This window comes from Synechococcus sp. CB0101, from assembly GCF_000179235.2.
Lineage (GTDB): Bacteria > Cyanobacteriota > Cyanobacteriia > PCC-6307 > Cyanobiaceae > Vulcanococcus.
Genome location: NZ_CP039373.1, coordinates 32 through 52524, shown reverse-complemented (window position 1 = coordinate 52524; position 52493 = coordinate 32). Strand labels below are relative to the sequence as shown.

At 62.8% G+C, this 52493-nt stretch carries 67 protein-coding genes and 1 tRNA gene (1 of these 68 cut by a window edge); 39 read left to right on the top strand and 29 right to left on the bottom strand.

Annotation, left to right across the window (positions count from 1 at the left end):
- The 5 genes in view from CB0101_RS00330 to CB0101_RS00310 are tightly spaced (at most 3 nt apart) and all read left to right on the top strand, a layout consistent with a single transcriptional unit that may run on beyond the window.
- A protein-coding gene (locus CB0101_RS00330; RefSeq protein WP_010310052.1) for a hypothetical protein crosses the window boundary here: on the top strand, positions 1–297 show its 3' portion. 156 nt of this gene lie to the left of the window's left edge; the window shows 297 of its 453 coding nt (coding positions 157–453); the start codon falls outside the window, past its left edge; it ends in the stop codon at positions 295–297.
- Positions 297–1301: a magnesium-protoporphyrin IX monomethyl ester (oxidative) cyclase gene (gene acsF, locus CB0101_RS00325; RefSeq protein ID WP_010310054.1), complete on the top strand. Its 1005-nt coding sequence runs from the start codon at positions 297–299 to the stop codon at positions 1299–1301. Before CB0101_RS00330 ends, acsF begins: the two co-directional genes overlap by 1 nt.
- Positions 1298–2158 carry a fatty acid desaturase gene (locus tag CB0101_RS00320; RefSeq protein WP_010310056.1) on the top strand — a complete coding sequence of 287 codons (861 nt, stop codon included), beginning with the start codon at positions 1298–1300 and terminating at the stop codon, positions 2156–2158. Before acsF ends, CB0101_RS00320 begins: the two co-directional genes overlap by 4 nt.
- Positions 2158–2844 carry a glycosyltransferase gene (locus CB0101_RS00315; RefSeq protein ID WP_010310058.1) on the top strand — a complete coding sequence of 229 codons (687 nt, stop codon included), beginning with the start codon at positions 2158–2160 and terminating at the stop codon, positions 2842–2844. Before CB0101_RS00320 ends, CB0101_RS00315 begins: the two co-directional genes overlap by 1 nt.
- Positions 2845–2847: 3 nt before the next feature.
- Complete coding sequence (locus CB0101_RS00310; protein WP_071778143.1) at positions 2848–3549, top strand: long-chain fatty aldehyde decarbonylase; 702 nt, start codon at positions 2848–2850, stop codon at positions 3547–3549.
- A gap of 7 nt (positions 3550–3556) precedes the next feature.
- On the opposite strand, the gene CB0101_RS00305 is transcribed toward CB0101_RS00310, so the two are convergent.
- A complete protein-coding gene (locus tag CB0101_RS00305; RefSeq protein WP_010310062.1) occupies positions 3557–3925 on the bottom strand; it encodes a hypothetical protein in 369 nt (122 codons plus the stop codon).
- A gap of 97 nt (positions 3926–4022) precedes the next feature.
- Here CB0101_RS00305 and CB0101_RS00300 point away from each other — a divergent pair, with 97 nt between their 5' ends.
- Both CB0101_RS00300 and hemN read left to right on the top strand, forming a co-directional pair.
- Positions 4023–4715, top strand: coding sequence for a biliverdin-producing heme oxygenase (locus tag CB0101_RS00300; RefSeq protein WP_010310065.1), 693 nt, complete (start codon positions 4023–4025; stop codon positions 4713–4715).
- 44 nt (positions 4716–4759) lie between these two features.
- Entirely contained in the window at positions 4760–6121 is a 1362-nt protein-coding gene (gene hemN, locus CB0101_RS00295) for an oxygen-independent coproporphyrinogen III oxidase (RefSeq protein WP_010310067.1), read from the top strand.
- On the opposite strand, the gene CB0101_RS00290 is transcribed toward hemN, so the two are convergent.
- Entirely contained in the window at positions 6107–6571 is a 465-nt protein-coding gene (locus tag CB0101_RS00290; protein WP_010310070.1) for a DUF3122 domain-containing protein, read from the bottom strand. The two genes, hemN and CB0101_RS00290, sit on opposite strands and share 15 nt — an antisense overlap.
- 112 nt (positions 6572–6683) lie before the next feature.
- Between CB0101_RS00290 and psbA the strand changes: the two genes are divergently transcribed.
- Entirely contained in the window at positions 6684–7763 is a 1080-nt protein-coding gene (gene psbA / locus CB0101_RS00285; protein ID WP_010310074.1) for a photosystem II q(b) protein, read from the top strand.
- A gap of 106 nt (positions 7764–7869) precedes the next feature.
- Positions 7870–8499, top strand: a complete 630-nt coding sequence (locus tag CB0101_RS00280) for a DUF3365 domain-containing protein (protein ID WP_029553047.1) — start codon at positions 7870–7872, stop codon at positions 8497–8499.
- Between the two features lie 10 nt (positions 8500–8509).
- Here CB0101_RS00280 and CB0101_RS00275 read toward each other — a convergent pair whose 3' ends face one another.
- Both CB0101_RS00275 and CB0101_RS15715 read right to left on the bottom strand, forming a co-directional pair.
- Positions 8510–9409 (bottom strand): alpha/beta fold hydrolase, encoded by a 900-nt coding sequence (locus tag CB0101_RS00275; protein WP_010310078.1) that lies wholly within the window; start codon positions 9407–9409, stop codon positions 8510–8512.
- A 73-nt stretch (positions 9410–9482) separates the two neighbouring features.
- On the bottom strand, positions 9483–9737 hold the full coding sequence (locus tag CB0101_RS15715; RefSeq protein WP_050778790.1) for a HigA family addiction module antitoxin: 255 nt from the start codon (positions 9735–9737) through the stop codon (positions 9483–9485).
- A gap of 154 nt (positions 9738–9891) precedes the next feature.
- On the opposite strand from CB0101_RS15715, the gene pdxH reads away from it, so the two are divergent.
- Entirely contained in the window at positions 9892–10566 is a 675-nt protein-coding gene (gene pdxH, locus CB0101_RS00265; protein WP_010310086.1) for a pyridoxamine 5'-phosphate oxidase, read from the top strand.
- A 116-nt stretch (positions 10567–10682) separates the two neighbouring features.
- Entirely contained in the window at positions 10683–11054 is a 372-nt protein-coding gene (locus CB0101_RS00260) for a hypothetical protein (protein ID WP_010310088.1), read from the top strand.
- Positions 11055–11072: 18 nt separating this feature from the next.
- On the opposite strand, the gene CB0101_RS00255 is transcribed toward CB0101_RS00260, so the two are convergent.
- Entirely contained in the window at positions 11073–11393 is a 321-nt protein-coding gene (locus CB0101_RS00255; protein ID WP_010310089.1) for a helix-turn-helix transcriptional regulator, read from the bottom strand.
- 64 nt (positions 11394–11457) lie between these two features.
- Between CB0101_RS00255 and CB0101_RS00250 the strand changes: the two genes are divergently transcribed.
- The 6 genes from CB0101_RS00250 to CB0101_RS00225 are packed head-to-tail and all read left to right on the top strand — an operon-like array spanning position 11458 to position 15328.
- On the top strand, positions 11458–12126 hold the full coding sequence (locus CB0101_RS00250; RefSeq protein WP_010310091.1) for a bifunctional 2-polyprenyl-6-hydroxyphenol methylase/3-demethylubiquinol 3-O-methyltransferase UbiG: 669 nt from the start codon (positions 11458–11460) through the stop codon (positions 12124–12126).
- Between the two features lie 10 nt (positions 12127–12136).
- The gene (locus tag CB0101_RS00245; protein WP_010310093.1) at positions 12137–13264 is read left to right on the top strand and encodes a rhodanese-like domain-containing protein; all 1128 of its coding nucleotides are present in this window, start codon (positions 12137–12139) and stop codon (positions 13262–13264) included.
- A 40-nt stretch (positions 13265–13304) separates the two neighbouring features.
- Entirely contained in the window at positions 13305–13820 is a 516-nt protein-coding gene (locus tag CB0101_RS00240) for a rhodanese-like domain-containing protein (protein ID WP_010310095.1), read from the top strand.
- Positions 13820–14656, top strand: coding sequence for a sulfite exporter TauE/SafE family protein (locus CB0101_RS00235; RefSeq protein ID WP_010310097.1), 837 nt, complete (start codon positions 13820–13822; stop codon positions 14654–14656). The genes CB0101_RS00240 and CB0101_RS00235 overlap by 1 nt, the downstream gene beginning before the upstream one ends.
- A complete protein-coding gene (locus CB0101_RS00230) occupies positions 14619–15047 on the top strand; it encodes a hypothetical protein (RefSeq protein ID WP_010310099.1) in 429 nt (142 codons plus the stop codon). Before CB0101_RS00235 ends, CB0101_RS00230 begins: the two co-directional genes overlap by 38 nt.
- Before the next feature lie 38 nt (positions 15048–15085).
- Positions 15086–15328 (top strand): hypothetical protein, encoded by a 243-nt coding sequence (locus tag CB0101_RS00225; RefSeq protein WP_010310101.1) that lies wholly within the window; start codon positions 15086–15088, stop codon positions 15326–15328.
- 3 nt (positions 15329–15331) lie between these two features.
- On the opposite strand, the gene CB0101_RS00220 is transcribed toward CB0101_RS00225, so the two are convergent.
- Positions 15332–15928, bottom strand: coding sequence for a Crp/Fnr family transcriptional regulator (locus tag CB0101_RS00220; protein ID WP_010310103.1), 597 nt, complete (start codon positions 15926–15928; stop codon positions 15332–15334).
- Positions 15929–16128: 200 nt separating this feature from the next.
- Complete coding sequence (locus CB0101_RS00215; protein ID WP_010310105.1) at positions 16129–17169, bottom strand: extracellular solute-binding protein; 1041 nt, start codon at positions 17167–17169, stop codon at positions 16129–16131.
- A 161-nt stretch (positions 17170–17330) separates the two neighbouring features.
- Between CB0101_RS00215 and CB0101_RS00210 the strand changes: the two genes are divergently transcribed.
- The gene (locus CB0101_RS00210; protein WP_029553049.1) at positions 17331–18890 is read left to right on the top strand and encodes an iron ABC transporter permease; all 1560 of its coding nucleotides are present in this window, start codon (positions 17331–17333) and stop codon (positions 18888–18890) included.
- A gap of 13 nt (positions 18891–18903) precedes the next feature.
- Here the strand turns inward: CB0101_RS00210 and CB0101_RS00205 are convergent, their stop codons facing one another.
- Entirely contained in the window at positions 18904–19581 is a 678-nt protein-coding gene (locus CB0101_RS00205; RefSeq protein ID WP_010310109.1) for a triacylglycerol lipase, read from the bottom strand.
- Positions 19582–19906: 325 nt separating this feature from the next.
- Here CB0101_RS00205 and CB0101_RS00200 point away from each other — a divergent pair, with 325 nt between their 5' ends.
- Both CB0101_RS00200 and CB0101_RS00195 read left to right on the top strand, forming a co-directional pair.
- Positions 19907–20311: a hypothetical protein gene (locus CB0101_RS00200; RefSeq protein ID WP_136643896.1), complete on the top strand. Its 405-nt coding sequence runs from the start codon at positions 19907–19909 to the stop codon at positions 20309–20311.
- Between the two features lie 45 nt (positions 20312–20356).
- Positions 20357–21679 (top strand): NAD(P)/FAD-dependent oxidoreductase, encoded by a 1323-nt coding sequence (locus CB0101_RS00195; protein ID WP_010310113.1) that lies wholly within the window; start codon positions 20357–20359, stop codon positions 21677–21679.
- On the opposite strand, the gene CB0101_RS00190 is transcribed toward CB0101_RS00195, so the two are convergent.
- From CB0101_RS00190 to CB0101_RS00180, 3 genes are read right to left on the bottom strand one after another with little or no spacing between them, the layout of a single operon-like run.
- The gene (locus CB0101_RS00190) at positions 21674–22975 is read right to left on the bottom strand and encodes a chloride channel protein (RefSeq protein WP_010310115.1); all 1302 of its coding nucleotides are present in this window, start codon (positions 22973–22975) and stop codon (positions 21674–21676) included. The two genes, CB0101_RS00195 and CB0101_RS00190, sit on opposite strands and share 6 nt — an antisense overlap.
- Positions 22972–23685 (bottom strand): hypothetical protein, encoded by a 714-nt coding sequence (locus CB0101_RS00185; protein WP_010310117.1) that lies wholly within the window; start codon positions 23683–23685, stop codon positions 22972–22974. The genes CB0101_RS00190 and CB0101_RS00185 overlap by 4 nt, the downstream gene beginning before the upstream one ends.
- Before the next feature lie 7 nt (positions 23686–23692).
- On the bottom strand, positions 23693–24499 hold the full coding sequence (locus tag CB0101_RS00180) for an SDR family NAD(P)-dependent oxidoreductase (protein WP_010310119.1): 807 nt from the start codon (positions 24497–24499) through the stop codon (positions 23693–23695).
- A 165-nt stretch (positions 24500–24664) separates the two neighbouring features.
- Here CB0101_RS00180 and CB0101_RS00175 point away from each other — a divergent pair, with 165 nt between their 5' ends.
- The 7 genes from CB0101_RS00175 to CB0101_RS00145 all read left to right on the top strand — a co-directional run bounded on the left by CB0101_RS00175 (position 24665) and on the right by CB0101_RS00145 (position 28715).
- Positions 24665–25069 (top strand): Rid family detoxifying hydrolase, encoded by a 405-nt coding sequence (locus CB0101_RS00175; RefSeq protein WP_043717837.1) that lies wholly within the window; start codon positions 24665–24667, stop codon positions 25067–25069.
- Between the two features lie 11 nt (positions 25070–25080).
- The gene (locus CB0101_RS00170) at positions 25081–25542 is read left to right on the top strand and encodes a hypothetical protein (protein ID WP_010310121.1); all 462 of its coding nucleotides are present in this window, start codon (positions 25081–25083) and stop codon (positions 25540–25542) included.
- The gene (locus CB0101_RS00165; RefSeq protein ID WP_010310124.1) at positions 25539–26459 is read left to right on the top strand and encodes an SMP-30/gluconolactonase/LRE family protein; all 921 of its coding nucleotides are present in this window, start codon (positions 25539–25541) and stop codon (positions 26457–26459) included. The genes CB0101_RS00170 and CB0101_RS00165 overlap by 4 nt, the downstream gene beginning before the upstream one ends.
- A gap of 13 nt (positions 26460–26472) precedes the next feature.
- Positions 26473–26730: a Nif11-like leader peptide family natural product precursor gene (locus CB0101_RS00160; RefSeq protein WP_010310126.1), complete on the top strand. Its 258-nt coding sequence runs from the start codon at positions 26473–26475 to the stop codon at positions 26728–26730.
- 7 nt (positions 26731–26737) lie between these two features.
- On the top strand, positions 26738–27166 hold the full coding sequence (locus tag CB0101_RS00155) for a heme-binding protein (protein WP_010310128.1): 429 nt from the start codon (positions 26738–26740) through the stop codon (positions 27164–27166).
- A 9-nt stretch (positions 27167–27175) separates the two neighbouring features.
- On the top strand, positions 27176–28153 hold the full coding sequence (locus CB0101_RS00150; protein ID WP_010310129.1) for a VOC family protein: 978 nt from the start codon (positions 27176–27178) through the stop codon (positions 28151–28153).
- 61 nt (positions 28154–28214) lie between these two features.
- Positions 28215–28715 (top strand): DoxX family protein, encoded by a 501-nt coding sequence (locus tag CB0101_RS00145; protein ID WP_010310131.1) that lies wholly within the window; start codon positions 28215–28217, stop codon positions 28713–28715.
- Here CB0101_RS00145 and CB0101_RS15145 read toward each other — a convergent pair.
- Positions 28665–29225, bottom strand: a complete 561-nt coding sequence (locus CB0101_RS15145) for a GGDEF domain-containing protein (RefSeq protein ID WP_246833888.1) — start codon at positions 29223–29225, stop codon at positions 28665–28667. The genes CB0101_RS00145 and CB0101_RS15145 overlap by 51 nt on opposite strands.
- On the opposite strand from CB0101_RS15145, the gene CB0101_RS15560 reads away from it, so the two are divergent.
- A complete protein-coding gene (locus CB0101_RS15560; protein ID WP_246833893.1) occupies positions 29148–29336 on the top strand; it encodes a hypothetical protein in 189 nt (62 codons plus the stop codon). The two genes, CB0101_RS15145 and CB0101_RS15560, sit on opposite strands and share 78 nt — an antisense overlap.
- 216 nt (positions 29337–29552) lie before the next feature.
- Entirely contained in the window at positions 29553–29726 is a 174-nt protein-coding gene (locus CB0101_RS15140) for a hypothetical protein (protein ID WP_168187919.1), read from the top strand.
- Positions 29727–29849: 123 nt separating this feature from the next.
- Here the strand turns inward: CB0101_RS15140 and CB0101_RS00135 are convergent, their stop codons facing one another.
- From CB0101_RS00135 to CB0101_RS00090, 10 genes are all read right to left on the bottom strand, one after another.
- Positions 29850–30590, bottom strand: a complete 741-nt coding sequence (locus tag CB0101_RS00135) for a phosphate/phosphite/phosphonate ABC transporter substrate-binding protein (protein WP_256360117.1) — start codon at positions 30588–30590, stop codon at positions 29850–29852.
- A gap of 173 nt (positions 30591–30763) precedes the next feature.
- The gene (locus tag CB0101_RS00130; RefSeq protein WP_010310137.1) at positions 30764–32362 is read right to left on the bottom strand and encodes a GMC oxidoreductase; all 1599 of its coding nucleotides are present in this window, start codon (positions 32360–32362) and stop codon (positions 30764–30766) included.
- Between the two features lie 57 nt (positions 32363–32419).
- Positions 32420–35062, bottom strand: coding sequence for a glucosidase (locus CB0101_RS00125; protein WP_010310139.1), 2643 nt, complete (start codon positions 35060–35062; stop codon positions 32420–32422).
- A gap of 53 nt (positions 35063–35115) precedes the next feature.
- On the bottom strand, positions 35116–36630 hold the full coding sequence (locus CB0101_RS00120) for a GMC oxidoreductase (protein WP_010310141.1): 1515 nt from the start codon (positions 36628–36630) through the stop codon (positions 35116–35118).
- Positions 36631–36633: 3 nt separating this feature from the next.
- Positions 36634–37239: a heme-copper oxidase subunit III gene (locus tag CB0101_RS00115; protein ID WP_010310143.1), complete on the bottom strand. Its 606-nt coding sequence runs from the start codon at positions 37237–37239 to the stop codon at positions 36634–36636.
- Between the two features lie 3 nt (positions 37240–37242).
- A complete protein-coding gene (locus CB0101_RS00110) occupies positions 37243–38931 on the bottom strand; it encodes a cbb3-type cytochrome c oxidase subunit I (RefSeq protein WP_010310146.1) in 1689 nt (562 codons plus the stop codon).
- A gap of 6 nt (positions 38932–38937) precedes the next feature.
- Entirely contained in the window at positions 38938–39885 is a 948-nt protein-coding gene (locus CB0101_RS00105; protein WP_010310148.1) for a cytochrome c oxidase subunit II, read from the bottom strand.
- Positions 39882–40502, bottom strand: coding sequence for a DUF2231 domain-containing protein (locus CB0101_RS00100; RefSeq protein ID WP_010310150.1), 621 nt, complete (start codon positions 40500–40502; stop codon positions 39882–39884). The genes CB0101_RS00105 and CB0101_RS00100 overlap by 4 nt, the downstream gene beginning before the upstream one ends.
- Entirely contained in the window at positions 40499–40999 is a 501-nt protein-coding gene (locus CB0101_RS00095) for a DUF2231 domain-containing protein (protein ID WP_029553053.1), read from the bottom strand. Before CB0101_RS00095 ends, CB0101_RS00100 begins: the two co-directional genes overlap by 4 nt.
- A gap of 148 nt (positions 41000–41147) precedes the next feature.
- Positions 41148–41231, bottom strand: a tRNA-Leu gene (locus tag CB0101_RS00090).
- 66 nt (positions 41232–41297) lie between these two features.
- Between CB0101_RS00090 and CB0101_RS00085 the strand changes: the two genes are divergently transcribed.
- The 6 genes from CB0101_RS00085 to CB0101_RS00060 are packed head-to-tail and all read left to right on the top strand — an operon-like array spanning position 41298 to position 44183.
- The gene (locus CB0101_RS00085; protein WP_029553054.1) at positions 41298–41549 is read left to right on the top strand and encodes an NAD(P)H-quinone oxidoreductase subunit L; all 252 of its coding nucleotides are present in this window, start codon (positions 41298–41300) and stop codon (positions 41547–41549) included.
- Positions 41549–41896 carry a DUF3007 family protein gene (locus tag CB0101_RS00080; protein ID WP_010310159.1) on the top strand — a complete coding sequence of 116 codons (348 nt, stop codon included), beginning with the start codon at positions 41549–41551 and terminating at the stop codon, positions 41894–41896. Before CB0101_RS00085 ends, CB0101_RS00080 begins: the two co-directional genes overlap by 1 nt.
- A 47-nt stretch (positions 41897–41943) precedes the next feature.
- On the top strand, positions 41944–42756 hold the full coding sequence (gene trpA / locus CB0101_RS00075) for a tryptophan synthase subunit alpha (RefSeq protein WP_010310162.1): 813 nt from the start codon (positions 41944–41946) through the stop codon (positions 42754–42756).
- Complete coding sequence (locus CB0101_RS00070) at positions 42749–43522, top strand: class I SAM-dependent methyltransferase (RefSeq protein ID WP_043717866.1); 774 nt, start codon at positions 42749–42751, stop codon at positions 43520–43522. Before trpA ends, CB0101_RS00070 begins: the two co-directional genes overlap by 8 nt.
- A 52-nt stretch (positions 43523–43574) precedes the next feature.
- Entirely contained in the window at positions 43575–43889 is a 315-nt protein-coding gene (locus CB0101_RS00065) for a hypothetical protein (protein ID WP_010310168.1), read from the top strand.
- Positions 43890–43916: 27 nt separating this feature from the next.
- Positions 43917–44183, top strand: a complete 267-nt coding sequence (locus CB0101_RS00060) for a YciI family protein (RefSeq protein WP_010310170.1) — start codon at positions 43917–43919, stop codon at positions 44181–44183.
- Between the two features lie 2 nt (positions 44184–44185).
- Here CB0101_RS00060 and CB0101_RS00055 read toward each other — a convergent pair whose 3' ends face one another.
- A complete protein-coding gene (locus CB0101_RS00055; RefSeq protein ID WP_010310172.1) occupies positions 44186–44572 on the bottom strand; it encodes a c-type cytochrome in 387 nt (128 codons plus the stop codon).
- Positions 44573–44585: 13 nt separating this feature from the next.
- Between CB0101_RS00055 and CB0101_RS00050 the strand changes: the two genes are divergently transcribed.
- Both CB0101_RS00050 and CB0101_RS00045 read left to right on the top strand, forming a co-directional pair.
- Entirely contained in the window at positions 44586–45806 is a 1221-nt protein-coding gene (locus tag CB0101_RS00050; RefSeq protein WP_010310174.1) for a DNA repair exonuclease, read from the top strand.
- A complete protein-coding gene (locus tag CB0101_RS00045; protein ID WP_010310176.1) occupies positions 45797–48529 on the top strand; it encodes an AAA family ATPase in 2733 nt (910 codons plus the stop codon). The genes CB0101_RS00050 and CB0101_RS00045 overlap by 10 nt, the downstream gene beginning before the upstream one ends.
- A gap of 18 nt (positions 48530–48547) precedes the next feature.
- Here the strand turns inward: CB0101_RS00045 and CB0101_RS00040 are convergent, their stop codons facing one another.
- Positions 48548–48913: an AbrB family transcriptional regulator gene (locus CB0101_RS00040; protein WP_010310178.1), complete on the bottom strand. Its 366-nt coding sequence runs from the start codon at positions 48911–48913 to the stop codon at positions 48548–48550.
- A gap of 130 nt (positions 48914–49043) precedes the next feature.
- On the opposite strand from CB0101_RS00040, the gene CB0101_RS00035 reads away from it, so the two are divergent.
- Together CB0101_RS00035 and CB0101_RS00030 are read left to right on the top strand one after the other, a co-directional pair.
- Entirely contained in the window at positions 49044–49517 is a 474-nt protein-coding gene (locus CB0101_RS00035) for a GNAT family N-acetyltransferase (RefSeq protein WP_010310180.1), read from the top strand.
- Between the two features lie 4 nt (positions 49518–49521).
- The gene (locus CB0101_RS00030) at positions 49522–50067 is read left to right on the top strand and encodes a Nif11 domain/cupin domain-containing protein (protein WP_010310182.1); all 546 of its coding nucleotides are present in this window, start codon (positions 49522–49524) and stop codon (positions 50065–50067) included.
- On the opposite strand, the gene CB0101_RS00025 is transcribed toward CB0101_RS00030, so the two are convergent.
- From CB0101_RS00025 to CB0101_RS00005, 5 genes are all read right to left on the bottom strand, one after another.
- On the bottom strand, positions 49979–50488 hold the full coding sequence (locus CB0101_RS00025) for a phosphate-starvation-inducible PsiE family protein (protein WP_010310184.1): 510 nt from the start codon (positions 50486–50488) through the stop codon (positions 49979–49981). The two genes, CB0101_RS00030 and CB0101_RS00025, sit on opposite strands and share 89 nt — an antisense overlap.
- 11 nt (positions 50489–50499) lie before the next feature.
- Complete coding sequence (locus CB0101_RS00020) at positions 50500–50685, bottom strand: hypothetical protein (protein WP_043717840.1); 186 nt, start codon at positions 50683–50685, stop codon at positions 50500–50502.
- Between the two features lie 129 nt (positions 50686–50814).
- Positions 50815–51144 (bottom strand): hypothetical protein, encoded by a 330-nt coding sequence (locus CB0101_RS00015; protein WP_010310188.1) that lies wholly within the window; start codon positions 51142–51144, stop codon positions 50815–50817.
- Positions 51144–51503, bottom strand: coding sequence for a DUF1232 domain-containing protein (locus tag CB0101_RS00010; protein WP_010310191.1), 360 nt, complete (start codon positions 51501–51503; stop codon positions 51144–51146). Before CB0101_RS00010 ends, CB0101_RS00015 begins: the two co-directional genes overlap by 1 nt.
- A gap of 33 nt (positions 51504–51536) precedes the next feature.
- A complete protein-coding gene (locus CB0101_RS00005; RefSeq protein ID WP_029553056.1) occupies positions 51537–52466 on the bottom strand; it encodes an RNA polymerase sigma factor RpoD/SigA in 930 nt (309 codons plus the stop codon).
- Positions 52467–52493 lie beyond the last annotated feature (27 nt).

Genomic DNA, 52493 nt, shown 5'->3' with positions numbered 1-52493 from the left:
ACTGCGGCTGAAGCGTTGGCGATTGAGCGTGGTTGCCGGCGGCTGATCTGGGATTTACGCCTGCACCTGCGCCTGGAAGAGCGCTGGCTTTCAGCGCAGGGCTGCCTCTGCCCAGGGCACCGCGGCGTGCATCTGCAAGCCGTCAACGACGCCAAAGCCGCTCTGCTCGAGACCTCCGGCGATCGCCAGGCGCGCCTGCGCTGGTTGCTCGCACTGCAGAGCTGGTTCACCAACCACCGCCACGGCCCCGATGCCACGGCCTACGGCATCGCCCGCTCCAACGCTTCTGTCCGCTGATGACTGCCACCTCTGCCGCTCCTGCACCGCACCTGAGCGAAGACCTGCTCACGCCGCGCTTCTACACCACCGAAATCGCCAAGGCCGCCCGAACGGATCTCGAGGCGGAGCGCCCCGCTTTTGAGGCGATGCTCAATGAAATGGAGGCCGACTACAACCGCGACCACTTCGATCGCAAGGCGCCCCTGGATCGCCTGCGCGACCTCGCCCCCGAGCAAAAAGAAGCCTATGAAAGCTATCTGGTGCGCTCCTGCGTGTCGGAGTTTTCGGGATTCCTGCTCTTCAAAGAACTCTCACGCCAGCTCAAGCTCGCCAAACGGCCTGAGCTCAGCCGCCTGTTCAACCTGATGGCGCGCGATGAAGCTCGCCACGCGGGCTTTCTGAATCGAGCCCTGGTGGCCGAGGGCATTGTCATCGATTTGCCAGCCCTCAGTGGCAAACGGCCGGTGACCTGGTTCCCGTTGAATTGGGTGCTCTATTCGGTGTATCTATCCGAAAAGATCGGCTACTGGCGCTACATCCTGATCGATCGCCATCTCAAGGCCAATCCGGAGAACGCCTTCGCGCCGCTGTTCGATTTCTTTGAGCCCTGGTGTCAGGACGAGAACCGCCACGGCGACATCTTCAACATGCTGATCCGCTGCTGGCCCGGCCTCAACAGCGGCCTGCGCGGCCGGTTGCTCAGCCGCTTCTTCCTCTGGAGCGTGTTTCTCACCCACAGCCTCACGGTGTGTGAGCGCGGCAACTTTTATCGCCTGCTCGGCATGGATCCCGACCGTTTTGATGCGGAGGTGATGCGCCAGACCAACCGCACGGCCCGCCGCGCCTTTCCGGTGGTATTTCAGCTCACGCCCACCTATTTCGAGCTGCGTGATCAGCTGGTGGACACCTTCCGCCGGATCAAAGCCAGCCAGGGGCAACCCGTGCACCAGCTGGGGCTGAAGCTGCACTTCGCCAGCCTGCTGCTGCGCCAGTTCCTCCAGCCGATGGAGGTGGCGGCATGACGACCGCCCGGAGCATGCCGCCGCTGAGGAGCGGCATCAGCGTGAGCCCCCGCCGCCAGCGGCGCCGATGGGGCACCACCGTGTTCATGGTCGTGATTCACGCCCTCGCCCTGGTGGCGTTGTTGCCCCGCTTCTGGAGCTGGGAGGCGATCGGCACGCTGTTGGTGCTCTATTGGCTCACCGCCTGTGTAGGGGTCACGCTCGGTTACCACCGCCTCCTGGCCCATGGAGCCTTCACGGTGCCCCGCTGGCTTGAGGCGCTGATCACCACCTGCGGCACCCTCAGCTGCCAACACGGCCCGATCGATTGGGTGGGGCTGCACCGCCACCACCATCTCCATTCCGACGATCCGGCCGACCACCACAACAGCCATCTCGGTTTCTGGTGGAGCCACTTCGGCTGGATGCTGCGGGATGTGCCGGCCCAGCGCTACGTGCACCAGCTCACGCCCGACATGCAACGGGTGCCCTACTACCGCTGGCTGAACCGCAACTTTCTGCTACTCCAGCTGCCGCTGGCGGCACTGCTCTACGCCCTAGGCGGCTGGCCCCTGGTGCTGTGGGGCATTCCGCTGCGGCTCGTGCTCGTGTACCACGTCACCTGGCTGGTGAATTCCGCCACCCATCGCTGGGGCTATGTCAGCCATGCCAGCGGCGATGGCTCCCGCAACAACTGGTGGGTGGCGCTGCTCACCTTCGGCGAGGGTTGGCATAACAACCATCACGCCTATCCCAGCAGCGCCCGCATGGGGTTCCGCTGGTGGGAGGTCGACCTCACCTGGCAGCACATCCGCCTGCTGCATCGCCTCGGCCTGGCGCGCCGTATCCGCCTGGCCCCACATTTACAGACAAACTGATGCAACCATCTGATCCCATCAAAGTCTTCATCGGCTTCGACTCGAGAGAGGACGTCGCAGGCAATGTTCTGACAGATTCAATCCAGGCTCATGCAAGTAAGCCCGTACAAATTGGGCAGGTCAGACTGACACAGATTGAAGGCGTCTACCACCGATCCAAGCATCCACTTCAAAGCACAGAATTCTCCTTCAGCAGATTCCTCGTGCCATGGATCTGTGGCTATCAAGATTGGGCGATTTTCATGGATGCAGACATGCTCTGCCAAGGGGATATCACTGAGCTCTGGGATCTACGCGACGAGCGCTACGCAGTACAGGTTGTTCAGCACAATCACCACTGCTCATCTGGCCGGAAGTTCCAAGGCATGCCCCAGAGCCCTTACCGCCGTAAGAACTGGTCATCAGTCATGCTCTTCAACTGCGCACGATGCAAAGCTCTTTCACCGCACTATGTGAACACAGCTAGCGGACTCGAACTTCATCAGTTCGAGTGGACCACAACTGAAGAGATCGGTCCGTTACCACCACAATGGAATGTCCTAGTTGGCGTTCAGGAGGTTCCTGCTGATGCTCGCCTCTTGCACTACACGCTCGGCGGCCCCTGGTTCGATGACTGTCGCTCGATGCCGAGATCAGAGCTTTGGGAAACAGCCCGACAAGCACTCAATCACCCCCTACCGCTCTAAGGCATGGTCCTCGACACATCATCACTTCGGACACCACAATTCAAAAGCTCTATCTACATCGACGCCTATAGCCGCATCAACGGCATGGTGGTTGTGGGAGAAGGTCTGGCTGACCGGCACTTCCGCCTCCTCGCCAGGGCCATTCCGGAAGACCAGCAGGAGCTTGAGAGGCTGGCGGCCATGGAGGGCCGCCACGCCAGCAATTTCGTGGGCTGCGGCCGCAATCTTGGGGTGAAGCCCGATGTGGGGCTAGCCCGGCAGCTCTTCGCGCCCCTGCACGCCCTGTTTCTGGAACGCGACCGCGCGGGCGATCTGGCCGGCTGCCTGGTGATCCAGGGACTGGTGGTGGAGTGCTTCGCGGTGGCGGCCTACCGCCACTATCTCCCCGTAGCCGATGCCTATGCCGCACCGATCACGGCGGCCGTGATCGCGGACGAGGGGGAGCACCTCGGCTATGCCGAGCACTGGCTGCGGGAGCGTTTTGCTGCCGTGGAGACGTCTGCTGCCGCGATCGCGAAACGGGCTCTGCCGATTACCCTCAGCATCCTGCAGAGCCTCACCGCCGACCTCCAGGCGATCGGGATGGATCCGATCGAGCTGGTAGCCAGCTTCAGTGAGCTTTTCCAGCAGACACTGGAAACGATTGGTTTCGAGCCGCCTGCGGCCCGGCGGATTCTGGCCGGGGCCGCAGCGGCCATGGTCTGAGCAACGCTCAGCCGACATTGGCCAACGGCGCCGGAGCGGGAAGCTCCAGCGCCTCATCCATCAGCCAAGCGCTGCTCAGGCTGATGGGTTGCAACTGCCCCCCGAAGCGCAACTGCAACCACTCCGCCGCTCGCGGGTCACGGATCGCCAGAGCCTCGTTGCTGCCCGCGCTGAGCTCCAGACCGCAAAACCGCAGCTCGGCCAGGTGCTCCGGCGACAGATACCAGAGGCCGCCGCTGCCATCGCTGAGATGGCGGCGGCGTTCCTGCATCAATTCGCGCAGCTGACCATCACCGCTGAGCTGGCGGCTGGGGGCCAGTAATAACTGCACATCAAGCTGCGACTGAAACGGCTGAGAGGCGAAGGGATGAGCCATCGGCACGGTTGCAACGAAATCGCAACCAGAGAACTGCGAAACAACAGTAGCGTTATAACGTTGCCTCAGTTCGCGCCGCGATGCCGCGGTTGCATCCATGCTCGATTCCACGGCTCAGCTGCCTTCGATCTCCGACCACGCCGGCCCTGCCGACGCCCAGCTGCGCAAGGGCTTCGGCCCGCGGGTGCGCAAGCTGCATGCCCGCATCGGTAAGGCCCATCACCAGGCGGAGGGCATGGTGTTCTCACGGGCCCTGCTCAACGGCGAGGCCTCGCCCCGCCAGTTGGCCGCCTTGATGCGCGCCCTGGCACCGGCCTATGCCCTGCTGGAGCAGGCGGGACCAGAACTGGCCTCCGCCCTTGGTGGCCGCTCGATTCCCTGGGCAGCGCTGGAGCGCAGCGCTGCTCTGCAACACGATCTAGCCACGCTCTCCACGGTGGAGGCCACACCCCCATCGGCGGCCGCTGCGATCTGGCTGGAGCAGCTCCGGCTACTGGCCCGCCAGGCTCCCCACCGCTTCATGGCCCATGTGTATGTGCGCTACGGCGGCGACCTCTCCGGCGGCCAGCAGCTGGGGGAGCAGGCCAACGCCATCCTGCGCAACCACGAGCGACCGGCCCTGAACTTCTGGGCCTTTGACCAGGATCGCTCCACCCTCAAGCATCAACTTCACGACGGCTTCGAGGCGATGGACCTCTCCGCAGAAGAAGAGGAGGAGCTGCTGGAGGAAGCCGTTCTGGCCTTCCACACCACCCAGCGCTTGCTGGCTGAGCTGGCCCAGCTGGTCTGAACCGCCTGCGCCATTGATTCCCACGCCCACCCTCCACCTCTGCCATGCCTGCTGCCGCCACCACCAGCCTCAGCCCGATCGAGCTGCTGCTCAAATACGACAAGCCGGTTCCCCGTTACACCAGCTACCCCACGGCGGCAGCCTTCACCCCGGCGGTGGGGGAGGCGGAGCTGCGGGCGCAGTTGGCTCAGCCCACTACGGCGCCGTTGTCGCTGTATGTGCATGTGCCCTTCTGCCGCCATGCCTGCTGGTACTGCGGCTGCAACCGCATCACCACGCAGCTGGGCTCGAAGGTGGTGGAGCCGTATCTGGCGGCCTTGGCCAAGGAATTGGAGCTGATCAGCGCGGCGATGCCACAGCGGCGGCGCCTGGCCCAGCTGCATTGGGGCGGTGGCACGCCCAACTATCTCAATGCCGACGAAACGCGGCAGCTCTGGCAACTGATCGAGCGCCATTTCGATCTGGAGCCGGATCTGGAGGCCTCGATTGAGGTGAATCCCGAATTTCTCAGCCGTGATGCGGCCCTGCAGCTGCGCGCCCTGGGCTTCAACCGCATCAGCTTCGGCATTCAAGATGCCGACCCTGAGGTGCAGAAGGCGGTGAATAGGGTGGTGCCCGTCGAGCAGCTGCGGCGGGTGATGGGTTGGCTGCGGGAGGCAAGCTTCGCGAGCGTGAACGTGGATCTGATCTGCGGCCTCCCCCTGCAGACCCCCGATCGCTTCCGCACAACCCTTGAGCTGGTGCAGGAGCTACGCCCCGATCGCATCTCGCTCTTCTCGTTTGCCTATTTGCCGGAGCAACTGCCACTGCAACGCAAGATCGCGGCTGATGATCTGCCGAGCCAGCGAGAACGGATCGTGATGCTCGAAGACGCTCAACGCCTGCTTTGCTCCGCCGGCTACGAAGCTATCGGCATGGATCACTACGCCCTGGCTGGCGACAGCCTGGCCGCCGCGGCCCGAAGCGGCCGCTTGCATCGGAATTTCCAGGGCTACACCACCGGCGGCGAGCTGGAGCTGCTGGGGGTGGGACCCACTGCGATCAGCCAATTTCCCCACCTGTTCGCCCAGAACGAGCGCGATCTCAAGGCCTACACCGCGGCCCTGGCCGAAGGGCATCTACCCGTGGAACGGGGCTTGGTGGTGCGCGATCCGGAGGTACTGGAACGCCGTGAGCTGATTCGCCAGGTGATGTGCACATTCAGCCTCGAGCTTGAGCTCGAGCGCTATGCCCTCGAGTGGCAACAGCTTCAGGAGTTAGCCCGCGATGGGCTGGTGAAATTAAGTGAACACAGCGGCCGCGGGCAGGCCACGGTGACCACCGAGGGCCGCTGGCTGATCCGCACGATTGCCGCGGTGCTGGATCCAGCGCAGCGGCAACGCGCCTCGGGCTCAAGACTGGTTTGATGGCGCTGCGGGAAGGCTGCTGAGGGCAGCCACCTGGTCGGGGCCGAGCAGAAGCTCTGCCTCCCCATCCGCCAAAACCAGCTTGAGATGCAGGGGCAACACCGCACTCGGGCGAGGCTGCAGGCCCTCTAGATCGAACTGAGCCGAATGGAGCGGCAATGGCGACTCGCCTGGCGCCACGAGCTCGGCACTGCGGTTGTCGAGCTGCCAGAGGCGGCCAAAGCCGTCATCGAGCTGCAAGGGCTCATGGTGATCCAGGGCCGCTGCAGGTGTGCGGGCCGTGAGCCGCAGCCTCCAGCCCGGGGCGTAAGCGGGATCAGGCTGCGGGAACACCACCAGCCCCCAAGGCTCACCATCGCCATCGCGGAGATCCCAGCGCTGGATCTCCGCCGCCCCGGCGCCGGCTGGAAGGAGCACGAGAACCAAGGCCAGCAGGAGGCCCCAAAACATTTGAGCAGAAATACGCATGGCGAAGTCTCGCGCTTAGGAGTTCATAACGGTAGTGTAGTTACAGGAAGAGGGGATGACCTCCTTGGCTTCCGGTCCTGCACTCTTTGCAACCATGACCACAACCTCCTTGGCCCCTGCGCGTGGATCGCGCTGGCTGGCCTTCAGGGACTGGGTCACCAGCACCGACAACCGCCTTTACATCGGCTGGTTCGGCACCCTGATGATCCCCACCCTGCTCACGGCGACGATCTGCTTTGTGCTCGCCTTCATCGCTGCACCGCCTGTCGACATCGACGGTGTGCGTGAACCCGTCTCCGGCGGACTGCTCTACGGCAACAACATCATCACGGCCGCGGTGGTGCCCAGCTCAAATGCCATCGGCCTGCACTTTTATCCCATCTGGGAGGCCAGCAGCCTGGATGAATGGCTCTATAATGGAGGGCCTTACCAACTGATCATTTTTCACTTCCTGATCGGCATCTTTTGCTGGATGGGTCGGGAGTGGGAACTGAGCTATCGCCTTGGGATGCGCCCCTGGATTGCCGTGGCCTACAGCGCCCCGGTGGCTGCCGCCACCGCCGTTTTACTGGTGTACGCCATCGGCCAGGGTTCGTTCTCGGATGCCTTACCCCTCGGGATCTCAGGCACCTTCAACTTCATGTTGGTGCTGCAGGCCGAGCACAACGTCTTAATGCACCCCTTCCACATGCTCGGTGTGGCTGGCGTGTTTGGCGGTTCGCTGTTCTCAGCGATGCATGGCTCCTTGGTGACCAGCTCACTGGTGCGTGAAACCACCGAACAGGAGTCTCAGAACCGTGGCTACAAGTTCGGGCAGGAGGAGGAGACTTACAACATCGTGGCCGCCCACGGCTACTTCGGTCGCCTGATCTTCCAATACGCGAGCTTCAACAACAGCCGCAGCCTTCACTTCTTTCTGGCCGCCTGGCCTGTCGTGGGGATTTGGTTTGCAGCGTTGGCCGTGGTGAGCTTCTCCTTCAACCTCAACGGCCTCAACTTCAACCACTCGGTGCTCGACAACCAGGGCCGTGTCATTGAGACCTGGGCCGACATCCTCAACAAGGGTGGACTGGGAATTGAAGCGATGCATGAACGCAATGTGCACAACTTCCCGCTCGATCTGGCCGCCACCAACGTTCAGCCTGTGGCTCTCACAGCACCTGCAATCGGTTAGTGGGGCTTTGAACCCCGCCCAGCTGATCAGGGCAAAAGGGCTTGGTTGAACCAGGCCCTTTTCTGTTCTCACCCGTCACACCCACTGCTCCCTTGCTCCTTCCCCGATGTCACAAGCCATGCGTTTTGTGGTGCCACTGCTCAGCACGCTGATTGCAGGCCTCCTGCTCACTATTCAGCCCGCCATCGCCCTGGCCAGCCAGGGAGCCGCTCCCGTGGACCCGGCTGTCTTGGCGAAGGCCGTGGATCAGATGGAAGAGCTGGATCGCATGCGCATCTCCCTCGCCTCATCCCTGGAGGGCAATACGGAAGAGCCCACGATGGACACGATGCGCGACGTGTGCATGCCCGTCGGCAAGAGAGCCATGGCGATTGGCCAGGAAAACGGCTGGACCGTGCGCCAGGTGGCCAGCAAATACCGCAACCCCGACCACGCCCCCATCGGCGCCCAGGAGAGTGAGGTGATTGATCTCTTCGCCAAGCACCCCGAAATCAATGGGCTCTGGGAGCCAGCCAGCGCTGAGCAGGGAGCAGGCGTGAACTACTACCGGCGGATCGATGTGCAGCCCAGCTGCCTGGCCTGCCATGGCAACCGAGACAGCCGGCCAGCCTTCGTGAAAGATAAGTATCCCCAGGACAAAGCCTTCAACTTCAAGCCCGGAGACCTACGCGGCATGTACGCCGTTTACATCCCTGAAGTTCAGGCAGCGCTGGCGGCGCAGAGGCCGATGGGCTGAGCCATGGCAATCAGATCGCGATCCAGGACAGGGCCAGCTGCTGGGCTTGCTTTGCACCAGGCGCGATCCAGAAGCCAAGGTGTGAGCCACCCGGGATCGCATGGATCATGGAGCCGCTGATCTGCTCGTGAGCCCAGCAGGCGTCTGCAAAGGGAACATCACCATCTGCATCACCATGAATCACCAGTGTTGGACATTTAATCGAGCTGAGTTCTAGCCGGGTGATGGCAGCCAGCTGCTTCAAGTCATTGCATACACCCAGCTGACGCTCGTCGAAACGATCGGACATGGTGCGCATCAGGGCCTGCACAAAGGCCAGCTTGATCGGATTGTGCACCACCTCGGCCACACGTTCCTTCAGGAGATCAGGGCTGAGTGTGCTCTCCGACTCCATCAGGCTCTGGACCACAGGGCCAGGGAAATGTCGCCCCAGCCAGTCCATCAGCCACACCCCAGGGCGACTGAGGAAGATGGCTTCTTCCAGACGATTCATCTGGTCAACTTTGTGATAGCTCTGGCTCACGCCATCAATCACCACCAAGGATTTCACACGCTCGGGATGCCTTGCGGCCAAGAGATAGGCCGGCGGTCCTCCAGCCGATGCACCGACCACAGGAATGGCGGGCAATCGGAGCGCCTCCAGCAGGGCCGCCAGCAGATCAGCCTGTTCATTCAGGCTGACGCCACGGTCCAGAGCCGTCCCCAGATAGCCCGGTCTTGAGGGTGCGATCACCCGGTAGCCGGCCTGGAGGAATGGAAGCGCCATCACCAGACCCTGATCACAGCCACCCGGGCCGCCGTGGATCGAAAGCATCGGCGGCCCCTCGCCCAGGCAGGCCACCTCGACCTCGCCAAGACGAGTGGCGACCGGCTCGGATGCCTGCTCAAGACAGGCCGCGAGATCGATCATGGTCTTTCTCTTGATGTAGACAGCATATGTCGATAGCGCGTTAGCGGATTAGGAACGCCAACTGACTGGCGCGCTAACCAGCACTGCGCACACCCAGTGAACGGCGATAGCGCTGATTGCACGCCAACCAGTAACCCGGCTCACTCCCCAGCACGCGATGCAACACCGCATCGAGTCGAGGTGTAATGCCACGCCGGTTGCTGATCACCCGATTGACAGTGGTCATGCTCACGCCGCAGAGCAGCGCGAGCTTCGACTGACTCCAGCCTCTGCGCTCGAGCTCAGTCCGGAGCAGCTCACCGGGCGAGGGGACACGTTCCGGGGTCAAGCAGCTCAGACCAGCAACGATGACGCCTTCATAACACTTACGTGGTCAACGAAAGCTGTTATACAACAGGAGCGATTCACGGCGCCTCATCTTGGGTCGGCACTGGGTCGTGGAATCGCCATCACAATGACGTTGTGCGCCATTGCTAACGGCCGTGCCTTCCTCGCCCGCCGACAAGACGACCGACCCGGCCGACCTACGTAGGAGCTACAGCCTCGCGGGCCTGCGCCGCCGAGATCTCCCCAGCGACCCTCTGGAGCTGTTTCAGCGCTGGTTCAACGAGGCCCTGAATGCAGACATGCTGGAGCCGAACGCCATGGTGCTCAGCTGCTGCGCTGGCGATCAACCCAGCAGCCGCACGGTGCTGCTCAAGGCCTTTGATGCGCGCGGGCTGGTGTTCTTCACCAACACCCGCAGCCGCAAGGCGCGCGAGATCGCGGCCAACGCCAGGGTGAGCCTGCTGTTCCCCTGGTATGCCCTGGAACGCCAACTGAGCATCGAGGGAACAGCCACACCGATCAGCGCCGCCGACGCCTTCGCCTACTTCCGCTCACGGCCGCGGGGCTCCCAGATCGGAGCCTGGGTGTCGCAACAGAGCCGAGTGATCAGCTCCCGCGCCCTGCTGGAGGCGCAGTGGCAGGCCATGCAGGAGCGCTTCCGACAGGGCGACATCCCTTTGCCGCCAGCCTGGGGCGGCTATCGGGTGGAGCCCACACGCTTTGAGTTCTGGCAGGGACGACCCAACCGCTTGCACGATCGCTTCTGCTACCGGCGCGCCCCCGAAAGCGACCAGCCAACCGAGTGGAACCTCGAGCGTCTCGCACCTTGAACCAAAACCACCAGGAGTAGTGCTGCGGTAGCGCGAAATCGGCAGATCTAGCGGAACAGATCTATCTTGCTGCCATTCCAGGGATTCAGCAGACCCTCAGGCGCACTGGCTTCAGCATGCGTGAGCTCCTCCAGACAGTTCGAACAGGGCTGCGGCAGCGCCTCCAGGGGGGCTTCGATGCACCCCCCGAGGCGGCTCCGTTCGTCTACGTGACAGCTATTCGCTCCGACGCCGGCCTGACCCGCTCATTGGCGGGCATCACGCTGATCTCGCGGGCGATCGGCTTTGATCGCGACGCAGAAACCCTCTACTCCAGCGACTGCAGCAGCGCCACGTATCACGCGCAGCACAACAGCCATCCCGTCGCCCTTGCTGTGGAGGTCTGCCCGCCGCGCCAAACGGTATCGATTGCCGTGTCCGGCCACGACGATGCAGACACCTATGCCCTGTTCCTGGAGGCGGATGCACGCCTATTCGGAGCCTGCTGATCCGGGCTGATCACCCGTTCAGGCCGCCTTGAACTGCTGCAGCTGCGCTTCAAGCCGCTGTCTGAGGCGCCCCTGCACTAGATGACACAGCTCATCCACCAGATCACCCTCCGCCTGCCAGATCGTGCGAGCCCCATCGCGATCGCAGCGCACCAGCCCAGCCCGCTGCAACTGCCCGAGCTGCCGACTGATGTGCGACTGGGAAAAGCCAGTTGCCTCGATCAGCGTGGCTACATCGGTGGGCCCCTGCTTCAGATGGCAGAGCAACTGCAGCCTGGCCGGCTCGCTCAGGATCCGAAAGAACTGGCTGTACTCCTCAAGCAGCTGAGGAGACGGCATGGACCCTGGGGCAGCCATCACTATCACCTATGACGATAGACGCATTATGCCCGCATCAACCCCGATGGATCCACGCCGGTTTTGGGACAACCGCTACGCCGAAGCGGACTGGGCCTATGGCTGCGAGCCCAATGACTTCCTCCGGGAGCAGGCACAACAGCTGCAGACCGGCGAGGCCCTTTGCCTGGCGGAGGGCCAGGGCCGCAATGCTGTGCACCTGGCGACCCTGGGACACCGCGTCACAGCACAAGACCTCAGTCCGGTGGGACTGAACCGGGCGGAACGACTGGCGCAGGAACGCGGCGTGGCGATCCACTGCCTCTGCTGCGACCTGAACGACCTCCAGCTCGAACCGGAGAGCACCGACCTGGTGGTAGCGATCTGGATGCACCTGCCGCCAGACCTACGCGCCCGGGTACATGCCAATGCGGTCCGCGCACTGCGCCCTGGAGGCCACCTGATCCTGGAGGCCTACACCCCACGCCAGCTGACTCTTGGCACCGGCGGCCCACCGACGGCAGATCTTCTGATCGAACCCGATCAGTTGCGCCTGGAACTGCAAGGGCTGGACTGGCTGGTGCTGGGGGAGCAGGAACGCTGGATCGAGGAAGGTCCTTACCACCGCGGCCAAAGCGCCGTGGTGCAGGCGCTCGGCCGCAAGCCCCAGCGCAACCGAGCAGATCCACCCATTGCGGCAATGGGGCTATGCGTGTATCGTCATACCAGTGTGTGACCGATCGCTCATGTCTGCGACCACCGCCGCTGCGACCACCGTCTCCCTCGCCGCGGCGGCTGGCGGCGGCAACCTGCTGTTCCGCCAGCTCTTCGATGCCGCCACCGGCACCTTCACCTATCTCTTGGCTGATGTGTCCAGCCGCCAAGGCGTGCTGATCGACTCGGTGTTCGAGCAGCACAGCCGCGACCTCTCCTTGATCCATGAACTGGGCATCGAGCTCGTGGCCTCCCTCGACACTCACGCCCATGCCGACCACGTAACCGGCAGTTGGCTGATGCACGAGGCCACCGGCTGCGCCATCGGCTTGGCCGCCGCAGCTCGCGCCGACAACGTGACCCTGCCGCTGCACCACGGCGATCGCGTGCCCTTCGGCAGCCGCTTTGTGGAGGTGCGCAGCACTCCTGGCCACACCGACGGCTGCATCAGCTTCGTGCTCGACGACCAGTCGATGGCCTTCACCGGCGATGCCTTACTCGTGCGGGGTTGCGGCCGTTGCGACTTCCAGCAGGGCAACGCCCACACCCTCTGGAGCTCCATCACCGAGCAGATCTTCAGCCTGCCCGACAGCTGCCTGCTGTATCCCGGACACGACTACACCGGCCGCACGGTGTCGTCGGTCGCGGAGGAAAAAGCCTTCAATGCCCGCCTTGGTGGTGCCGCCACGGAGCGGGACTTCGTGGGGCACATGCAGAACATGAAGCTTCCTCACCCCCACAAGATCGCCGAGGCTCTGCCCGGAAACATGCGTTCCGGCAAACCACGGCAGGCGGAAGCCCGTAGCGTCTGGGCCCCCGTGCAACGCAGCTATGCCGGACTGCCCGAGCTCTCACCCGCCTGGGTAGCCGACCACCTGCCGGAGCTCACGATCCTGGATGTGCGTGCGGCGGAGGAGCTGCAGGGGCCTGATGGCCACATCAGCGGCAGCCTCAACATCCCCCTGCCGGACCTGGAGCAGCGCCGCCAGGAGATCCCGAGCGGAAAGCCGGTGGTGGTGGTCTGCCACTCCGGCAGCCGCTCGGCCCTGGCCACGCAGCAACTGCTCAAGGAGGGCATCGCCGACATCGCCAATCTGCGCGGCGGCTTGAGCCGTTGGTGCGATGAGGGCTACCCCCTGGCCGGCGCCGTTGCGCTCTGAGCCCCGTCCTGTTTCTTCACCTCACTCCCGTAGTAGTCCGATGACCACCAGCATTTCCGCCCAAGACCTCGCCGATCAACTGGCCAGCAAGCGCATCACGGTGATTGATGTGCGTGAACCGATGGAATACGCCAGCGGCCACATTGCCGGCAGCATGAACGTGCCCCTGAGCCGCCTGCATCAGGCCGACCTGCCCCAGGGCCCCCTGGTGCTGGTGTGCCAGAGCGGCAATCGCAGCAGCCAAGGCCTCAACCGCCTGCTCGATCGGGGCCACCCCCATCCTGTGGTGGATCTGGCCGGCGGCCTGCCGAATTGGCAACAAGCTGGCTACCCGGTGCGCAAGCTCAAGAACGCGCCCCTGCCGTTGATGCGTCAGGTGCAGATCGCCGCTGGATCGCTGATCCTGCTGGGGCTGATCCTGAGCAACGTGGTGGCGCCCGGCTGGATCGCCCTCACCTGGTTTGTGGGTGCTGGCCTCACCTTCGCTGGGGTGAGCGGCTTCTGCGGCATGGCACGGCTGCTGGCGGTGATGCCCTGGAACAAGGTGTCGATCTGATGGCCCTGAGCGCACTGCTCCTACTGGGCCTCGGCGGAGGCCTGATCGGCTTTCTGCTCTCGGTGCTCGGGGCTGGCGGATCGATCCTGCTACTGCCCTTGCTGGTGAGCGGCGCAGCGTTACCCACCCGGGAAGCCGTTCCCCTCTCCCTCCTGGTGGTGATGCTGCTGGCCCTGGCCAACCTGGGGCCCTACGTGCGCCGCGGCCAGTTCGCCCTTCGCCCCGCCCTGATCCTGGGGGTGCCCGCCTTGGCCGGCAGCTGGCTCGGGGGCAACTGGGTGAAGGCCGGTCTGATTGCGGAATCCGTGCAGCTGGGGGTGTTCACCGCCGCGGCCCTGGTGGCCTCGTGGCTACTCACCAGCAACACCTCCCAAACCAGCACCCATAAGGCCAGACCAGGGCTTCTGGCGATTCAAGGGGTGCTCGTGGGCCTGCTCACCGGCATCGCGGGCGTGGGCGGTGGCTTTGCGATCGTGCCGGCCCTGGTGCTGTTGGCGGGATTGCCGATGCAGCTCGCCAGTGGCACCAGCCTGCTGCTGATTGCCGTGAATGCCCTGGTAGCCCTCGGCGCCCTCGGCCACTGGCCGGCCCAGAGCCTGCCGTTGATGCTGCCCCTGCTCGCCGGCGGTGTCCTGGGGGCCGTGGTCGGTCAACGTCTCGCGCCCCATCTGAGCGATCGCCGCCTGCGCCAAGGGTTTTCGATCCTGCTGATCGGCTCAGCCCTGATGAGCGGCCTGGAGGCCTGGAAGCGCCAGCCCACGGCCGAACGCAACGAACAATCCCAACTCCATCAATCCCATGAGCGAACGCACCTTCCGCTTCCGACTGCGCAGTAGCCATCGTCCACCCGAACGCAACACCACCGATCTGGTGGTGGAGTTCCTGAGCGATTCCGGCCTCTGGGAACCGCAGCAGCTGAGCCTCACCATGCCCGGCTTCCGGATCTATCTGATTTCGCTACTGCTCTGCCAGCACTTCTATCTGGTGGCCAATGCCCGCGAGAAGGCCATCCCTTTGCAGGAGGTTCAGGCCGATTTCAACGTGACCACCAGCAGCGATTGGATCATCGCCAGCGTGGAGGGCAACTTCGGCATCCGCCTCGATCCTGGGGCAGCCCCCAGCGAGGACGCGATCGCCTACATGCAGGAGCGGATGAAGCTGTGTCCGATCTCCCGAAACTTGCCTGAAACCGTGGCCAAGAGCATCAGCCTCAACAACCTCGGCTAAGGGGGCCGAGAATTGAGGAATTGATTGCTCATCAGCCGATGCAGGAGCCACAGCCGCGGCCGATTGAGCACTGCCCCCGCTTTCCCGATCACTGCACGCTGGAGTGCATGGAACGGATGCGGGCCGAATTCGGCAGCTATGCCTTGAGCGAGCCCCCCTTCGAGGAGTGGTGTCCGATGGCGAAAGCGCTGCAGCTCCAGGATGAGGAGCGCCGCCGCTTCGAGGCTGAACAGCGCAAAGCCCTGCACCATCGGGAGTTCCCCGATGCCCCTCTCGACTAACGCTCAGGCCGCTGCCAAGGGCGCCGATTCCACCAAAGCTGGAGCCAGGCGCAAGCAGGTGTCACCCGCAGGAGCGTCGAGCAACTGGGCCTGACGGATCTTGGAGATCATCCGGGTGGTGGTGACCCGGGTGGCCCCGATCAACTCGCCGATGCGCTCGTGGGTGAGCCGGAACGGCAGATCGCACCAATCCCCGCAGCGCCGTCCCATCCGCCGCACCAGCAGGCTCAACAACGCGTGCAACCGCTGCTCGGCACTCCCCAGATGGCGGATGCGCAGCAGCTGCAGCGTCCATTCATTCACGGGATCAAAGCCACCACTGGGCTCCGGCTGGGCCTCGGTGCTGAACAGCAGTGGTGTGAGGGCCTCCACGCACACACCCTCACTGCAGAGGCGATCGGTGCGTAGCTGATCGCCGGGCTGGAGGAAGGCGAGGGTCATCCCCTCGGTTTCCTCGCAGGGGCAATACACCCGAGCCATACCCTCGAGCACTTCGATGCAGCTGCCCTCAGGGCGCAGGCTGGGATCGAGCAGAACGGTCTGCCCCACCGGCATCCGCACGGCGTTGACAGGGGCATCGGGGAGAAAACGGAAGCTCATGGACCCAGCGATGGCAGGGCTAATTGCGAATGCGTCGCAATGTAGAGAAGCGCGGCGCTTTTTGCAAGCGATTCTCAATAACAACTGGCAGCTGCGAATCCGTTGCTCGGTGTCTGTGGGGTCCAGGCAGCCCTGAAGGCACAAAAAAGCCGCCTCGGGGCAGCCCGGGCGGCAAGGGGTGCGGCGCTAGAGCCAAAGCCTTATTTCCAGCCGTTGCGCGCCATCAGCTGCACAGCGGCTTTGTTTTTGGCGCCCATCTGCTCGGCGGAAACGCCATCAGACTTAAACGTGCCAAAGCGCTTCAGGATCGCGTTGTTGCCGTAGCCCTTCAGCGGGTATTCGTTGTTGGCCTCGGCGTAGCCGCGGCCGCCGCTGGGAGAAGCCAGAAACTCAATCAGCTTCTGGGCTGCTGCCGGGTTTTTGGAGGTTTTCACCACACCGGCACCACTGATGTTCACGTGGGCGGGATTGGGGAACACCACCTTGAGCTTGCTGGCCAGGGCTTTGTCGGCGCCGCCGCTGTCACCCGAGAGCATCCGCGCCACGTAGTAGGTGTTCACCAGACCCACGCCGCACTGGCCGTTGGCGATGGCGCGGATCAAAGGGGTATCGGAGGTGAAGTAGGGCTTGGTCACATTGCTGGTCATCCCCTTCACCCACTGAGCGGCGGCGGCATCACCGCGCAGGATCATCTGGTCCGCTACCAGCGATTGGTTGTAGACGCTCTTGCTGTCGCGTAGGCAGAGCTTGCCCTTCAGCGCGGGATTCGCCAGATCCGCATACGTGCGAATCGAAGCCGGGTTCACCAGCTTGGGATTGACAGCCGCCACCCGCACGCGGCGTGTCAGACCAAACCAGCGGCCCTGGCTATCGCGCAGGTTCGCCGGCACATCGCGCATCAGCGTGGTGGAGCGGGTCGGGCGGAACAGCCCCAGATCGGTGGCCTTATCAAGACGGGCTGCATCCACCAGCACCAACACATCGGCCGGGCTGTTCTTGCCTTCAGAGCGCACGCGCTCAATCAGGGCATCGTCCTTGGCCTCCAGCAGCTTCACCTTGATGCCGGTGCGAGCGGTGAATTGCCGGTAGAGCTCCTTATCCGTGTTGTAGTGACGACCTGAATACACACCGATTTCCTGGCTTTTGGCCTGGGCGAGTTCCACACCAATGGCCGTGACTGCTGCACCTGCAGCAGTCACACCGAGCAACGCCAGGGCACCCAGGCGTTCAGGCCGGGACAACGATCGAAGCGAGGGGATGTTCAAAGGGGAATCCATCAACCTGAGCGGCACTATGGCCAGCGCCACCCCTCTAAAGCAGGGCAACGATCATTGCCCACGTGGGGGTGTGACATTGATTACATCGATTCGTGCAAAGCGCTGGCCCCGTAGGCTTTTTGCCCATGGTTCCCCTTTCGGCCCAGGCTTCGTCCCCAGCTCCGCGGCAGGGTCCGCAGCGCCGTTTGCTGGCGGCAGGTGTGCTGCTGCTTTGCACCCTCGCCCTCGCACCGGTGGTGGGGCTGGGTTGGTTCGCCTTCGGAGAGGGATCGGGCGAATCGGCTCGCTTTGACCTTGGCATCGGCGGCGCGGAGCAGATGCTCAACACGCTGCTGCTCGTAGCCCTGGTGGGATTGCTCACCGCCGTCCTGGGCACGGCCACCGGCTGGCTCACAGCGCGCTGCGCCTTCCCGGGTCGGCGCTGGCTGCGGATTGCCCAACTGCTGCCCCTCGCCACACCGAGCTATCTGCTGGCTGCCACCTGGATCGATCTCGGCAGTCGCTACGGCCTCCGGGTGCATGGCTTTGTGCCCACCCTGGTGGTGATGGTGCTCAGCACCTACAGCTACGTCTTTCTGCTGTCGACGGAGAGTTTCTCCGTGAGCGGCCGCCGTCAGCTGGAGGCCTGCCGCAGTCTCGGCGTTGGCCCCTGGGGCAGCTTCCGCCGTGTGGCTCTGCCGATGGCTCTGCCGGCCATCGGCGCCGGCGTAGCCCTCGGGGGCATGGAGGTGGTGAATGAGCTGGGCGCCGTGCAACTGCTCGGGGTGCCGACCCTTTCCACCGGCATCCTGATGCGCTGGCAACAAGATGGTGATCCTCAGGGTGCCGTGGCGCTGGCCCTAATGGCCCTTGTGATCGTGGCGCTGTTGGTGGGAGCAGAGCGCAGCCTGCGCCAGCGCAGCCGCTGCTGGAATCTCGGCAACGATGGCGACGCCGATCCCCAGTGGCATCTGCAGGGCCAACGCCGTTGGCTCAGCCAGCTGGTGTGTGGGGTGCCGCCGCTGATCACCCTCGGCCTTCCTCTGATCTGGGCCGTGCTCAGCTCAGATCAAATCCGCGGAGAAGACAGCAGCGAGCTGCTGGCCCTCGGAAGCCGCAGCTTCGGGCTAGCCCTGTTGGCCGCGGCTCTCACCCTGGCGGGTGGATTGCTGCTGGCGATTGCCAAGCGCTGGATTCCTAACGCCGTGCTCCAGCGGCTCACCTTTGTATCTGGCCTCGGCTACGCCATACCGGGCACGGTGCTGGCCCTGGCCTTGATGCTGATTGGCGGGCCTCTGGCGCTGGCGCCCTTGTTCCTGCTGGTGTGGGGCTACAGCGATCGCTTTTTGGCTGTGTCGAAAGGCGGTCTGGATGCCGCCCTGGAGCGCATCCCCCCCAGCGTGGATGAAGCCGCCACCTCGCTCGGCAACAGCTGGCTAGGGGTGCTGCGGCGCGTGCATCTCCCATTGCTACGCGGCCCGCTGCTGGTGGGGGGTCTGCTGGTGTTTGTCGACACGGTGAAAGAGCTCCCGCTCACCTTCGCGCTGCGCCCCTTCGACTTCGACACCCTGGCGGTGCGGGTTTATCAGTACGCCAGTGATGAACGGGTGGGCGCGGCTTTGGTGCCAGCCCTGTTGATCCTGGCCCTGGGCATCGTGGCGGCCATGGCGCTGATCCCCAGCCTGGAGCGGCTGGAACGCCGCTGAACAGCTCCAGGCCTCAACCCCGCCACCACTGCTCCACAACTGTCGGAGTGCCGTACCAGCGAGGGCCGAACGCACCGCCATGGGCCACCCCCTGGAGGGTGATCGGCTCGGCGCCATCCAGCAACGCCGAGCACACCGGCACCAATCCATCCCCCTCGAGATCGGTGCGACCGGCAATCGCTTGATACGAGCGCGGCCCCATGCGCTCGCTCAAGCCCGAACCATCACCCGCAGCCAGGGCGCCGGCCACGGCGATGTAATGCATGCGATCGGCAAAGCTGGCGCCCGGGTAGCGGCGATCCACCATGGCCCGCAGCGGTGTGGCGCGCACAGCGGTGTGCGGACTGCCCAGGGTGTAAAGGCGATCGGCCCAACGCGTGCCGCTGTAAGTGCGGCCCTCGAAGGGATCATCCGCCAGAAACAAGCGCAACATCACCCCACCGGAGCTATGGCCGATCAGGGTGACCCGCCCCGTTGGCGAGCGGGCCGCGAGGGCCTCGGCCCGCTCCGCCACACGATCCAACAACCGCCGCCAACCCCAGGCCCAGGAGGTGAGCAACCAATCCAAGCGGTTAGCCGGCACCAGCTCCACCTCCTGCTGCGTGTGCTGCCGCAACCAGCTGCACATCGGCTGATAAGCCTCCTCGGTGATCAGAAATCCACCCAGGATCAGCACGGGTTGATCGGGCACGTGTGGCGCTCTCGCTGGTCAGGGTCTATGGTGAAGGAGTGAACCGAGCGGCGAGTACCAACGCCCCGTCTCCCTTCACGCCCGATCCGCTCTCCCTGACAGGGAGTTGAACGGCAACCGTCATCTCGGTTGTCATCGAGGCAAAGCGACAGATAAATCCATGCAAACAACAATGGCAACGCACATCCCTACACCCAAACAACACAAGACCACAAGCCGTCGACCCAAGCCCCAGAAGCAACATCCAATGCCCCATCAACCCACCTGGGAGGAGCTGCTCGGCCGGCGCTGAGGCTGAGCTCCTGCAGACGCCGCCATCGATCGCTTGAATGGCGGCTGGTTGATAGTTCTCATGGATCCTTACTGGCTGAAACTGCGCTGGCCGATCACCGTGCTCGCACTGGGCACCATGCTGATCGGGCTGCTGATGCGGACCAGCCAGCACCCGATTCAGCTGCGTCTGGTGCTGAGCTTTGCCGAACCGCTCAACTTGGCCGGTCAGGTTCAAGGCGTTTTAAGCATGCCGGATGGTGTGAAGATCGAACCGGCAAGCAGTGTGCGGGTGCGTGTGACCGAACAGGCACCGATCAACCTCAGCGTGAAGAACACAACCCCCGTCAAGGTTGATGTGAGTAATCCAAAACCGATTGAAATCAAGATGAGCGAAGATCAACCCATGGAAGTTGACGTGAAGCCCAAGGCACCGGTGAACGTGAAGATCGGTCTGTAATTCAGGGCAACTCTCGTTAGCGTGCAGCCAGCGCTGTATGCACTGATGGCTCCGGAGCGGTTCTTCCTCGAACTCACACCACCGTCTGAACTGCTCCGGGAAGCCCCCCACGTGGTGATCGTGGGCGCCGGATTCGCGGGCTTGAAGGCAGCTCAGACCTTCGCGGGCAAGACCGTTCGGGTCACCCTGATCGACAAGCGGAACTTCAACCTGTTCCAGCCGATGCTGTACCAGGTGGCTTCAGGGTTGGTCTCACAGACCGATGTGGCCTCTCCCCTGCGGATCATGATCGGCAAGGCCCCCAACATCCAGATCCTGATGGGGGAGGTGGTCGACATCGATGCCAACGCCAAGGAGGTGGTGTTTAACGACCGCCGGCTTCGGTACGACCGTCTGATTGTGGCCACCGGCGCCACCAGCAGCTTCTTCGGCCATGACGAATGGGCGCAATACGCCACGCCGATGAAATCGCTCGAAGATGCGTACGGCATTCGCAAGCGCGTGCTGGGCGCCCTCGAGGAGGCTGAGCAGACCCCCGATCTCGACAAGCGCCGCCTGTTGCAATCGGTGGTGGTGGTGGGTGGTGGCCCTACCGGCTGCGAACTGGCGGCCTCGCTCAATGATTTGATGCGTCACACCCTGGAGCGCGATTTCAAACAGATCGATCCAGGCCACTGCAAGGTCACCCTGGTGGACCCGGGTGATCGGGTGCTCCGGGCCATGGACCCTCAGCTCTCAAAAGCAGCCGGCGATCACCTCGCCCGCTGCGGCGTGGAGTTGCTGCTCGGCGGTCGGGTGAAAGCGATCGAAGAAGGCAAGTTGGTGGTCACCACAGCCCAGGGGGAGGTCACCCTCGAGGCCAGCACGATTTGCTGGACAGCTGGGGTAGCTGCATCTCCCCTGGGCAAATTGCTCTCCGATCGCACCGGCTGCAGCACCGATCGCGGCGGCCGGATCCCTGTTCAACCCGACTTTTCGATCCCTGGACACCCTGAGATTCGCGTCGTCGGCGATCTGTGCAGCTACAGCCACACCAAAGACGGCAAACCGCTGCCCGGCATGGCCGGCCCCGCTGTTCAGATGGGGGTATGGGTTGCCAAAGACATCCTGGCTCAGCTGCAGAACCAACGCCATTCAGCGTTTGCCTTCACCGATTTCGGCACCATGGCGATTGTGGGGTCGCTGTTTGCCGTGGCCGACTTGCGCGGCTTGAAAGTGAGCGGAGTCTTTGGATGGCTGCTGTGGGGTCTGGCGCACCTTGCCTTCATGCCCGATCGTGAAAACAGGGTGACCCTGCTCACCAAGTGGCTCTGGCTGATTTTCACCCGCGAGCGCTCGGCTCTGGTGATCACCGAAGCGCCTTCATGAAGCTGGCAGAGGCTCGTCGGCGATGTCTTTCAGGGCGTGATACACGGGCTTCTCCACCAGGCAACGGCTCACATAGGCCGCCACCACGGCGGCCAACAGCAACCCCGGCAACAGCTGCTGATCTCCGGCCATCCGCACACCGAACAGCACGGCCAACACCGGCAGCTGGGTCGCGCCGGCTAGGCCGGCAACCATGCCGAGCGTGAGACCGAGCTGGGGGGCTGAGGCCAGATCACCCAGGCCATGGCCGAGCACGGCACCAAAGGCAAAGGAGGGATCGATCAGGCCTCCGGGAATCCCCGTGCCAAGCGCCAGCACCGGAGCCACCACCCGCAGCACCAGAGTCAATAGGTCGCCGAACACACCAGGCAGGAGGGCCGTTGTTGGGCTGGAACCATTGATCATGGCTGTCATCAGCAGCTCGCCATCGCAGCCAGCTGCGCCACCGCTGATCAACAGAAAAGCCGTGATCAGCCCTCCTACCGCGAGCCCCAGATGCAAGGGTCGTTGGATCGAAAGCTGACGCCAACGACGGGTGGTGCGCAGCAGAAGACGCGCGAACACGGCACCCAAACCACCAGCCAGGGCCCCCAGAGGTAATGCCCAAACGAGCTGATCGAGCTCAGCCGGCGCCACACCCACCATCCCGAGGGCGAATTCGGGTTCGCCCACCAGGCTGCTGAACACAGCGGCCAGAGCTCCCACCACCAAGGCCGGCCAGATCAGCGCCGTGGAGAAGGTGCCCATGAACTCCTCGGCCACAAACACCACACCGAGCAAAGGGGTGTTGAAGCCACCGGCCAGGCCGGCACCACCGGCCACAGCCAGCAGATCGGCGTGGCTGATGTCACCCAGCCAACGGGGAAACAAACGCCGAAACCAGAGGGCGGCCGAGGCACCCACCTGCACCACCGGGCCCTCGCGGCCCAATGGCAACAGGCTGATGGTGGCCAATCCCCACAACAACAGCCGTTGCAGGCTGGGCACGAGCCCCAACAACCCAGCAGCCTTCTCGGGATGTTCGATGCTCGTCATCGCCTGGGGAATGCCCGAGCCGCGCCCACGCTGAAACAGCGAACTCTGCAGCCACAAGAGCAGCGGCACCACCAGCAACGGGGTGCAGGCCAGGCTCAGGCTGAGTGGTTGCCAGGGTTGCCCGCTAAAGGCCGGCAACAGACCCAGCAACTGATCGCCCCAGCGATCCAGCAGGTTGAACGGCCAGCACACCAGGCCCACCATCAAACCCAAGAGCCCCAGTTGCCCAAGCCGCTGGAGCAGATGGCGTATCGAAATCATGTGAGCCGTTTTTGCACGCGTCCGAGGATCAGCGCAATCAGGATCGCAACGTAGAGCTGACCGGCAATGGTGATCACGTTCGCCAGCACCTGAACAGCCACGTTGCTGGACGTGAGCACCTCCGTGCCCACCGTGGTGAGCAAGCCGAAGGAGGCCGCCATCAAGGCTGGAGCCACTGCCACGCTCACGTCGCCACTCAGGCCGACAGCCGGCAGGGTGGATGCCACAAACGCCGCCGGCTGAAGCACCCACATCGCCGTGAGCATCACACCGCCAGCAATCCCCACCGTGAGATAGCCGGATGCTGCACCTAGCACAACCGACATGGTGACGAAGGGCTCCCGGATCAAGGAGCGCACTTTGCGCACCACCGCCAACAACAGAAACATCACCCACACCACCACATGGGGCATGGTGAGCACCCGAACGAAATCAGGGGTCCAGATCAGGGCGAGGTGCCAGATCACCTCGAGCGCAATGGCTAAGCAGCCCAGGGCATACATCACCGGCCTGGAGCCCTTCAGGGAGCTGAAGCGGCTCACAAACACCATGAACACCAGCGCCTGACCGATCAGCAGCAGCGACAGCAGTGGTGGGAACAGCTGAGCGAGGGGCAACAGCAGCAGCAGCACCAGCTCGTAGACGAGCGTGATCCGATAGCCGAGATGGCGGCGACGGATGCGCTGCAGCTGCTCACGGGTGATCCTCAACTCAACCTCACAGGCCCGGGCTGCTCTGCATGATGCCGCCGTCGGCAAAGATGCTGGTGGCGGTGATGTAGCTGGCGGCATCGCTGGCCAGGAAGGCCACCACCTTGGCGATTTCATCCGGCTGGGCCATGCGACCCATCGGGATCGCAGCATTCAGCTTGGCCAACAGCTCAGGGTTGTTCATGGTGGAGTCGTTGATCGGGGTGGCCACCGCACCAGGGCCCACGTTCACGATCGACACGCCTTTGGAGGCGAGCTCCACACCGGCCGTGCGGGTGAGCATGCGCACACCGCCTTTGGCCACGCAATAGGGGGTGTTGTTGGGCATCGGCCAGTCCTCGTGCACCGAGGAGATGTTGATGATGCGGCCGCCGCTGCCCTGGGCAATCATCTGCTTGGCGGCGTACTGCGTGGCGAAGAACACACCGCGCAGGTTCACGTTCAGCACCTTGTCGAAATCCTCAGGGGTGGTGTCGAGGATCGACGTGCGGGTCTCGATACCGGCGTTGTTCACCATCACGTCGAGGCGGCCGTAGCGATTCACCGCTTCCTGCACGAGCCGCTGGAGGTCGTCGAGGTTCGACACATCGGCTTGCACGCCAAAGCAGCTGCCGCCCAGCTCACCGATTTCCTGTTCGATCGCCTCGGTGGCCTCAGGGTGGGAGCGGTAGTCGATCACAACCTTGGCGCCCAGGCGCGCCACCACTTCCACAATGGATTTACCGATGCCGCTATTGCCACCGGTCACGATGATCACCTTGCCCTTCAGCAGGTTGGAGAGCGTCTCGAGGGCGTAGGGATTGGACGAAGTCATGGGGAATGGAGGCCGGAAGCGCCTGAATGGCCAGACGTTAGGGCGATGCATCTGTTCCTGCCCGCTATCAGCAACACGCTGTTGAGGGATGGCACACCCGTGACAGATCGGTGACATTCCGGGCGATCTACCTAGCTTGAAGAGACCATTCTTGGCTGGTTGTCGATGTCTGCCGGTGTAACCCGCAGGGCCATTCACAGTGACCGCTTCCCGAAGCCCGTGGCCTCTTACAGCCAGGGCTTCCAGATGGGCAACACCTTGTTCATCACCGGACAATTACCCGTGGATCCCGCCACCAACCTCAAAGTGGGCGATGGCGACATCACCCTGGAATCACGGCAGGTGATGCGCAACATGCAGGCCGTGCTCGAGGAGGCAGGCTTTGGCTTTGAGCATGTGGTGAGCGCCACGGTGTATCTCACCGACATCGACAAGCTCGACACGTTTGATGCCGTTTGGCAGGAGTATTTCCCCGATCCCCAGGCCTACCCCTCCCGCGCCGTGGTGCAGGTGGCCGCGCTCGTGCTGGGCATCCAGCTGGAGATCTCCGCCATCGCCATCAAGGACTGAACGCCGGCACCATGAGCGATCCCTTCAGCCTGGCCCCGCAGCCCGAAACCTATTGGCATCTGTGGACGGGTGCCGATGGCATCAGCCGCCAGCAGCAGTGCACGATCAGCGACTTCACGCTCGGACAGCTGGGCCCGGGCGATTCCCCGCAGTTTTCACGGCCGCTGTTTGATCAGGGCAACGCCTTCGTCACCTACCTACCGGTGGGCTGGACGGCGGATTGGCATGAAAACCACGTTCCGAAATGGATCTACGTGCTGCGCGGAGCCTGGTCTGTGCAGAGCATGGACGGCCAGATCGTGACCATGCGCGCGGGTGAGTATTCCTTCGGTGGTGATCAAGGTTGCATCGCAACTCCCGAGGGCCATCGCGGGCACCTCTCGGCCCAGGTGGGGGATGAACCCTGCGTCCAGCTGATCATTCAGCGCCATGACGACGCCTGGCGCCAGGCACCGCCCGGCACCTTCCGATGAGTGCTCCCTCCAGCTGCACCGAGAGCTACGACCCGCGCTTTGAAGCGCTGGTGTTGTTCAACGCCGAGCTCGACGTTCTGGCCGAGGGCTTCCGCTGGCTGGAAGGACCGGTGTGGTTCGGCGATCATCACTGCCTGCTGTTCAGCGACATCCCCAGCAACCGCACCCTGCGCTGGAGTGAACAACATGGCATCAGCACCTTTCTCGAGCCATCCGACTTCGCCAATGGCCAGACCCGTGACCTGGAAGGTCGGCTGATCCAGTGCCATCACCGCAGCCGCTGCCTCACCCGCCACGAACACAACGGTGAGATCACCACGCTGGTGAGCCAGGCCCGCGGCCAACGGCTCAATGCCCCCAACGACGTGGTGGTGAAGAGCGATGGCTCCATCTGGTTCAGCGATCCGCTCTACGGATTGATGAACGACTACGAAGGTGGACGCCAAACCTCCGAGCAAGCGCCAGCGCTCTACCGGCTCGATCCAGCCACCGGTGTAGCCCAGGCGATCGCCAGCGATTTCGACGGTCCCAACGGCCTGGCCTTCTCACCCGATGAGCAACTGCTCTATGTGGCCGAATCCGGCGCGCCAGGGGCCAGCGAGCCGCGGCAATACATCCGGCGCTTCCACGTGAACAGCGATGGGATGAGCCTCAGCGGCGGAGAGGTGTTCCACAAGATCAGCCCAGGCTGGGCGGATGGCTTCCGCGTCGACGAGCACGGCAACCTCTGGTGCGGCGCGGCTGATGGGGTGCATGTGATCGCACCCGATGGGGGGCTGATCGGCAAGGTGCTCGTGCCGAAGCGGGTGTCAAACCTCTGCTTTGGCGATCGCTACGGCAGCCGCCTTTTCCTGTGCGCCTCCACGGCGATCTATTCCCTGTTCACCAACACACGCGGTGCCACCTGGCAGCGCTAATTCCTCTCGTCCCATGGCCAATCCCCAACTCGAAGCGTTTCTCAAACAGGTGAAAGGCGACCCCGCCTTGCTGCAACGCTTCAGCAGCTGTCCCAATCTCAACGCGATCGCCACGCTCGGGGCCGAACAGGGTTTCAGCTTCACCGGCGTGGATCTGGTGAAACATCAAGCCGAAGCCACCCTGCGCTTGAGCGACAGCGATCTTGAGGCGGCAGCCGCTGGAGTGGAGCTAGAGGGCCACCTCTGGCTGATGAAAATCGTCTGGAGCTGAAGGGCCGATGCGCACGATCCCCGCACTCGAGCTCGCCGACTGCCAACGCATCGCCGCCGCCGCGGAGGCGATCGCCGCTCAACATCAGGCCACGGTGAGCCTGGCCATCTGCGATGGGGGTGGCCATCCACTGCTGCTGCTACGCCTGGATGGGGCCAGCCCATCCAGCGCTTCGGTGGCCCTGGCCAAAGCCCGGATGGCAGCGCTGAATGGCAAACCCACCGCTGATCAGGAAGCAGCGATCAATGGCGCGCGGCCGGCACTCCTGCAACTCTCAGCCGTGTTCAAGGAGCCGGCCGTGGCCATGGGCGGCGGCCTGCCGCTGCTGCACAACGGTGTCTGCATCGGAGCCGTTGGCGTGTCGGGCATGACACCCGAGCTCGATGCGGCCATCGCCGCCGCCGGTGCCAACGCCTTAGCCAGCACGTCCCACTAACCCTCGAGCATGGCAACGCCTCACATCCGCAGCATCGGTTTCACCTGCCACAACGCCGAGGCAGTGGCCGACTTTTACTGCTCTCACCTGGGCTGCGCGCGCAACACCACCCTGGAAATCAACGGCGGCAGCTATGCCGACCTCCTGGGGTTGAGCGGCAGCCAACTCAAGCTCGTACGGCTCCAGCTCGGGGCCGAACGGCTGGAGTTGCTGGAGGTTGTGGAGCTCGCTCCTGGCCTACGCCCAGGCCGCCCCATTCCCGCCGACTCCCGCAGCAACGATCTCTGGTTTCAGCACATCTGCATTGTGGTGGCTGACATGGATGCCGCAGCCGCGCCGATCCGCACGCTGATCGAGCAGGGGCAACTCCAGACCATCTCCAGCGCACCGCAGACCCTGCCCAGCTGGAACAAGGCTGCAGGCGGAATCCAGGCCTTCAAATTTCACGATCCCGAAGGCCATTGCCTGGAGCTGCTGCAGTTTCCAGCCGATAAAGGCGAGGCGCGCTGGCACGCCCCGGCTGCAGGGTCCCCATGTTTGGGGATCGACCACAGCGCCATCGCCAATGCCGACACCCCGCGGAGCTGCCACTTCTATGAAGAGCTGCTGGGCCTACGCCTCGGCGGCGATGGTGTGAACAGCGGCGTGGAACAAGATCATCTCGATGGCCTCAACGGCACAGAGGTGCGGATCACAGGCCACCGCTGCCTTGAAGGAGCTGGGGTGGAGTGCCTCAACTACCTCCAACCTGGCGGCGGACGTTCCCTACCTGCCGATCAAAATGCCGCCGACACTGCCCATTGGCAGATCCGTTTGGAGGTGAGCGATCTCGAGGCCGTCGCCTCCCGGCTGGAGCACTTCGGCGGCAGCCTGGTGAGCGCTGGCGTGATCCAGCTGGGCAACGACCAGGCCACAGCGCTGGGCTTTTGCCAAGCACTGCAGATCCGCGACCCCGACGGCCATCAGCTGCAGTTGGTGTGCAGCTGATCACAGCTGAGCTGCGCCGCTGAACAACCCCACCTAACTTTCTTCAAGATCCCGCACACCCATGGACATCACTGTTGTGGAGCTGCTGGTGCCAGCCGCACCATCCACCTTCGCCCAGGCCGCCCTGTTCCTGCTGCGGGTGTTCATGGGCATTTGCTTCATCCGCCATGGCTGGCCGAAGCTGCGCAACCTTCAGACCTGGGCCCAGATGTTGAAAACACCGGCCTGGCTCTGCTTTCTCTCAGCTGGATCGATGTGGGCCGGTGGCATTGCCTTGATCGTGGGCCTACTCACACCGCTGGCCTCCTTCGCCATTTTGGTCTCAATGGCGTACGCCATGGTTTTGGAAATCCGCAGTGGCTTTCCCTTCATTGCCGCCGATCCTTATCTGATTCCTGAAGGCGATTACGCCGGACCGATGGGTGTGGGTGAACCGCCCAGCTGGGAAAAGGCAGCCATGTATGTGGTGATGTGCCTGGTGCTGATTTGCTGCGGCGGCGGCCTGCTTTCCCTAGACACTCTGCTGCTCGAGGATCTGCTGCGGATCTGGCTGGGGGTCTGATTCAGGCAAGCCAAGCCTCACCAAACGCCATCTGTTTTTACCTGAGCGCTTGGCGGCATACATGGCCTGATCGGCGCAGCGAAGAAGTTCGGCCTCACTGGGCTGTGAGGTGTCGTTTGAACGAATCACGACGCAGCCAAGGCTCGCCGTCACACGCATGTGTGTGTCGGCATAGATCATCGGCTCGGCAATCGCAACCACCAGGCGCTGCAGAGCCGTTTCCACACTGCCCCGATCAGTACGTTGATCCAGCAGAAGAACAAATTCATCGCCGCCAAGCCTTGCCACGAAGTCGCTATCCCGCAGCGAACACCTGAGGCGTTGTGCAACGGTGATGAGCAACTGGTCACCAGCCTCATGTCCCAAGGTGTCGTTGATCTCTTTGAAACCATCGAGATCCAGCAAGCAAAGCACCAAAGCTGATGTTGAAGCATGCTGGAAACGCTGCCAGCGATGCTCCAGCTCCTGCTCAAAACCTCGGCGGTTGGCAATACCGGTGAGTGCATCCACAAGCGCCGCTGTGGCCAACAAACGATTCTCGCTCTGAAGGGAATCCCGCTCACGCTTGTACTGCCATTGCATCCAGAGCAGCAACAGCGCAACCACAGCAACGACGACTAAAACCGCCATCACCGTGAGCAGGGCGATTTGCTGCCCAAGTTGGCTCAACAGCTGCTGAGTCGGCGTTGACCAGCTGCGAATCTCAAGGTCGCCGATCAAACCACCAGCCTCCAATGGCGCTCGATGCCTGTGCTGATCCGCAGACAACGCAGGCGGAGGGCTAAAGCTCAAATGCGGAGGCTGCTCCGGAGAAGAGCGCTGCAGCTGCACCAGCTGATGCCCCTTGGCATCTCGCACACTCAGGAGAGCCAGGCTCGAATCAGCCATGGCCTGCCGCAGGTGGGATTCGAGGGAAGCCAGGTCGCGACTGACGAGGTGATCAACCAGCGCAATGGCCAAACCACGGGACAGTGCCTGGGTGGTTCGCTGCTGGCTGAGTTCAACCAATGAACGCGAACGCCGGTAGCCAACAACTCCGAGGCTGCCCGCCACAACAGACAACAGCACCAAAGCACTGATCCAACCCCGATAGGGGAGACGCTTCCACCGCAGTTGCAGCCTTTGGATCATGGGTCAGCCGGAGGGATCCGTTGCATCCACCAGCCTCTGAAGCTGGAGCGCCTCCAGAGGTTGGTAGTCACGCAGCTGATTGCTCTCCACCGGTTTCGGCATCTGAACCGCATGGAGCAATGGCGCAGCCGTGGGGTCACGACCAAGGGTCAACCAGGCCTGGATGAGGCGGTCGGTTTCCGCAGGAGGGAGGTCACGTCGTGCCGAGAACGGATGGGCTGGATAACCCGGCGTGGTGTACAGAACGCGCAAGACAGAGCGAAGCTCACGGGGCTCACGGGCCAGCGTGTTGTTCACCCCCCCACCTGCTGCAACCTGCTGGATCGCGACGGCGCGATAAACATTGGAATGGGTCTTGAGATAGTCGGGCTTGAAGGGAATCCTGAGCGCATGCAGATGGGCCCGGATCAATAAAGACGCCGCAAAGGCATTCGGCGAAGGAAAGGCAATCGCACGATTCGCGAGTTGGGCGAGTTCGATGATGTCACTGTCATCGCGCACCACCAGAATCCCCTTGAGCAGCGCTTTCCCATCACGCACCAACGGCTGATAGCGCTGCTGCACCATCAGTTGGTGGTAAGGATTGAGGAAGGCGTAGGCATAGGATCCCTTCTCGAGCTGCTTCTCAAAAACGGGAATCGTGGTCGGCACGACTGGATCGAAGCAGATACCAGCTCTCACCCCCAGCTGCTGAAGCAACGGTCGCCAGCGGCTGTACAACTCCGCCGGTGGCAGTTGAGGCACAATCGCCACGGATCGCGGTTGGCTGGCTTTGGCCTGATCACCGACACACCCAACGGGCGTAGACCCGAGATCTGCGCTGGCAGGGGGCTGAAGTCCCGCTTTGGGCGGAACCGACCCACTGCAGCCCGCGAGCAGCAGCAGAGCAACAAGCGCGAACGGGCGAGACAGCTGCTTCACGACACAGCGAGACGCTCCTTCAGGTGATGGCCCACACGAATCGCATTCGCGATGGCCGTGAGGGAGGGATTCACAGCACCGATGCTGGGGAAAAAGCTGGTATCAACCACGTAAAGGTTGTCGAGTTCATGCGCCTTGCAGTTCACATCGAGAACCGAGTTGGCCGGATCCGTGCCAAAGCGGCAGGTACCAGCCTGATGCCCCACAGCCGCGATGCCCATGGGGTTTTTGATGTAGATCTGACGCTCCACCAGATGCTTCTTGAGATAAAGCTTGTCGAGCAAACCCTGAAGGCGTCCCCAGAGGCGGCTGGCGGAAGTCTGGTTGTTCACCGTGTAGTTGAGGTGAACATGTCCGGCCCCATCAACCGTCACCCGATTGTTCGGATCCGGCAGGTCTTCAGTGGTGATCCAGAAATCCAACGCATGGGCGGCGATCTCATCCATGCCCCAGTTGGGCATGAGGAAGGTTTCCAGGGGTGCATAACCCTTGATGATCGCCCCACGGGTCTTGCCCGTCATCTGGATGTTGCCCATGGGGTAGTCGTAGTCGTCGTCGCCGAAATACCAATCGTTGATCGAGATCGTTTTCTGGAAGATGGTGGGGTTGGGCTCGTGGGAGAGCGCCACGGCCGCCTTGCTGTTGTGGAACATGTAGTTGCGCCCCACCTGGTCTGAGCCATTGGCCAAACCGCCCGGGTGCTTGTCATTGGCTGACATCAACAACAACCGAGCGCTGTTGGCGGCCCCACAGCTGACCACCACCAGGTCGGCGCTGTAACGCAGCTCCTCTCCATCGCGCACCAACTCAACCGCCGTCACTGTGGTGCCCGCTGCATCAGTGACCAGCCGCTTCACCTCAGCCCGAGTCAGCAGCGACACATTGGCACTGGCGGCCAGGGCCGGACGCACACCGCACACCTCCGCATCGCCTTTGGCATGCACCAAACAGGGGAAGCCATCGCAGTTGTTGCAACGCCGGCAACGGCTGTAGGGCATGTTGCCCTCATCCAGCATCACGCCACTGGGGGCATGGAACGGATGCAGTCCAGCACTGCGGAGATCATCGGCAAGCTTCTGAATCCGCGGCTCATGGCTAATCGGCGGATGGGGATAAGGCGCCGAGCTGGGTGGATCGGTGGGGTCTTCACCGCGCAAGCCGTGCACGTGATACATCGCTTCGGCCTGCTGATACCAAGGCTCAAAGTCGCTGTAACGCAGCGGCCAAGCCGGTGAGATGCCGTCGTGATGCTCCAGCTCCTCGAAGTCGCGCTGGCGAAGGCGGAAATGATGGGCGCCATACATCTTGGTGGCGCCGCCCACGAAGTAATGCGTACCAGGCTGGAAAGGCTTGCCCTTTCCGTCGTACCAGATGTCCTTCGAGAGGTAGCGACCTTTCTGGAACACCTCCTCGGCATCCCAGTTCTGCGGCTCTTGAGGCAGCCAGTCGCCCCGCTCCAAGATCAGGATGCGCAAACCAGTTGGCGCCAAGACGCGCGCCAAGGTGCCGCCACCTGCACCACTGCCGATGATCAGCAGATCGAAGTGGTTGGTCTGGGGTTTCTGCAGCTGGCCGAGCGACTGGAGCAGATCCACGGGAGGTTCGTCAGTTCCCGCAAGCTAGAAGCGACAACTGGCTCTGTCTCCCCTTTGTCATGAGCCCATGGGGCTGGCGGGATAGCGGCTGAGCTGATTAATCATTTTGCAAACCATCGCCGTCCAGCCCGTTTGATGGCTAGCGCCGACACCAGATCCATTGTCACCGTGGAAGTATTCGTTGAACAGGATCAGATCACGCCAATGGGGATCGCTTTGAAACAGATCCACTGCGCCATTGAAGGGCCGGCGGCCGTCGCCATCACGCCGGAACACATTCACCAGCCGATGCTCCAGCTGCAAGGACGCATCCCATAGGTTCATCCAATTGCCCGATCGCGTTGGAAATTCCACCTGGAACGAATCCCCGTAGTAGTGACCAAACTTCTGAAGCGCCTCGATTAACAGGAAGTTGATCGGCATCCACACGGGTCCGCGCCAGTTCGAGTTGCCGCCGAACATGGCAACCGGGCTATCCGCCGGGCTGTAGGCAAGGGTTTGAGAATCACTGCCTTCAGTGAAGGTATACGGATGCTCTCCATACACCTTCGAAAGAGCTCGAATGCCATAGGGCGAGAGGAACTCCTCTTCATCAAACAAACGTTCGCAGATGCGACGCAAGCGTTCCTCGGGCACCAGTGCAAACAACAGGCGGTCGTTGCGCCACTGGCTGAAGTTATCGATCAGCCATTGCGGCTTGGTGCGCTCATGCAGGAACCACTTCAGACTCTCCGCCACATTCAGCACCGGCAGACGCTTCACCGTATCCACATCAAAGCTCGACACCGCCAGGAGTGGCACCAAACCAGACAATGAACGGGTACGCAGGAAACTGGTGCTGCCATCAGGGCGCTTGACCACGTCGTAGTAGAAGCCATCCTCCTCATCCCAGCTGGAAAATCCATTGCTACCAACCGTGTTGAGGGTGAGCGCCAGCTGCACATAGTCGTAAACAAACCGTTCACAGATATCGGCGTACTCCGGCTCTTCGCGGCTGAGCTCAACACTGATGTTCAACAAGTTGAGGCTCAACGAGGCCATCCAGGCCGTGCCATCACACTGCTCAATACGGCTGCCATCCGACAGAGGATAGCGACGGTCAAAGACGGCAATATTATCCAGCCCAAGGAAACCACCCTCAAACACATTGTCGCCGGAGCGATCATTACGATTCGCCCACCATCCATATTCCAGAATCAGCTTGCGAAGAGCAGCACGCAGAAAACCGAGGTCGGCCTCCTCAGATGTTTTGCGGTCAATCTGAAAAATCCGCATCGCCGCCCAAGCACCAATCGGCGGATTGGGATCCGATAGCGCCCACTCATAGGCGGGGGTCTGTGCATTCGGGGCGGTGTAATGGGGAGAGCGAAGCAACATGCACTGCTGCTTTGCGGTCGTGGGATCGAACACGGCGAACGCCACCGCGTGGAACATCAGATCCCACTGACAGAAATAGGGGTATTCCCATGCATCCGGCATGGAAATCACATCATGGGCATGCAGGCGCTGCCACACGGCGTTCTGGGTGGTCCAGCGCTGATGGGGCGGCGGCGGTGCGGTGGGGTCTCCATCGAGCCAGCGGAGCACACTCCAGCCGTAATACTTCTTGCACCACAACAGCCCTGCCGCTGCACTGCTGTGGATGAGCCGATCCTCCTCACTGAGATGGGGAACGCGGCTTTCAAAAAACTCACGCCACTCCTGCTCCCGAGCGAGGAAGAGGCCATCGAAACCATCCGGAAACAGCTGGGCCGAAGAGGCGGCGGCGGGGCCGCTTAGGCGCAGATCCACCTGCCACGCTTCGCCCGGTTGCAGCGTGCGTTGGAGATGGCGCGCAACCTTGGTGCCCTGCTGGTTCGGGTTGATGGCACCCTGCTCGGCATCAATCAGATAACGGTGAAAGCCGTCTTTCTGGAAGGGGCGCTGGTTGGGTTGCTGGTAGAGCCGTTGTGTGTTGGTTTCGTTGTCCGTGAACAACCAATCACCCGGCTCCTGGCAGACCAGCCGATACCGGCCCAAGCCGCCTCCAACCGAGGCCATCACCCCATCATCCTCGAGCCGCATCGGCTGCTCGTGTTCGTCGGGATAGCCCCAGCTCCAGGTGTTGCGCAACCAAAGGGTGGGCAGCAGCGTCAGCGGCGCTGGGTCAGGGCCACGGTTGATGGCACGGATTCGGATCGCGATGTCATCGGGGCCTGCCTTGGCGTACTCGATGAACACATCAAAGTAGCGGCTCTCATCGAAGATCCCCGTATCAACCAGCTCATATTCAGGTTGATCGCGCCCGCGTCGGCGGTTCTCCTCGAGCAGCTGCTCATAGGGAAAACGCTGCTGCGGATATTTGTAGAGCCCACGCATGAAGCTGTGGGTGGGCGTATTGGCGATATGGAAGTAGTAGTCCTTGATGTCCTCGCCATGATTGCCCTCTTCATTCGCCAGCCCAAACGGACGCTCCTTCAGGATCGGATCCACACCATTCCAGAGCGCCAGCGAAAAACACAGCCGGCATTGCTTGTCGCAGATGCCCAGCAAACCGTCTTCACCCCAGCGATACACGCGGGAGCGGGCATGGTCATGGGGGAACGACGCCCAGGCATTGCCGTCGGCGGAATAGTCCTCACGAACCGTGCCCCACTGTCGCTCCGGCAGATAGCTGCCCCAGAGATCCCAGGGCACCCCCTCACGATCTCGCTCCGCCATACGGCGAAGCTCTGAAGCAGCTGCCGCTAACGCTGAAGCCTCGCCGGAACTGGTCATAGAGCGGCCAGCACTTGATCACCAACGCGCAGAGCATTGGCAATCACGGTGAGACCGATGCCAATCCCAGGACAGCTGGGGAAGACGCTGGCATCGGCGATGAAGAGGTTGGTGAGCTCATGGCTCCGGCCCTGCAAATCCACCACGGAGGTGGCGGGATTGGATCCCATCCGACAGGTGCCACACACGCTCCCCAGCACGGTGAGCGGGGCTTCCCCGCGTGGGTGGGTTGGGGCCGGTTTCACCACATGGCAGTTGGGGTCGGCTTCCACCTGCTTGAGGGTGTCGATCCAGCGATACACCAAGCGGTCATGGGCCTCGCGATTGTTCGGGAGATAGTTGATCTGCAGCTGCTGGCCTCGCAAGGTGATGCGGTTGTGGGGATCCGGCAAAACCGCACTCATCGCCCACCACGACACGGAACGAGCAGCCAATTGCTCTAACCCGAAATTCGGCAACAACTTGGTCACCAGCGATAGCACCGGTGGCGATTCGGCAAACAATGCGTCCTGCAACACACCGCCACCACTGGCGATCGAGCCGAGCGGGAAGCTCACGTTTTTGTCACCCCAGTAGTAGTCGGTGATGCCCAGGCTGCGACCGTAACGACCCGAATTGGGCTCAGCCGCCAACTGAATCACCGAGGTGAGCTGCGGCTTCATCAGGTTGCGGCCAACTTGATCGGAGCCATTGGAGAGACCACGGCTGTGGTGCTCGGTGGCTGATCGCAACAGGATTTCAGCGCTGTTGATCGCGCCGGCGGCCAACACCACCACGTGGGAGCGGAACAACCAAGTGGTTCCCTCGATTTCAGCCTCGACACCACGCACCTCCGTGCCGGTGGGATTCACATGCAGGCGGCGCACCTTGGCGCGATCGCGGATCTGAACCGTTGAGCGACCACTAGCAGGGTCAACTCCAAAGAGTTCACTGTCGCCACTGGGATCCTGAGCCGATTCCGACCAGGTGAGCGGCAAGTGATAAGGGTGGGTGCCCTGGCGCTCAAGCGAAAGCTTGAGCTCCTGCATGAAGGGCTCAATGGGCTTGGGCTGGTGGGCATAGCCCTGGTGCCGAGGCGGCTCAGATGGATCCACACCCGCTTGGCCGTGCACGCGGAAAAGCTGCTCGGCCTGGTCGTAATACGGCTCGAGATCGCTGTAGCGCAGGCCCCAATCTGGAGCGGATGCCTCCTGATAGGCGAGACCGGTGAACTCCTTCTCGCGCATCCGCTCAAGCACACCACCCCAGATCTTGGTGTTGCCGCCAAGGGCGTACACCGTCTGCGGGAAGAACGGATCACCATCCGGGCCGAACCACTGCTCACCCGGGTGGTAACGGTCTTTGCGGAACAGATCCACATCAGCCACGTTCTGATCAGCCAGCGCCAGCCGCGAGCCACGCTCCAGCAGCAGCACAGACTTCCCTGTTGCTGACAGGCGATCAGCCAGGGTGCCACCGGCGGCCCCGGAGCCGATCACGATGACGTCGTAATGAATGTCGTCGATGATCATGGTTCAGGTGGTGCGTTGCCAGACGTAAATAAGGATGTAGAGAATGATCCAGATCACATCCACGAAGTGCCAGAACAAACTCACCGCCGTAACGCCCATCTCCCCCTTGGCGTAATTGTTCGGCCGAAAGGAGCGGAAGAGCATTAAGGCCATCAGCAGAATGCCCGTGATCACATGCAAGCCGTGGAAGCCGGTGAGCAGATAAAAGGTGCCACCGAACACACCACTATCGAGGGCAAACGGGAGATGCGACCATTCCACGTATTGCCCATAAACGAAGTAGGTGCCCATGGCCATGGTGAGCAGCCATAGGGCGCGGAAGCCCCAGAGATTTTCTTTGTGGAGATAGCGCTCCGCGAAATAAGCCACGAAGCTGGAGCTCACCAGCACAACGGTGTTAATCAAGGGAAGGCGCGTCTCCAGGCCCTCCACGCCCTCAGGCAGCCATTCCGGCGCCGTGATCTTCAACAGTGCAAAGCCGCTGAAGAAGGCCAGAAAGATGATGCTCTCAGAGCAGAGAAAAATGATGAAGCCGGTGAGGTTGTGGCCATCGTGCTTGATGTGGCCGGGCCGGTGATTCAGCGGCAGATCAGGATTAGCGGTGGTCATCGATCAGGCCTCCAGCGCGCGACGCACGTAATACTCTTCGTCTTCCACCAGCGGCTGGCCGAGGCCATAGCCGTAGGGGCCGCTGATCACGGTGGGGACGTCATCCTCAAAGTTTTCAGCCGGCGGAGGAGAGGGCAGAAGCCACTCCAGACCGATGGCATTCCAGGGATTGGGGGGTGCTTTGGCCCCGCGCGCCCAGGAGCTCACGATGTTGAGGATGAAGGGAATCGCTGCCACACCCACCATGAAGGCACCGATGCTGGCGATCACGTTCCAGATCGCAAACTCAGGGTCGTAGGAGGCCACGCGGCGGGGCATGCCATACAAGCCGGCCCAGTGCAGCGGCAACCAGTTGAGGGTGGCCCCAATGAAGGTGAGCAGGAAATGCACCTTGCCCAAACCCTCGTAATACATCCGACCAGTGAACTTCGGGAACCAGTGGTAGATCCCCGCAAAGATGCCAAAGCCGATCGTGTTGAAGATCACATAGTGGAAGTGGGCTACCACGAAATAGGTATTACCCACATGGATATCCACCGGAGCGGTGCCCAGCATGATACCGGTGATGCCACCGAGAATGAAGTTCACCAGGCCGCCCAGCACAAACAGCATCGGCGTTGTTAGGCGAATCTTGCCGCCCCAGAGGGTGCCCAGCCAGGCGAACACCTTCACACCAGTGGGCACGGCGATCAGCATCGTGGTGACGATGAAGATGTTGCGCATCCACTGGGGAGTGCCCGAATAGAACATGTGGTGCACCCAAACGATCAACCCGAGGAAGGTGATCACAAACGAAGCCAGGGCCACGAACTTGTAGCCGAACAGTGGCTTGCGGGAATAAACGGTGATCAGCTCCGAAAAGATGCCGAACACCGGCAGCACCATCACGTACACCGCAGGGTGGGAATAGAACCAGAAGAAGTGCTGGTAAAGAACCGGATCACCACCACCTTCAGGGCGGAAAAAGCTGGTGCCAAAGCTCAGATCAAACAGCAGCATGATCGCCCCGCCGGTGAGAGCCGGGAGGCCCACCAGCTGAAGGGTTTGAGCAGCCCAGGCGGTCCACACAAACACAGGCATGCGGAAAAAGCCCATTCCGGGCGCCCGCATCCGGATGATCGTGGTCACGAAATTGATGGCGCCCATGATCGAGGAAACCCCCGACAGCGCCACCGCCAAGATCCAGAGAAACTGACCGTTAATGAAATGCCCCAGGGGGTTCTGGATACTCACCGGCGGGTACGACCACCAGCCGGACGAAGCAGGGCCACCCGGCACAAAAAAGCTGGCCATCAACACCACACCAAACACCGGCACCAGCCAGAAGGCAGCCGCGTTCACCTTCGGGAAGGCCATATCGGGTGCGCCGATCATCGTGGGGATCAACAGGTTGTTGAAGCCGTTGAGAATCGGAAACAAGAACAGGAACAGCATCACTGTTCCGTGCATGGTGTAGAGGCCGTTGTACACCGTGGGATCCACGAGATCAGCCGGGGGCGTAATCAACTCCCCGCGCATCACCATCGCCAGCAGCCCTCCCACCAGAAGGAAGAACAGGGCCAGCGCGATGTATTGGATGCCAATCACCTTGGCATCGGTGTTGAACGTGAAAAAACGCTTCCAGTTATCCGGAGCTCCCGGTACGGGGTGCAGTGCCTTGAGCACCCGAGGGTCGTAGTTGGTACTGGTCATCGTGAATCAGGCCTCGTGGGGAGCGTCAGGGGTGCCGGGGTCGTTGACCATGGGAGGAGGAGCGGGCTTCACGGTTGCCCAGCCTTTGTCGCCCTTCGCGAGGCGATCGGCATACAAGCCGGTGGCCTGGCTGAGGCCAGGCACCAGCGGGCTGCGCGCTGCCTGATCAAGCCATGCCTGGAAGGCTTCAGCTGACTGCACCACAACATCGGTTTGATTCTGGGAAAAATAAGCACCGCTGAAATGGGAATCGCGCAAGCGATAGCGGCCCTCACGCGTCGGCGTAATGCTGTACGAGATCACGCTGCCGGGGATGATGTCTTGCTTCAACCGAAACGCCGGCACGTAGAAGCCGTGGATCACATCCTCGCTGCTGAGCTGGAAATTAGCCCGCTGATCGATCGGCAGATGCAGCTCGGAGCTGCGCACGCCATTGGGATAGACAAACTCCCAATTCCACTGCCGAGCCAACACTTGAATGGGCCCGTAGCTCTGGCGAACATCCGGCCGTTCCACCGTGGTGGGACTACTGCCAGATTCCAGGTCGTACTTCTCCTTCGGCCCGAGAGCAGCCAGGGTCTCGCTCACGTGAATGGCCTGATAAGCCAGCACCATCACGAGCACGAAGGGAATCAAGGTCCAGGTGATCTCGAGCTTGGGGTTGCCCTCAATCGGTAGGCCATCACTCTCGTCGTACTTCTCGGCGCGGTTGAAGATCACGGCCCAGAGAATGAAACCAGTGCATCCCAGGAAGATGAAGGCGCCAATGCCCACTTCAACCTGAAACAAGCCATCCACATAAGGGGCCGCTGTAGAAGCCGGCACGGGCAACCAGCCCAGTGAGGCCCGGGCGATCTGGAGGCTGGCGAGGGCATCGAGCACCACCGCCACCAGCACCACCACTAGCAAGCGCACAGGCAGCCCACCCGAGGGCTTGGGAGCAGTTGAGGTCATGGCAGAGCCTCCTTGAGATCAGCACCAGCCGCCAGCAATTGATCGGCCGTGATGTGCACACCAAACTCGCTGGCCAGCCATGCACCAAGACTGCCGTGGATGCCCATCAGCAACAGAATCAAGACACCGCAGGCCAAATAGATCCAACTCACCTGCCGGCCCAGATCTTTGCGCCAAACAAAGCGCTGATAGCCCCGCCAGATGGTCATCACCACAATGATCAGCAGCAGGGCAACACCACCAACGGCGTGCCAGAGCATCGTGGAGATTGCCCCCTGCCCGAGCACGGTTTTCACACCAGGCAGGGGGACAGCCAGCAGCATCTCGTAGAAGCCTGCTGCCACCGTGAAGAAGGTGATGATGCTGCAAGCCAGCACGTTGTACCAACCCACATCGTGGAATCCGGTGCGGGTGACGGGCAGTGCCAGGAAGCGGAACACACGCTTCTCGAGGGGATAGAAGGCCCCAGCGAAATCAAACGCAATGCCGATGGAAAACAACCCGATCGTGAGATGAACGAGGTTGGGGTGAATCGGAATGCTGTAGGGAAGATCGTTGGCTCCGAGTGAGTCGACGATCTCGTTGATCGGGGAGCTGATCGCGGCGAACAGCGTCATGAGATCACTCCGCTGCGAATCGCATCAACAACCGGCACCGTGTGCAGGCCATACACCCAGACCAACTTGTCGCCCAAATACACCTGGGTGAACACCAGGGCTGCCAACAGGCCATCCACCACGAGAAATCCGCTTGGCAGCACGGTCGGGTCCTTTTGCCGCACGACGTAACGCCATCCGGTCAGAACCGCCAACACGCCCGCCAGCGACCAACCGATGGTGCTGTGGATGTTGAGGATGTCGCGGGATGCTCCGTAGGGATTGGCGAGGCCAGCCTCCACCTGGCCAAAAATGATCGCCACGAAGATCGCCACGGTGGCGACCAACAGGTTCCAGAAACTGACCTCAAACAGGTTCTGGCGTCGCGTCACGACGCCGATCAGGTCGAACACGACGCTGATCAAGGCCATGGCGATCACGAAGTGAACGACGATCGGGTGGATGACGTCGAGCCAGGGGAGGTTTTTGTCGTTGAGCGGCGGCAGCAGCTCAAGCATGGGGTTGGGCAGCACGCACTGACCCAAGGTTGGCCAGCCCATCCGGAGGCCGCACGCAGCTGTGATGATTTGCCAACTGCGTTGGCGCCAGCGCGGTACGCACGACGGAACGTCAGGCGAGGCCGACCCAATCCGGCCTATGAACCGATGGGAGCAGGGGGACTTGAACCCCCACAACGTTGCCGTCTGCGGATTTTAAGTCCGCTGCGTCTACCAATTCCGCCATGCTCCCGGCGCCGAATGCGAACCCCGCATCCAGGCGCACATCTTAGATTTGGCCAGCAACTGCCTCGCTGCCGTGCCCCTGCCTGGGTTCCTCAGCTCCCTAACGAGCGAATCACTGCTGGTGATCGGCGCCTACCTGGCCCTAGGCGGTGCCTATCTATTAGTGGTGCCTGCCGCCCTGATGGCCTGGATGGCCAAGCGCTGGACCGTGATGGGCAAGCTTGAGCGCACCGCCATCTACGGCCTGGTGTTTCTGTTCTTCCCCGGGCTGATCGTCCTTGCCCCCTTCGTGAACCTGCGCCTTCAGGGCCAAGGGCAAGTTTGATGGGCGCCGGCATCACCCGCGGCAAGGCCCTGCTGGCCGGGCTCGTGATCTTTGCGCTGGGGGGTCTGGGCTACTGGGGATTTCAAGCGGCGGGTTTGGAAGGCTTCTCAGCCGGGATCGCCGCCCAGGGTGTCTTGGTGGCTGTGGTGCTGGTGTGGACCGGCTCCTACCTGTTTCGGGTGGTGACCGGAAACATGACGTACATGGAGCAGCGGCGCCGCTACCGCTCGGCCTACGAGGCCGCCACCGACGATGAACTCCAGAAGCGCTTTGAATCCTTGAGCCCAGAGGAGCAGGAGAAGCTGCTGCGTGAACTGGGCCAACTGGAAGACACCAGTGAGCTTTAACGCTCCGCACACGACCCCATAGGCTCACGGGCAGATCCTGCGCTGCCGTGACCACCACCACCCCGATCCAGCAGCGGTTCCAACAGCTTCAAGAGCAGGGCCGCTGTGCCCTGATGCCATTTCTGATGGCGGGCGATCCGGATCTAGCCGCCACGCGCGCCGCTCTGCTCGCCCTGGAGCAAGCGGGCGCCGACATGATCGAGCTGGGGATTCCCTACAGCGATCCCCTGGCTGACGGTCCGGTGATTCAGGCAGCCGCCAGCCGGGCCCTGGGCTCAGCCACCACCCCGGGCCGGGTGTTGGAGATGCTGAGCAGCCTCAAGGGTGAGCTGCAGATCCCGGTGATCCTGTTCACCTACAGCAACCCTCTGCTCAACCGCGGCATGGAGGCCTTCTGCCGCGATGCCGCCGCTGCCGGCGCCGCCGGGCTGGTGGTGCCTGATCTCCCCCTGGAGGAAGCCGAAAAGCTCTCCGCTATCGCCACAGCCCAAGGCCTCGATCTGGTGCTGCTGGTGGCACCCACCACGCCAGCCGAGCGGATGGGCCGCATCGCTGCCGCCAGCCGTGGTTTCACCTACCTGGTGAGCGTCACCGGGGTGACGGGCGTGCGCACCAACCTGGAAAGCCGCGTTGCCGGCCTGGTGCAACAGCTCAAAGCAATGGGCCCCACCCCAGTGGCCGTGGGCTTCGGGATCTCAGGACCGGAGCAAGCGCGTCAGGTGCGCGATTGGGGCGCCGATGGAGCGATTGTGGGCAGTGCGTTGGTGAAGGTGATGGCGCAGGCCCATAGCCAGCAGCAGGATGTGGCGGCGGCGGCGGCGGCGTTCTGCCGCAGCTTGCGTTCGGCCCTGGATGACTGATCCGGCGCCTCAGCGTCCAGACCTTCTCTTTGGGGCTGTCTCGAGGGACTACGCGATTCATCGCCCCAGCTACCCAGACCATTTTTTTGAAGCCTTCGCCTCACGTTGCCCAGCTCGGGAGCGGGTGTGGGATTGCGGCTGCGGCAGCGGGCAGGCGTCGATCGCGCTCGCGCAGCACTTCGATCAGGTCGTTGCCACCGATGCCAGCGCCGCCCAACTCCAGCAGGCTCAGCCCCACGCCCGGGTGACGTATGCGGAAGCCGCAGCTCAGGCCAGTGGTCTCGAGCCCAAGAGCGTGGACGGGGTGCTGGTGGCGATGGCTGTGCACTGGTTCGCCGGCGACGCCTTCAACGCCGAAGTGCGGCGTGTGGCGCGAGCAGGTGCGGTGATGGCCTGGATCGGCTATCGGCCGTTTCAGCTGCCGCTACCGGCGTTGCAAACCCTGATCGATCACTTCTACGGCTCGGAGCTGGCACCGTGGTGGCCGCCGCAGCGGCGCTGGGTGGATCAGAGCTATGCGGGTCTGCCATTTCCCGGCGAGGAATGGGCCTTCCCTGATGACCTCTGGATCGAGCGGCAGTGGACCCTCAACGATCTCCTGGGTTATCTGAGCACCTGGTCGGCGGTGGAACAGGCGCGTCGCCATGGCTCTGATCCCCTAGCCACCCTGGTTGAGCCATTGCGTGAAGCCTGGCCGAAGCGGGGAGAGCAGCGGCTGCTGGTGCGTTGGCCGTTCATGGGCCGCTGGGGCGTGATCAGCCCTTAAGGCTTGCAAGAGCCGTCAGAATCAGACCATTCGAACCAAGCGAACCTGCCCGATGGCACACCGAACCTTGCTCACCGCTGGTCTGCTGCTGGGCGGCCTGGCCCTGGCACCCGCGGCGGCTCAGGCGGGCTGGAGCGAGTACAAATCAGCCATCTCGGAAGTGGATGCCTGCAACCAGGCCCAGTACCTGATGCCTGAGAAAGCGGTGGTGCAGGAGTTCCGCTATGCCGTGAACAGCGGCAAGAGCGGCAACAGCTTCACCTGCAAGGTGCGCTGGAGCGACAAAGCCAATGCCAAGCCCACCGATCGCCCGATCCTGTTCCCTTCACGCATCCGTCAGCCGATCTTCGCGGCGGGCTGGCTGTAGGTTGCGCGCCTGCCAAATCTTGATGCCATGCGTTTCGTGCTCTGGGGCACCTACTGCGACAACGCTCTCGAGAAGCGCACCCCTTATCGCGACGAGCATCTGGCCGGCCTGCAGCAGCAGAAGGATTCGGGAGTGCTGATCACCCTCGGCCCCACCGAGGGCAGCACCCATGTGTTTGGGATCTACGAGGCTGAGAACCAGGAGCAGGTGGAGACGCTGCTCCACAACGATGTCTACTGGCGCAACGGCATCTGGACTGAGCTGAAGGTGTACCCCTGGATTCAGGCCTTCTGAGCTCAGGCCTTCGGCCAACCGGCCAGCGCCTGTTGCCACACCCAGGCGGCCACCTCAGCCGTGCCCTCGTCGCCGAGCACCGAGCCATAGCCACTCATCTGCCCCACCCCAGCTGCCGCAATCGCAGCGATAGCGGCCTCAGAGGCACGGTTTTCGCGCTCCAGCGCCGCCAATTTGAGGGTTTTGCCGCGGCGAATGATGTTGCCGCCGTTCACATGACAACCGGCGCAGTGCTGCTCAAACAGCTGAGCCCCATCAGCCAAGGCCATCCCTGGCCACAGCAACAGAGCCGCCGCAGCGGCCAGCAGCGCTGCACCCAACCGGCGCCAACGGGGGATCAGATCAGCCACCTGGGCCTCGGCAAGGGTGTAGTCAGTCTGCAGACCCAACGGGCACGCTGAAATGGGTGCGCCTGCCGCTGCGTTGATGCTCACCCTTCTGCACAGTGCCGACTGGCAGATCGGCAAGCCCTACGCCCGCGTGCACGACCCCGACAAACGGGCCCGCCTGCGCCAGGCCCGGATCGACGCCATCGGCCGCATCGGTGCGTTGCTTGATCAGGAGCAACCCGCCTTCCTCTTGGTGGCTGGCGATCTGTTTGATTCCCCGACTCCCAGCAGCAGCGACGTGGCGGCGGTGTGCCAGGCCATCGGCAAGCTGGCGATCCCTGTTCTGGTGATTCCCGGCAACCACGACCATGGTGCGCCGGGCAGCGTGTGGCATAGCCCCTTCTTTCAAAGCGAACAGCAACGGCGCGCCCCCAACCTGCACGTGCTGCTGGAGCGCAGGCCCGTGGTGATGGAAGGCGCCGTGGTGCTGCCCTGCCCGCTGCTGCGCCGCAGCGATAGCAGCGATCCCACCGACTGGGTGCGGCACCTCGATTGGCAGCAGCTGCCGGCTGATCACCCCCGGATCCTGCTCGCCCATGGCTCGGTGCATGGCTTCGCCGCGGCCGATCTCGACGCCGATGACGACAACCCCAGCAGCGCCAACAACCGCCTGGATCTCGATGCTGCCCTGCTGGATCAACTCGATTACGTGGCCCTGGGGGATTGGCATGGCCTCAAGCAGGTGAACAGCCGCACCTGGTACAGCGGCACGCCGGAACCCGATCGCTTTCCCCGCACCGACGACTACCAAGGCGGGCAGGTGCTGAAGGTGTGCCTGCAACGGGGCGGAACACCCGTGGTGGAAGCGATGCCCACCGCAGCCCTGGAGTGGCAGCAGCTGAACGCCAACCTCAACACAGCCGGCGATCTCGAACGGCTGGAGCGCCAACTCGAGCCGCTGCTCCAGGCGGAACCGGGCCAGCAGTTGCTGCTGCTGGAGCAGAGCGGCAGCCTCAGCCTCGAGGCGCATCAGCGCTACGAGCAACTGCTCGAGCGGCTCGACGCGCAGCTGCTGCGGCTCAAACGCCGCGGCCTCATCGAGCAGCAACCCGCTCCAGAAGAACTCGAGCTGTTGCGGCAACGGGCTGAGGATCCGTTGATCGCACGCGTGGCCGGGGAGCTGCACGAGGAGCTGGAGCAGGCCACCGCCAACAACGATCCAGAGCAGCGCCAGCTGTTGCAGCTGGCGCTGGCCGAGCTGCAGCGGGCCATCGGAGCAGCCGAATGCGCCTGATCGCCTGCACGCTGCAGAACGTGCGGCGCCATCGGGCGTTGGAGCTGCACTTCGGTCGCCAGCTCACCTTGATCGCCGGTGCCAACGAAAGCGGCAAAAGCACCCTGGTGGAGGCGCTGCACAAGGCGCTTTTCCTCAGGGCCACGGCCACCGGACGCGGCGTGGAGGAGCTGCGCTCCCGCCTGCACGCCGGCTTACCGGAGGTGGAGATCCGCTTTGAAGCCGAAGCGGAGACCTGGCGGTTGCGCAAACGCTTTGCCGGCGCCAGCGGCACCTGCCAGCTGAGCAATGGCCGCGGGATCGCCCTGAGCGGCCCGGAAGCCGAAGAGCAGCTGGCACGGTTGCTGGGCTTCGAGGCGCCGGTGGAAGGGCGCCGCATCGCCCAGCTTCCCGAACGCTGGGCGCACCTCTGGGTGCGGCAGGGCGAGGCCGGGCTGAACCCATTCAGCGGCAACCAGGATCGCTACGACCACCAACGGCTGGTGGAGCAACTGCAACAACACGGCAGCCAGAACCCTCTGGAATCGGGGCTGGATCGGCAGGTGATGGACCAGATCCAGCAACAGGTGGCTGGCCTATACACGGCAACTGGCAAGGTGAAAGCCGGGTCGGCCCTGGCCGACGTGCAGCGCCGCAGCCAGGAGGCCGCCGCGGCCCTGGCCCTGGCGCAGCAGCAGGTGGCCGATCTCGAAGCGGCCATGGAGCAATGGCGCAGCATCAACGAGCGCCTGGAGACGATCGAGCGTCAACAGCGACCAGTACTGCAGCGGGAGCTGCAACTGCAGCAACAAACCCAGCTCCTGCAAGCTCAACTCGATCCGCTGCTGCAGCAGGAGAAGGAACGCCAGCAACGGCTGGCTCAACAGCAGCAGGAGCACACGGAACTGCAACAGCTTCAACAACATCTCAAGGCCGAGCTGGAGCTGCAGCACAACGACGAGACCCTGCGGCAACAGCTGCAGATCCAGGCCCAACAGGCCCAAGTTGCCGTGCAGGAACTGGGGCAACGCCAGGAGCTGCTGCAGCGCTTGCTCGATCGGCAGCAACTCAACGAGGAAGCCCGGCAACTGCGTGAGCACCAACAGCAACTCAAGGCGCTGCAGGAGCAGGCTGAAACCCTCAAGCAACAGCTTGCTGGGCTGCCGGAGATCACGGCGGAGCAGGTGCGCCAGCTCCGCCAGGCGGAACAGGCATTGGCCCAGGCCACAGCCCGATGCGAAGCGATGGCTGCTGGCGTGGAGGTGGTGGCTGCCGACCAACCGATCCGCCTCAATGGCGAAGCGCTCACCCGTGGAGATCGGCGCCGCCTCGAGACGGCGGTGCAGCTGGAGGTGGGGGACGGTGTGCGCATTCAGATCAGCCCCGGCGGCGGCGAGGCGCTCCCCCAGGCGCTGGAGCAGCAGCAAACCTGCCGCCTGAAGCTCGAGCAGCTTCAGCAGCAGCTACGGCTCACCAGCAGCGATCAAGCAGAAACCATCGAGCGGCAACGGCAAGGGTTGGAGCGGGAACTGGCCAACCTGCGCCAAGCCGCCAAAGCGATTCCCTGGGCCGGCCTGCAGCAACGGCTTGATCAACAGGAGCCGCGCCGGCAACGTCTCGACGACCACCTGGCCGCCCAAGGCCCCCTGCTCACAGCTCTGGCGGATCAGCTGGGGGTGCGCGATGTCGGCGATCTCGATCCGGCCCAGCTCCGTCACACCCTGGAAGCCCAGCGCCAGCAAAGCAGCGAGCACAGCCGCAAGCTCGAGCACTGCCAGCAACAGCTGGGCACCCTGGAGCAGGCCCAACGCAGCCGTCAAACCAACCTTGAACAACTGCGCAAGCGCAGCGGCCAGCTGGAGGGATCGCTGCAGGTGCTGGGCGAGCGCCTCCAGCAGCTGAGCGGCAACCAGCCCGTTGCGGCCGAGCTCGATAGCCAACAGCAGCAGCTCCAGGCCCTACGCCACGAACTGAACGAACTGCAAGCCGCCCGGCGGAACCGAAACCCACGACAAGCGTTTGCGGATGCAGCGCCGGAACTGGAGGCCCTCGAGCAGGAGAAGGATCGGCTGCTGAGCCAGCGCGGCCAGGCGCAACAACGCACCCAGAGCCTGGGCGCCAACAATCCCCTCGCCGAACTGGAGCAGCGACAGGCGACCTGGGAGGAAGCCGAGGCCGATCGCCGTTCCATCGAACAGCGCGGCCAGGCTTTACGCCTGTTGCTGGATCGCTTTCACAGCACCCAGAGCAATCTGGCCAACCGCTACAGCGAACCGCTGCGCGCCGCCATTGCCCCCTACCTGGCTGCGCTGGCCGATGAACCCCATCAACCGCTGCTTGCCTTCGATCCACAGCAGGGCTTCCACAATCTGCAACTGCGCCAAGGGGATGAAGCCTTCGCCTTTGAACGCTTGAGCGGCGGCATGCGGGAACAACTCGCGGCCACGGTGCGGCTAGCCATGGCCGAAGTGCTGAAACCGGCCTATGGCGATGTGTTGCCCTTGGTGTTCGACGATGCCTTCACCAATAGCGATCGGGAACGGCAGCAGGGTCTACGCAGGATGCTCGAGCGCGGCATGCAGCAAGGCATCCAGATCGTGTTGCTCACCTGCCACCCCAGCGACTACACCCCGCTACTGGATGAGGGCCAAGGCCAAGACCAGAACACGCGCAAAAAAAATCCCCCCGACCTGGTCGAGGGGATGCCTGCGGCAACAAACCGGTTGATGGTGAGCCTGGACTAACGCACCAGGCCCATTCGATCACTCTTCGTCTTCGTCGGTGCCGCCAACGGGAATCAGGCGGATCTGCTTGCGGCCGAGCTTGATTTCAAACTCATCGCCGGGCTGCAGGTCGAGCATGGCGGTATAAGCCTTGCCAATCAACAGGTTGCCGTTGCCCTGCACGGTGGCGACGTAGCTGAGCTTGCGACCGCCCTTGCCCACCTTGCTGGCACCACCCAGCTCCACGCCTTTGGCTTCCAGGAGGGCTTCGTAGAAGGCGGTGAAGTTCAGCCGCTCGCCACCATCTTTCTTGGTGGACACATAGCCACAGGCGCGGACGATCTCCGATTTACCCACATCGCCGAGCTCCTTCACCTTGGCCAGCAGATCAGATCCAGTGAGCATCGCTTGGTGACGAAATGAACAAGACAATTGCAACCTACAACATTGAGATCCGCACTGCCATCGGTTCAACCACCAACATCCCGCGACACAACGAACGACAATGGATCCCTCATCCTCCACGGGATCAAACATGTTCCGCCCGCTTCGTTCCCTGCATGGCCAGGATCACGATGCAGTGGTGGAGATCTATCGCCAGGCGGTGCTCGGTTCCACCGCTGCGCTCTACACCAGCCAGCAGCAACAAGCCTGGGCTGAACAGTGCCAAGCCCTGCGATCCCAGTTGCAGCAGGGCGAAGGTTTTGTGGTGTGCGATCAACACGATCAACCGCAGGCATTCAGCCTGCGCCTTCCCAGCGATCGTCTTGCTCTGCTCTATTGCCATCCCGCCGCGCAGCGCCATGGCTGTGGCCAGCGCTTAATTGAAGCGATCGAACACAGCGCCAAGGGCCACGGCATTCACAGCCTGCGCACGGAAGCCAGCCTGATCTCCAAACCGCTGTTCGAGCGGCTGGGCTGGCAGGTGAGCTGGCGGGAGGAGCTGCGCATCGGCGGCGTGAGCTTCGAGCGCTTTCGCATGCACAAACCACTGGGCCAGGGATACTGACCCGATGGCCGAAGCCCAGCTGCAGCAATTCCTCGAAAAGGTGCGCCAACTCAACGCCTTTGTGGCCTTGAGCGAAGCCCAACCCGCCCTGCGTGATGCTCTGCGGGCCTGCGATCAACACCATGAGGTGGTGGCCCTGGCCGCCGAGCACGGCTTTGACATCGGCAGGCGCTGGGGTGATCGCACCACAACCTCGAGCGAGCCGGCCGCGCGCACAAGCGACCAACCCAACCTGTTATCGAGCTCCTGCCCAGCTCCGGGTGAAGAACGGGTGGATCGCCTGCATGAAGGCCCCGGCTGGAGGCTGGAGCGCATCCATTCGTGCCTGGCCAGCAGCCCGGATGACTTCTGGTACGACCAACACGAAACGGAATGGGTGATGGTGCTGCGGGGGAGTGCCCAACTGCAGTTCGAGGATGAACCGCAACCGCGTGATTTATGTGTTGGCGACAGCCTGTTGATCAGCCCCCACCGGCGTCATCGGGTCGTGACGACAGATCCCCATCCAGGAACTCTCTGGCTTGCTCTCTTCTGGTGGGCAGACGCCTGACGTGGGATTGGCGCACCAGCCAATAAGCACCGGCCAACGACAACACCGCAAATCCCAAACCGATCAGATCCGCGGGATTCTTTTGCACGCCGGGCGGCATCACGATCACCTTGCGGGCCACCGCCGTGAGAGCCGTGACCAACACCAGCTCGATCTGCACCACATGCTCCCGCATGTAGGCGGTGAGGTTCTGGAGCACCTCCAGGGCGATCAGGATCACCAGCACCTGATCCAACAGACGAATCAAGCCCTCGCCCGTCCAATTGACATTGAGATCGAGGAGATCACTGCCGAGAAACAAGATGAGCTGCAGGGTCGCAACCACCAACACGGCGGTGAGCACCACGGAGAGCACCTTGGCCAGGGCACGCTCAAAAGCTGTGATCGCCCGCAGGAAGGATCGATCGTCAAACAAACGCATCAGGCCGGGGCTCAGTAGCTGAAGGGCCGGTATTGGGGTTTAGCCGGCGTGTCACCGGGGGGATTCACCACCTTGGTGTCGCAGGTGATGCTGCCGTCGGGTCCGGTGACGCAGTTCCGGGGTTCCACTTTGGTTTCAGGTCCCACATTGCTGCCGGGGCCCCAGAGAAAACTCTCCACCTGGGCCAACGCGGGCAATTCCAGCCCCCCCGATCACCAGGCCGGCAAACAACTTGAGCCCGAGGGTGGTGGGGGGCGCGAACAGGCGAGGCAACGACATGACGGCGGCGGAGCGTGCCACCACTCTGACGTGTCTACGCGGGGGCGTCAGGCTTCGCCGGCATCCAGACGGATCTCTTGCAACAGCAGATCGAGCTGTCCGAGGGAGTCGTCGAGGGACAGCGGTGGCTGATCATCCCCTTCCAGCCCTTGGTCCTCTCCCTGCCAGAGCGCTTCGATCTCACAGAGGCGTTGTGCCAGCCCCGTGAGCCCATCACGGCTATGCACCCGCGCCAGTTCCTCGAGGAGCACCGGCATGCGAATCGAGCTGGCCCGCAGCGCCCGGCGGAGATCAGCCTGGGTGCGGCCGGTGTAACGCAGCCAATCCTTCAGGAACGACTGGAGGTCATCCAGCTGCTCAGCGGTGAGCACGGCCATCAGCGTCCCAGGGGAAACCAGCGATCCAGTTTGCGCTGTGCCCGCAACCGAATCGTGTCGTTGATGTGGGTGCTGCACAAGCCAAGCAAGGCAGTGAGGGCCACCAGGTCATCGCTGAAGCCTGCGGCTGGAATGAAATCAGGAATCAAATCCAGCGGCAAGAGCAGATAGGTGAGGGCTGCGAGCATCGTCACCCGCACCTGCGGTGGGGTGTTGGCATCGAGCAGCAACTCGAGGCACTCGAGGGCGGGACGGGCAAGGGTTCGGCCCGCACGGCGCAGCAAGCGGCGCAAGGCCCCCTCATCCACTTCCGTACTGCCGAGCACCTCGGCATCAACAACGTTGGTGGACTTGGCCATCACGGGCGGAACCTCAGGGGACCAACCCTTCCATCATGGGGCGCCAACCTCCACCAGGCCTGCCTGGATGCCGGCCTTGCGCAATTTGCGCAGGGCCCGTTGCACCACCTGGCGGCAATACTCGCGGCTGCAACCCAGCAGACGCGCCACCTCCGCCAGGGTGCGCCATTCATGGCTGCCATCGAGGCCAAAACGCAACATCACCACCGTGCGCTCCTTGGGGGTGAGGTTGGATTGATCCAGCAACTTCCACACGGCTGCATTGCGCTCCGCCAGCTCGCAGCGCTCCATCGGTGGCAGATCTTCACTGGGCAACACATCCACCAGCTCCGTGGGATCCGATTTCGACTTCACCACCCCCTGCAGGCTGACGGTGACGCTGCGCAGCTCACACCCCAACAAATCCTCCACTTCCTGAACGGGAAGATCCATCGCCTCTGAGAGCTGCTGGGCGGAAGGCTGGCTGCCATGGCGCTGCAGCAGCCGGGCCTTGGCGGCCCGCAGGCGGGTGAGCTTTTCATTCACATTCACGGGGATGCGAATGGTGCGGCTCTGGGTGGAGAGGGCCCGGTTGAGTCCCTGACGGATCCACCAATAGGCATAAGTACTGAAGCGATGGCCACGGGTGGGGTCGTATTTCTCCACGGCCCGGGTGAGGCCCAGGGTGCCCTCCTGAATCAGATCAAGGAGATCCAACCCCTTCCCCTGATAACGCTTGGCCAAATTCACCACCAGGCGCAGGTTGGCGGTGATCATCTGATCTTTGGCACGCTCACCGACCCGCATCGTGCGCTTTTCGATGTCGTTGTAGGAGCAGGCTTCCCCCACACCACCAGCACTGTGGCAACGCTCATGCAACGCCACCATGGCCTGCACCTTGCGCCCCAGCATCAACTCCTGCTCAGGAGTCAATAACTGATGGCGGCCGATTTCGCCGAGGAAAGCACTCAGAGAGCTGGCCATGCAGGGTTCGATCCACTGAATTGAACC

Bases quoted from the DNA above. Each gene is read 5' to 3' on its own strand.
- acsF (WP_010310054.1), top strand. From the start codon at position 297: ATGACTGCCACCTCTGCCGCTCCTGCACCGCACCTGAGCGAAGACCTG.
- CB0101_RS00320 (WP_010310056.1), top strand. From the start codon at position 1,298: ATGACGACCGCCCGGAGCATGCCGCCGCTGAGGAGCGGCATCAGCGTG.
- CB0101_RS00315 (WP_010310058.1), top strand. From the start codon at position 2,158: ATGCAACCATCTGATCCCATCAAAGTCTTCATCGGCTTCGACTCGAGA.
- CB0101_RS00310 (WP_071778143.1), top strand. From the start codon at position 2,848: ATGGTCCTCGACACATCATCACTTCGGACACCACAATTCAAAAGCTCT.
- CB0101_RS00305 (WP_010310062.1), bottom strand. From the start codon at position 3,925: ATGGCTCATCCCTTCGCCTCTCAGCCGTTTCAGTCGCAGCTTGATGTG.
- CB0101_RS00300 (WP_010310065.1), top strand. From the start codon at position 4,023: ATGCTCGATTCCACGGCTCAGCTGCCTTCGATCTCCGACCACGCCGGC.
- hemN (WP_010310067.1), top strand. From the start codon at position 4,760: ATGCCTGCTGCCGCCACCACCAGCCTCAGCCCGATCGAGCTGCTGCTC.
- CB0101_RS00290 (WP_010310070.1), bottom strand. From the start codon at position 6,571: ATGTTTTGGGGCCTCCTGCTGGCCTTGGTTCTCGTGCTCCTTCCAGCC.
- psbA (WP_010310074.1), top strand. From the start codon at position 6,684: ATGACCACAACCTCCTTGGCCCCTGCGCGTGGATCGCGCTGGCTGGCC.
- CB0101_RS00280 (WP_029553047.1), top strand. From the start codon at position 7,870: ATGTCACAAGCCATGCGTTTTGTGGTGCCACTGCTCAGCACGCTGATT.
- CB0101_RS00275 (WP_010310078.1), bottom strand. From the start codon at position 9,409: ATGATCGATCTCGCGGCCTGTCTTGAGCAGGCATCCGAGCCGGTCGCC.
- CB0101_RS00260 (WP_010310088.1), top strand. From the start codon at position 10,683: ATGCGTGAGCTCCTCCAGACAGTTCGAACAGGGCTGCGGCAGCGCCTC.
- CB0101_RS00255 (WP_010310089.1), bottom strand. From the start codon at position 11,393: ATGCCGTCTCCTCAGCTGCTTGAGGAGTACAGCCAGTTCTTTCGGATC.
- CB0101_RS00250 (WP_010310091.1), top strand. From the start codon at position 11,458: ATGGATCCACGCCGGTTTTGGGACAACCGCTACGCCGAAGCGGACTGG.
- CB0101_RS00245 (WP_010310093.1), top strand. From the start codon at position 12,137: ATGTCTGCGACCACCGCCGCTGCGACCACCGTCTCCCTCGCCGCGGCG.
- CB0101_RS00240 (WP_010310095.1), top strand. From the start codon at position 13,305: ATGACCACCAGCATTTCCGCCCAAGACCTCGCCGATCAACTGGCCAGC.
- CB0101_RS00235 (WP_010310097.1), top strand. From the start codon at position 13,820: ATGGCCCTGAGCGCACTGCTCCTACTGGGCCTCGGCGGAGGCCTGATC.
- CB0101_RS00230 (WP_010310099.1), top strand. From the start codon at position 14,619: ATGAGCGAACGCACCTTCCGCTTCCGACTGCGCAGTAGCCATCGTCCA.
- CB0101_RS00225 (WP_010310101.1), top strand. From the start codon at position 15,086: ATGCAGGAGCCACAGCCGCGGCCGATTGAGCACTGCCCCCGCTTTCCC.
- CB0101_RS00220 (WP_010310103.1), bottom strand. From the start codon at position 15,928: ATGAGCTTCCGTTTTCTCCCCGATGCCCCTGTCAACGCCGTGCGGATG.
- CB0101_RS00210 (WP_029553049.1), top strand. From the start codon at position 17,331: ATGGTTCCCCTTTCGGCCCAGGCTTCGTCCCCAGCTCCGCGGCAGGGT.
- CB0101_RS00195 (WP_010310113.1), top strand. From the start codon at position 20,357: ATGGCTCCGGAGCGGTTCTTCCTCGAACTCACACCACCGTCTGAACTG.
- CB0101_RS00190 (WP_010310115.1), bottom strand. From the start codon at position 22,975: ATGATTTCGATACGCCATCTGCTCCAGCGGCTTGGGCAACTGGGGCTC.
- CB0101_RS00180 (WP_010310119.1), bottom strand. From the start codon at position 24,499: ATGACTTCGTCCAATCCCTACGCCCTCGAGACGCTCTCCAACCTGCTG.
- CB0101_RS00175 (WP_043717837.1), top strand. From the start codon at position 24,665: ATGTCTGCCGGTGTAACCCGCAGGGCCATTCACAGTGACCGCTTCCCG.
- CB0101_RS00170 (WP_010310121.1), top strand. From the start codon at position 25,081: ATGAGCGATCCCTTCAGCCTGGCCCCGCAGCCCGAAACCTATTGGCAT.
- CB0101_RS00165 (WP_010310124.1), top strand. From the start codon at position 25,539: ATGAGTGCTCCCTCCAGCTGCACCGAGAGCTACGACCCGCGCTTTGAA.
- CB0101_RS00160 (WP_010310126.1), top strand. From the start codon at position 26,473: ATGGCCAATCCCCAACTCGAAGCGTTTCTCAAACAGGTGAAAGGCGAC.
- CB0101_RS00155 (WP_010310128.1), top strand. From the start codon at position 26,738: ATGCGCACGATCCCCGCACTCGAGCTCGCCGACTGCCAACGCATCGCC.
- CB0101_RS00150 (WP_010310129.1), top strand. From the start codon at position 27,176: ATGGCAACGCCTCACATCCGCAGCATCGGTTTCACCTGCCACAACGCC.
- CB0101_RS00145 (WP_010310131.1), top strand. From the start codon at position 28,215: ATGGACATCACTGTTGTGGAGCTGCTGGTGCCAGCCGCACCATCCACC.
- CB0101_RS15560 (WP_246833893.1), top strand. From the start codon at position 29,148: ATGCTGGAAACGCTGCCAGCGATGCTCCAGCTCCTGCTCAAAACCTCG.
- CB0101_RS15140 (WP_168187919.1), top strand. From the start codon at position 29,553: ATGCCCCTTGGCATCTCGCACACTCAGGAGAGCCAGGCTCGAATCAGC.
- CB0101_RS00125 (WP_010310139.1), bottom strand. From the start codon at position 35,062: ATGGCGGAGCGAGATCGTGAGGGGGTGCCCTGGGATCTCTGGGGCAGC.
- CB0101_RS00120 (WP_010310141.1), bottom strand. From the start codon at position 36,630: ATGATCATCGACGACATTCATTACGACGTCATCGTGATCGGCTCCGGG.
- CB0101_RS00115 (WP_010310143.1), bottom strand. From the start codon at position 37,239: ATGACCACCGCTAATCCTGATCTGCCGCTGAATCACCGGCCCGGCCAC.
- CB0101_RS00110 (WP_010310146.1), bottom strand. From the start codon at position 38,931: ATGACCAGTACCAACTACGACCCTCGGGTGCTCAAGGCACTGCACCCC.
- CB0101_RS00105 (WP_010310148.1), bottom strand. From the start codon at position 39,885: ATGACCTCAACTGCTCCCAAGCCCTCGGGTGGGCTGCCTGTGCGCTTG.
- CB0101_RS00100 (WP_010310150.1), bottom strand. From the start codon at position 40,502: ATGACGCTGTTCGCCGCGATCAGCTCCCCGATCAACGAGATCGTCGAC.
- CB0101_RS00095 (WP_029553053.1), bottom strand. From the start codon at position 40,999: ATGCTTGAGCTGCTGCCGCCGCTCAACGACAAAAACCTCCCCTGGCTC.
- CB0101_RS00080 (WP_010310159.1), top strand. From the start codon at position 41,549: ATGGGCGCCGGCATCACCCGCGGCAAGGCCCTGCTGGCCGGGCTCGTG.
- CB0101_RS00070 (WP_043717866.1), top strand. From the start codon at position 42,749: ATGACTGATCCGGCGCCTCAGCGTCCAGACCTTCTCTTTGGGGCTGTC.
- CB0101_RS00065 (WP_010310168.1), top strand. From the start codon at position 43,575: ATGGCACACCGAACCTTGCTCACCGCTGGTCTGCTGCTGGGCGGCCTG.
- CB0101_RS00060 (WP_010310170.1), top strand. From the start codon at position 43,917: ATGCGTTTCGTGCTCTGGGGCACCTACTGCGACAACGCTCTCGAGAAG.
- CB0101_RS00050 (WP_010310174.1), top strand. From the start codon at position 44,586: ATGGGTGCGCCTGCCGCTGCGTTGATGCTCACCCTTCTGCACAGTGCC.
- CB0101_RS00045 (WP_010310176.1), top strand. From the start codon at position 45,797: ATGCGCCTGATCGCCTGCACGCTGCAGAACGTGCGGCGCCATCGGGCG.
- CB0101_RS00040 (WP_010310178.1), bottom strand. From the start codon at position 48,913: ATGCTCACTGGATCTGATCTGCTGGCCAAGGTGAAGGAGCTCGGCGAT.
- CB0101_RS00035 (WP_010310180.1), top strand. From the start codon at position 49,044: ATGTTCCGCCCGCTTCGTTCCCTGCATGGCCAGGATCACGATGCAGTG.
- CB0101_RS00030 (WP_010310182.1), top strand. From the start codon at position 49,522: ATGGCCGAAGCCCAGCTGCAGCAATTCCTCGAAAAGGTGCGCCAACTC.
- CB0101_RS00025 (WP_010310184.1), bottom strand. From the start codon at position 50,488: ATGCGTTTGTTTGACGATCGATCCTTCCTGCGGGCGATCACAGCTTTT.
- CB0101_RS00015 (WP_010310188.1), bottom strand. From the start codon at position 51,144: ATGGCCGTGCTCACCGCTGAGCAGCTGGATGACCTCCAGTCGTTCCTG.
- CB0101_RS00010 (WP_010310191.1), bottom strand. From the start codon at position 51,503: ATGGCCAAGTCCACCAACGTTGTTGATGCCGAGGTGCTCGGCAGTACG.
- CB0101_RS00005 (WP_029553056.1), bottom strand. From the start codon at position 52,466: ATGGCCAGCTCTCTGAGTGCTTTCCTCGGCGAAATCGGCCGCCATCAG.